General features: G+C 64.1%; 55 protein-coding genes (1 of these 55 running past the window's edge). 32 read left to right on the forward strand and 23 right to left on the reverse strand.

Annotated elements, in window-relative coordinates; translation table 11 throughout:
- The first annotated feature begins 19 nt into the window (after positions 1-19).
- Positions 20-1,123 (forward strand): IS4 family transposase, encoded by a 1,104-nt coding sequence (locus UP09_RS33935; protein WP_044535962.1) that lies wholly within the window; start codon positions 20-22, stop codon positions 1,121-1,123.
- A gap of 220 nt (positions 1,124-1,343) precedes the next feature.
- Here UP09_RS33935 and UP09_RS33940 read toward each other — a convergent pair whose 3' ends face one another.
- Positions 1,344-2,951 carry an ABC transporter substrate-binding protein gene (locus UP09_RS33940; RefSeq protein WP_044542778.1) on the reverse strand — a complete coding sequence of 536 codons (1,608 nt, stop codon included), beginning with the start codon at positions 2,949-2,951 and terminating at the stop codon, positions 1,344-1,346.
- 214 nt (positions 2,952-3,165) lie between these two features.
- Between UP09_RS33940 and UP09_RS33945 the strand changes: the two genes are divergently transcribed.
- From UP09_RS33945 to UP09_RS33980, 8 genes are all read left to right on the forward strand, one after another.
- Complete coding sequence (locus UP09_RS33945; protein WP_156164922.1) at positions 3,166-4,824, forward strand: ABC transporter substrate-binding protein; 1,659 nt, start codon at positions 3,166-3,168, stop codon at positions 4,822-4,824.
- A gap of 201 nt (positions 4,825-5,025) precedes the next feature.
- Positions 5,026-5,979, forward strand: a complete 954-nt coding sequence (locus tag UP09_RS33950; RefSeq protein ID WP_044542779.1) for an ABC transporter permease — start codon at positions 5,026-5,028, stop codon at positions 5,977-5,979.
- A gap of 12 nt (positions 5,980-5,991) precedes the next feature.
- Entirely contained in the window at positions 5,992-6,870 is an 879-nt protein-coding gene (locus UP09_RS33955) for an ABC transporter permease (RefSeq protein ID WP_502689111.1), read from the forward strand.
- A 4-nt stretch (positions 6,871-6,874) separates the two neighbouring features.
- On the forward strand, positions 6,875-7,948 hold the full coding sequence (locus UP09_RS33960; protein WP_044542781.1) for an ABC transporter ATP-binding protein: 1,074 nt from the start codon (positions 6,875-6,877) through the stop codon (positions 7,946-7,948).
- The gene (locus UP09_RS33965) at positions 7,945-8,142 is read left to right on the forward strand and encodes a hypothetical protein (protein WP_044542782.1); all 198 of its coding nucleotides are present in this window, start codon (positions 7,945-7,947) and stop codon (positions 8,140-8,142) included. Before UP09_RS33960 ends, UP09_RS33965 begins: the two co-directional genes overlap by 4 nt.
- The gene (locus tag UP09_RS33970) at positions 8,139-9,551 is read left to right on the forward strand and encodes an Asp-tRNA(Asn)/Glu-tRNA(Gln) amidotransferase GatCAB subunit A (protein WP_044542783.1); all 1,413 of its coding nucleotides are present in this window, start codon (positions 8,139-8,141) and stop codon (positions 9,549-9,551) included. The genes UP09_RS33965 and UP09_RS33970 overlap by 4 nt, the downstream gene beginning before the upstream one ends.
- Positions 9,548-10,525, forward strand: a complete 978-nt coding sequence (locus UP09_RS33975; protein ID WP_044542784.1) for an ABC transporter ATP-binding protein — start codon at positions 9,548-9,550, stop codon at positions 10,523-10,525. The genes UP09_RS33970 and UP09_RS33975 overlap by 4 nt, the downstream gene beginning before the upstream one ends.
- 93 nt (positions 10,526-10,618) lie before the next feature.
- Entirely contained in the window at positions 10,619-10,876 is a 258-nt protein-coding gene (locus UP09_RS33980; protein WP_044542785.1) for a GlsB/YeaQ/YmgE family stress response membrane protein, read from the forward strand.
- Position 10,877: 1 nt separating this feature from the next.
- On the opposite strand, the gene UP09_RS33985 is transcribed toward UP09_RS33980, so the two are convergent.
- Complete coding sequence (locus UP09_RS33985) at positions 10,878-11,753, reverse strand: LysR substrate-binding domain-containing protein (protein ID WP_245302364.1); 876 nt, start codon at positions 11,751-11,753, stop codon at positions 10,878-10,880.
- Between the two features lie 142 nt (positions 11,754-11,895).
- Here UP09_RS33985 and UP09_RS33990 point away from each other — a divergent pair, with 142 nt between their 5' ends.
- The 3 genes from UP09_RS33990 (at position 11,896) to UP09_RS34000 (ending at position 15,882) form a co-directional block, all read left to right on the forward strand.
- Positions 11,896-12,666 (forward strand): acyl-CoA thioesterase domain-containing protein, encoded by a 771-nt coding sequence (locus UP09_RS33990; RefSeq protein ID WP_044542786.1) that lies wholly within the window; start codon positions 11,896-11,898, stop codon positions 12,664-12,666.
- 166 nt (positions 12,667-12,832) lie between these two features.
- Positions 12,833-14,578, forward strand: coding sequence for a type I secretion system permease/ATPase (locus UP09_RS33995; protein WP_044542787.1), 1,746 nt, complete (start codon positions 12,833-12,835; stop codon positions 14,576-14,578).
- Positions 14,575-15,882, forward strand: a complete 1,308-nt coding sequence (locus UP09_RS34000; RefSeq protein WP_044542788.1) for an HlyD family type I secretion periplasmic adaptor subunit — start codon at positions 14,575-14,577, stop codon at positions 15,880-15,882. Before UP09_RS33995 ends, UP09_RS34000 begins: the two co-directional genes overlap by 4 nt.
- 117 nt (positions 15,883-15,999) lie before the next feature.
- Here the strand turns inward: UP09_RS34000 and UP09_RS34005 are convergent, their stop codons facing one another.
- Positions 16,000-16,482, reverse strand: coding sequence for a CinA family protein (locus tag UP09_RS34005; RefSeq protein WP_044542789.1), 483 nt, complete (start codon positions 16,480-16,482; stop codon positions 16,000-16,002).
- Positions 16,483-16,719: 237 nt separating this feature from the next.
- Here UP09_RS34005 and UP09_RS34010 point away from each other — a divergent pair, with 237 nt between their 5' ends.
- Genes UP09_RS34010 through UP09_RS34020 form a run of 3 tightly spaced genes read left to right on the forward strand, consistent with a single transcriptional unit; the run spans position 16,720 to position 19,321 of the window.
- Positions 16,720-17,802, forward strand: coding sequence for an amidohydrolase family protein (locus UP09_RS34010; RefSeq protein WP_044542790.1), 1,083 nt, complete (start codon positions 16,720-16,722; stop codon positions 17,800-17,802).
- Positions 17,799-18,908 (forward strand): amidohydrolase family protein, encoded by a 1,110-nt coding sequence (locus UP09_RS34015; protein WP_044542791.1) that lies wholly within the window; start codon positions 17,799-17,801, stop codon positions 18,906-18,908. Before UP09_RS34010 ends, UP09_RS34015 begins: the two co-directional genes overlap by 4 nt.
- Positions 18,908-19,321, forward strand: coding sequence for a Rieske (2Fe-2S) protein (locus UP09_RS34020; protein ID WP_044542792.1), 414 nt, complete (start codon positions 18,908-18,910; stop codon positions 19,319-19,321). The genes UP09_RS34015 and UP09_RS34020 overlap by 1 nt, the downstream gene beginning before the upstream one ends.
- Before the next feature lie 132 nt (positions 19,322-19,453).
- Here the strand turns inward: UP09_RS34020 and tcuB are convergent, their stop codons facing one another.
- The 5 genes from tcuB to UP09_RS34045 form a co-directional block, all read right to left on the reverse strand.
- Positions 19,454-20,551 (reverse strand): tricarballylate utilization 4Fe-4S protein TcuB, encoded by a 1,098-nt coding sequence (tcuB, locus tag UP09_RS34025; protein ID WP_044542793.1) that lies wholly within the window; start codon positions 20,549-20,551, stop codon positions 19,454-19,456.
- Positions 20,552-20,567: 16 nt separating this feature from the next.
- On the reverse strand, positions 20,568-21,602 hold the full coding sequence (locus tag UP09_RS34030; RefSeq protein ID WP_044542794.1) for an alpha/beta hydrolase: 1,035 nt from the start codon (positions 21,600-21,602) through the stop codon (positions 20,568-20,570).
- 31 nt (positions 21,603-21,633) lie between these two features.
- Positions 21,634-23,034 carry an FAD-dependent tricarballylate dehydrogenase TcuA gene (gene tcuA / locus UP09_RS34035; protein WP_197082793.1) on the reverse strand — a complete coding sequence of 467 codons (1,401 nt, stop codon included), beginning with the start codon at positions 23,032-23,034 and terminating at the stop codon, positions 21,634-21,636.
- 78 nt (positions 23,035-23,112) lie between these two features.
- Positions 23,113-24,423, reverse strand: coding sequence for an MFS transporter (locus UP09_RS34040; protein WP_044542795.1), 1,311 nt, complete (start codon positions 24,421-24,423; stop codon positions 23,113-23,115).
- A gap of 177 nt (positions 24,424-24,600) precedes the next feature.
- Positions 24,601-25,500 carry a transcriptional regulator GcvA gene (locus tag UP09_RS34045; RefSeq protein WP_044542796.1) on the reverse strand — a complete coding sequence of 300 codons (900 nt, stop codon included), beginning with the start codon at positions 25,498-25,500 and terminating at the stop codon, positions 24,601-24,603.
- 118 nt (positions 25,501-25,618) lie between these two features.
- Here UP09_RS34045 and UP09_RS34050 point away from each other — a divergent pair, with 118 nt between their 5' ends.
- Positions 25,619-25,822 (forward strand): DUF1127 domain-containing protein, encoded by a 204-nt coding sequence (locus UP09_RS34050; protein WP_044542797.1) that lies wholly within the window; start codon positions 25,619-25,621, stop codon positions 25,820-25,822.
- 71 nt (positions 25,823-25,893) lie between these two features.
- Entirely contained in the window at positions 25,894-26,514 is a 621-nt protein-coding gene (locus tag UP09_RS34055; protein ID WP_044542798.1) for a GNAT family N-acetyltransferase, read from the forward strand.
- 51 nt (positions 26,515-26,565) lie between these two features.
- Here the strand turns inward: UP09_RS34055 and UP09_RS34060 are convergent, their stop codons facing one another.
- Entirely contained in the window at positions 26,566-27,396 is an 831-nt protein-coding gene (locus tag UP09_RS34060) for an oxidoreductase (RefSeq protein WP_044542799.1), read from the reverse strand.
- 121 nt (positions 27,397-27,517) lie between these two features.
- Between UP09_RS34060 and UP09_RS34065 the strand changes: the two genes are divergently transcribed.
- Entirely contained in the window at positions 27,518-28,408 is an 891-nt protein-coding gene (locus UP09_RS34065; RefSeq protein ID WP_044542800.1) for a LysR family transcriptional regulator, read from the forward strand.
- A gap of 87 nt (positions 28,409-28,495) precedes the next feature.
- On the opposite strand, the gene UP09_RS34070 is transcribed toward UP09_RS34065, so the two are convergent.
- Both UP09_RS34070 and UP09_RS34075 read right to left on the reverse strand, forming a co-directional pair.
- The gene (locus UP09_RS34070) at positions 28,496-29,326 is read right to left on the reverse strand and encodes an enoyl-CoA hydratase (RefSeq protein ID WP_044542801.1); all 831 of its coding nucleotides are present in this window, start codon (positions 29,324-29,326) and stop codon (positions 28,496-28,498) included.
- Between the two features lie 117 nt (positions 29,327-29,443).
- Positions 29,444-30,145 carry an SDR family NAD(P)-dependent oxidoreductase gene (locus UP09_RS34075; protein ID WP_044542802.1) on the reverse strand — a complete coding sequence of 234 codons (702 nt, stop codon included), beginning with the start codon at positions 30,143-30,145 and terminating at the stop codon, positions 29,444-29,446.
- A 71-nt stretch (positions 30,146-30,216) separates the two neighbouring features.
- On the opposite strand from UP09_RS34075, the gene UP09_RS34080 reads away from it, so the two are divergent.
- Entirely contained in the window at positions 30,217-31,998 is a 1,782-nt protein-coding gene (locus UP09_RS34080; protein WP_044542803.1) for an acyl-CoA dehydrogenase family protein, read from the forward strand.
- A gap of 52 nt (positions 31,999-32,050) precedes the next feature.
- Positions 32,051-33,139 carry a Zn-dependent alcohol dehydrogenase gene (locus tag UP09_RS34085; protein ID WP_044542804.1) on the forward strand — a complete coding sequence of 363 codons (1,089 nt, stop codon included), beginning with the start codon at positions 32,051-32,053 and terminating at the stop codon, positions 33,137-33,139.
- 25 nt (positions 33,140-33,164) lie between these two features.
- Here the strand turns inward: UP09_RS34085 and UP09_RS34090 are convergent, their stop codons facing one another.
- The 5 genes from UP09_RS34090 to mbfA all read right to left on the reverse strand — a co-directional run bounded on the left by UP09_RS34090 (position 33,165) and on the right by mbfA (position 37,658).
- Positions 33,165-33,518, reverse strand: a complete 354-nt coding sequence (locus UP09_RS34090) for a nuclear transport factor 2 family protein (RefSeq protein ID WP_044542805.1) — start codon at positions 33,516-33,518, stop codon at positions 33,165-33,167.
- A 158-nt stretch (positions 33,519-33,676) separates the two neighbouring features.
- On the reverse strand, positions 33,677-35,149 hold the full coding sequence (locus tag UP09_RS34095; protein WP_044543165.1) for an amidase: 1,473 nt from the start codon (positions 35,147-35,149) through the stop codon (positions 33,677-33,679).
- An 84-nt stretch (positions 35,150-35,233) separates the two neighbouring features.
- Positions 35,234-35,764, reverse strand: a complete 531-nt coding sequence (locus UP09_RS34100) for a cytochrome b (protein ID WP_044542806.1) — start codon at positions 35,762-35,764, stop codon at positions 35,234-35,236.
- Positions 35,765-35,801: 37 nt separating this feature from the next.
- Entirely contained in the window at positions 35,802-36,620 is an 819-nt protein-coding gene (locus UP09_RS34105; protein ID WP_245302365.1) for a hypothetical protein, read from the reverse strand.
- Between the two features lie 66 nt (positions 36,621-36,686).
- Positions 36,687-37,658, reverse strand: coding sequence for an iron exporter MbfA (mbfA, locus tag UP09_RS34110; protein WP_044542807.1), 972 nt, complete (start codon positions 37,656-37,658; stop codon positions 36,687-36,689).
- A gap of 166 nt (positions 37,659-37,824) precedes the next feature.
- Between mbfA and UP09_RS34115 the strand changes: the two genes are divergently transcribed.
- Positions 37,825-38,547: a hypothetical protein gene (locus UP09_RS34115; RefSeq protein ID WP_044542808.1), complete on the forward strand. Its 723-nt coding sequence runs from the start codon at positions 37,825-37,827 to the stop codon at positions 38,545-38,547.
- Between the two features lie 80 nt (positions 38,548-38,627).
- Here the strand turns inward: UP09_RS34115 and UP09_RS34120 are convergent, their stop codons facing one another.
- Together UP09_RS34120 and UP09_RS34125 are read right to left on the reverse strand one after the other, a co-directional pair.
- On the reverse strand, positions 38,628-38,972 hold the full coding sequence (locus tag UP09_RS34120) for a hypothetical protein (protein WP_044542809.1): 345 nt from the start codon (positions 38,970-38,972) through the stop codon (positions 38,628-38,630).
- 95 nt (positions 38,973-39,067) lie between these two features.
- Positions 39,068-40,216, reverse strand: coding sequence for an alpha/beta hydrolase (locus UP09_RS34125; RefSeq protein WP_044542810.1), 1,149 nt, complete (start codon positions 40,214-40,216; stop codon positions 39,068-39,070).
- Positions 40,217-40,354: 138 nt separating this feature from the next.
- Between UP09_RS34125 and UP09_RS34130 the strand changes: the two genes are divergently transcribed.
- The gene (locus UP09_RS34130; RefSeq protein ID WP_044542811.1) at positions 40,355-40,861 is read left to right on the forward strand and encodes a hypothetical protein; all 507 of its coding nucleotides are present in this window, start codon (positions 40,355-40,357) and stop codon (positions 40,859-40,861) included.
- A 14-nt stretch (positions 40,862-40,875) separates the two neighbouring features.
- Here UP09_RS34130 and UP09_RS34135 read toward each other — a convergent pair whose 3' ends face one another.
- A complete protein-coding gene (locus UP09_RS34135; protein WP_044542812.1) occupies positions 40,876-42,414 on the reverse strand; it encodes an acyl-CoA synthetase in 1,539 nt (512 codons plus the stop codon).
- 183 nt (positions 42,415-42,597) lie between these two features.
- Positions 42,598-43,770, reverse strand: a complete 1,173-nt coding sequence (locus UP09_RS34140; protein ID WP_044542813.1) for an acetyl-CoA C-acetyltransferase — start codon at positions 43,768-43,770, stop codon at positions 42,598-42,600.
- 118 nt (positions 43,771-43,888) lie between these two features.
- Here UP09_RS34140 and UP09_RS34145 point away from each other — a divergent pair, with 118 nt between their 5' ends.
- The 8 genes from UP09_RS34145 (at position 43,889) to UP09_RS34180 (ending at position 53,198) form a co-directional block, all read left to right on the forward strand.
- The gene (locus tag UP09_RS34145) at positions 43,889-44,593 is read left to right on the forward strand and encodes a TetR family transcriptional regulator (protein WP_156164924.1); all 705 of its coding nucleotides are present in this window, start codon (positions 43,889-43,891) and stop codon (positions 44,591-44,593) included.
- Between the two features lie 46 nt (positions 44,594-44,639).
- Positions 44,640-45,398 carry an SDR family NAD(P)-dependent oxidoreductase gene (locus tag UP09_RS34150; RefSeq protein ID WP_044542814.1) on the forward strand — a complete coding sequence of 253 codons (759 nt, stop codon included), beginning with the start codon at positions 44,640-44,642 and terminating at the stop codon, positions 45,396-45,398.
- 196 nt (positions 45,399-45,594) lie between these two features.
- Entirely contained in the window at positions 45,595-46,401 is an 807-nt protein-coding gene (locus UP09_RS34155) for an enoyl-CoA hydratase/isomerase family protein (RefSeq protein WP_044542815.1), read from the forward strand.
- A gap of 41 nt (positions 46,402-46,442) precedes the next feature.
- Entirely contained in the window at positions 46,443-48,308 is a 1,866-nt protein-coding gene (locus UP09_RS34160) for an AMP-binding protein (protein WP_044542816.1), read from the forward strand.
- Between the two features lie 161 nt (positions 48,309-48,469).
- Positions 48,470-49,597, forward strand: a complete 1,128-nt coding sequence (locus UP09_RS34165; protein WP_044542817.1) for an acyl-CoA dehydrogenase family protein — start codon at positions 48,470-48,472, stop codon at positions 49,595-49,597.
- Between the two features lie 131 nt (positions 49,598-49,728).
- Complete coding sequence (locus tag UP09_RS34170; protein WP_044542818.1) at positions 49,729-50,976, forward strand: acyl-CoA dehydrogenase; 1,248 nt, start codon at positions 49,729-49,731, stop codon at positions 50,974-50,976.
- Positions 50,977-51,120: 144 nt separating this feature from the next.
- Positions 51,121-52,368 (forward strand): acyl-CoA dehydrogenase, encoded by a 1,248-nt coding sequence (locus UP09_RS34175; protein ID WP_044542819.1) that lies wholly within the window; start codon positions 51,121-51,123, stop codon positions 52,366-52,368.
- A gap of 116 nt (positions 52,369-52,484) precedes the next feature.
- On the forward strand, positions 52,485-53,198 hold the full coding sequence (locus UP09_RS34180; RefSeq protein WP_044542820.1) for a nitroreductase: 714 nt from the start codon (positions 52,485-52,487) through the stop codon (positions 53,196-53,198).
- A gap of 5 nt (positions 53,199-53,203) precedes the next feature.
- Here the strand turns inward: UP09_RS34180 and UP09_RS34185 are convergent, their stop codons facing one another.
- Positions 53,204-54,208: a helix-turn-helix transcriptional regulator gene (locus tag UP09_RS34185; protein WP_044543167.1), complete on the reverse strand. Its 1,005-nt coding sequence runs from the start codon at positions 54,206-54,208 to the stop codon at positions 53,204-53,206.
- A gap of 82 nt (positions 54,209-54,290) precedes the next feature.
- Between UP09_RS34185 and UP09_RS34190 the strand changes: the two genes are divergently transcribed.
- Complete coding sequence (locus UP09_RS34190; protein WP_044542821.1) at positions 54,291-54,935, forward strand: glutathione S-transferase family protein; 645 nt, start codon at positions 54,291-54,293, stop codon at positions 54,933-54,935.
- A 12-nt stretch (positions 54,936-54,947) separates the two neighbouring features.
- Positions 54,948-55,382, forward strand: a complete 435-nt coding sequence (locus tag UP09_RS34195) for a DUF6157 family protein (protein WP_082070410.1) — start codon at positions 54,948-54,950, stop codon at positions 55,380-55,382.
- 9 nt (positions 55,383-55,391) lie between these two features.
- Here the strand turns inward: UP09_RS34195 and UP09_RS34200 are convergent, their stop codons facing one another.
- Complete coding sequence (locus UP09_RS34200; protein WP_044543170.1) at positions 55,392-56,177, reverse strand: enoyl-CoA hydratase/isomerase family protein; 786 nt, start codon at positions 56,175-56,177, stop codon at positions 55,392-55,394.
- 11 nt (positions 56,178-56,188) lie between these two features.
- On the reverse strand, positions 56,189-56,237 hold the end of the coding sequence (locus UP09_RS34205; protein WP_044542822.1) for a cyclic nucleotide-gated ion channel. The gene runs 1,064 nt beyond the window's last position; 49 of the gene's 1,113 nt are visible here — the last part of the coding sequence; the start codon falls outside the window, past its right edge; the stop codon is at positions 56,189-56,191.

Genomic DNA, 56,237 nt, shown 5'->3' on the forward strand with positions numbered 1-56,237 from the left:
CGTGTGATTCCAAGAAGAGATGAGAAACGAATCGCTTGTGAACGAAGACTGGGCGCGTGTTGTTTCGCGGCTGGGCGGAGCTGAGGCTCTGGAGGCTGGCGCGCGGGAGACGAAGGCGTTTGTTCGCCCGCGCGAGATCAGCAATGCAGTCGATCTGCTGCGGCTGATCCTTGCGTATTGCCTGGGCACGAGAGGTCTGCGGTTGACGGCGGCATGGGCGACTTCGGTGGGCCTTGTCGATATCTCCAACGTGGCTCTGTTATACCGGCTGCGTCAGTCCGGGGATTGGCTTGCACAGCTGATAGGCCGGGCACTTGCGAGCGGTGCGCCGAAGGCAAGCCGCGGTCGACTGATCCGCATCGTTGACGCCACGACGGTCCCAAAAGCTGGAACCGGCGGCAGGCAGAAGAATGCGGTGTGGCGCATCCACAGTGCGTTCGATCTTCCGCAAGAACGTTTTGGTCACTTCGAGCTGACCGACGAACGCGCGGGCGAGACGCTGGACCGGATCCCGCTGATTGCCGGCGAGATCCGTCTTGCCGACCGCGCCTATCTGCAGCCGGAGCGCATGGCGTATCTGGTCGAGGCCGGTGCGGACTTCGTGATCCGCTCGGGCTGGAAGAGCGCTTGTTGGCTGGATCGCAAAGGCAATCTGATCGATCTCGTCGCCGAACTGCGCAAGGCCGCGGCACGCGGCATCATCGACCGGCCGATCTGGGTAAAACGCAAGTCTGGTGGAGCACCGCTTGCTGTGCGTTTGGTTGCCGTCAAGAAACCTGCAGATGCGGCTCAGGCTGCACGGCGCAAGGCACGCAGGACGGCTCAGAAGGGAGGCCATCGTCTCTCCAGGCAAACGCTTGATGCTGCGGATTGGGTGATCCTGGTGACCTCGCTCAAGCCCGAGGACTTCACAACCGCTGATCTGCTTGCCCTTTACCGGCTGCGATGGCGGATCGAACTCGGCTTCAAGCGGCTGAAGAGCCTGATTGGCTTGAAAGGACCTCCAGGAACTGACGAGCGGTCTGCCAGACCCCATATCCTCGCTCACCTGCTGATCATTCTTCTGCTCGAGCCGCTTGTCGACGAACTCGAGGACTCTCCCCGCTTGGCCGAAGCCGCCTAACCAGACCTGCAGCATGGCGCCTGCTCCGTCAGCTCATCGCCTCCCTGCTCCAAGCCATCATTCCCCAGCCCACAATCGCGCGTCTGCGCAGAGCCAGCCTCGCTCTCCAACGACATCTGCGCGAGCCTCCCAGACGTAAACGCCGCTATCAGGCCATGATCAAACTATCTTAGCGCCTATGGGCTTTCGCCGGGACGACGGCGGAGAGGTCCGATAGAGACTACTCCAATCCGATCTGTGTCAGATCCTGGAACCAGTGCTGCGCCTGCACGAATGACTTCACCTTCGGCGACAGCGCATGCGGGTTGGTGTCGTGTACCACCCAGACCAATACGGCGTCGTCGACGATCAGCGCATGTGCCTGTGCGATCAAATCATCCTGTTTTGCGGCATCGAACGTTTGTTTGGCCTCGTTGATCAGCGCGTCGACCTTCGGGTTCTTGTAGCCGCCCCAGTTGACGCCAACCGGTGCAACCTGGTCGGATGCAAAGAACCGCACGATCGCGTAGAGCGGATCCGACGTCACATAGGCGATATTGTTGGCGGTGATGCCGGCGTTCATCTCGTCGGCCGCGCCCTTGCGCCAGTGCGTATATAATGTCTCGAGCTCGACCACCTTGAAGTCGATGTCGATGCCGATCTCCTTGAAGCTCTGCTGCAGGAATTCGTTCATCGGCAGCGACAGCATCTGCCCGGTGCCGCCCTGTGCGATGATGAAGGTCGCCTTCAGCGGCTTGTCCTTCGAATAGCCGGCTTCCTCCACCAGCTTCTTGGCGGCGGCGACGTCGTATTTCAGCTCGAAGGTCGGCTTGCCGAACCAGGGGCTCGACGGGTCGACCTGGCCTTTGGCGGGTTTTGCCAACCCATTCATCAGGCCAACGACGGCGTCGCGGTCGATCGCGAGATTGAGCGCCTTGCGCAGGCGGATGTCGGTCCAGGGCGAGCCCGGCAGCACGCTCAAATGATAATTCCAGACATGCGGCGTGACGTTGTCGACGATCCTCATACCGGCGGCCTTGAGCTGCGGTACGGCGTCGGGCGCCGGCGTCTCGATCAAATCGACCTGGCCGGCCAGCAGCGCGTTGGTGCGGGTCAACGCTTCCGGCATCGGGATCAGGATCACCTTGTCGACTTTTGGAATCCGCTTCTTGTCCCAATAGTCCGGATTCTTCGAAAGCTCCGCGAGCTCGCGCGGCACCAGTTTTGTCAGCTTGAACGGGCCGGTGCCGGAGGGCTGGCTGGCGAACTTGTCCCAGTCCTTACCCAGCTTTTCATATTGCGCGGGGCTGGAGACCAGGAACCAGAGCATCTGGTAAGGGAAGAAGGAGTCGACCGTCTTGGTCGTGATCTCGATGGTCGAGTCGTCAATCTTGGCGTAGCTCGCGACCGAAGGCAGGCGGGTCTTGACCTGCGCGCTCTGCCGCTTGTCGAATTGCGGCGCCTTGTCGTTCAGCACCTTGTCGAGATTCCAGATCACGGCGTCGGCGTTGAAGTCGCTGCCGTCGTGGAATTTCACGCCCTTGCGCAAGGTGAAGCGCCACTTGGTCTTGTCCTTGTCGTCGACCTTCCATTCGGTGGCCAGCCCGGGCACCAGTTTGCCCGGCCGGTCGGCAACGTCCATCTCCCACGCGATCAAGGGATCGTAGATCGTGTAGGCCGTGAACTGATAGGCCCCGGCGCCGCGGTCGGGCTGGCCTGTCGTGAGCGGAATATCGGCCATCGAAATGCCGTAGCGCACAATCGACTCGGCATGCGCCGGCATGGCCGGCCAGCCCGCAGCCATGGCAAGCGCCATTGCCGCCATCAGGATCGAGTTACGCGCACGCATGGAGATGCTCCGTTGATTTGGACTTGGAGCCGAAACTTGCAAGCATGATGCCAGAATAGGCATCTCTGCCCTGTTATGCCCTGAGGTGAGAAGAAATGACGCGGCCTGGGGTTATTTGCCGAGGAACCATTCCCCTTGGCACAGGCATTGCATACGTTTGCCCAAGAAATAGTCATCCAAAACAAGTCATTAAAGTCGAGAAGAGGCTGCTCAGATGCGTAACGAGAAGACCAAAGCGACAGCGACGGCCATGCTGCTGGCGTTCGCGCTGGCCGCGGGCCTGCCGGCGATCGCGAGCGCCGAGACCGTGCTGCGCATCGGCATGACCGCTGCCGACATTCCGCGCACGCTCGGCCAGCCCGACCAGGGTTTTGAAGGCAACCGCTTCACCGGCCTCACGATGTACGATGCGCTGACGATGTGGGACCTGTCGTCGGCGGACAAGGCCAGCGTCATCATCCCGGGCCTCGCCACCGAGTGGAAGGTCGACGATGCCGACAAGACGAAATGGACCTTCAAGCTGCGTTCCGGCGTCACCTTCCATGACGGCTCGGCGTTCAACGCCGATGCTGTGGTCTGGAACGTCGACAAGGTCCTGAAACAGGACGCGCCGCAATTCGACCCGAGCCAGGTCGGCGTCACCGCCTCGCGCATGCCGACGCTGGTGTCCGCCCGCAAGATCGACGACATGACGGTCGAGTTGATCACCAAGGAGCCGGACAGCTTCCTGCCGATCAATCTTTCCAATCTGTTCATGGCGAGCCCGGCGAAGTGGCAGCAATTCTATGACAAGGCCGAAGGCGCCGACGCCAAGGCGAAATCGCAAGGCGCATGGGCGGCGTTCGCCAAGGACGCCTCGGGCACCGGTCCGTGGAAAATGTCGAGCTTTACGCCGCGCGAGCGGCTCGAACTGGTGAAGAACGACAATTACTGGGACAAGGCGCGGGTGCCGAAGGTCGACAAGATGGTGCTCTTGCCGATGCCGGAAGCCAACGCCCGCACTGCGGCGCTGCTGTCGGGGCAGGTCAACTGGATCGAGGCGCCGGCGCCGGATGCGGTTCCCGAGATCAAGCAGCGCGGCTTCGTGCTCTACAGCAATGAGGAGCCGCATGTCTGGCCTTGGCAGTTTTCGCGTGCCGAAGGCTCGCCGTGGAACGATATCCGTGTTCGCAAGGCTGCAAATCTCTGCATCGATCGCGAAGGACTGCGCGACGGCCTGCTCGCGGGCCTGATGGTGCCGGCGACCGGCACGTTCGAGCCCGGCCATCCCTGGCGCGGCAATCCGACCTTCCAGATCAAGTATGACAAGCCGGCCGCGCAGGAGCTGATGCAGGAAGCGGGCTATGGTCCCAACAAGAAGCTGACGGTCAAGATCCAGACCTCCGCGTCGGGGTCGGGCCAGATGCTGCCGCTGCCGATGAACGAATATCTGCAGCAGGCGCTGGCCGAGTGTTACTTCGACGTGCAGCTCGACGTCATCGAGTGGAACACGCTGTTCACCAATTGGCGGCGCGGAGCGAAGGACCCGTCGGCCAACGGCGCGAACGCCACCAATGTCACCTATGCGGCGATGGATCCGTTCTTCGCGCTGGTGCGCTTCCTGCAGTCAAGCATGGCGCCGCCGGTCTCGAACAATTGGGGTTTTATCAACAATCCGAAGTTCGACGAGCTGGTGAAGAAAGCGCGGCAGACCTTCGACCCGGCAGCACGCGACGCGGCGCTTGCCGAGTTGCATGCGGCCTCGGTCGACGATGCGGCCTTCCTGTATGTCGCCCACGACGTCGGGCCGCGCGCGATGAGCCCGAAGATCAAGGGTTTTGTGCAGCCGAAGAGCTGGTTCGTCGACTTTTCGCCGGTCAGGATCGCGCCGTGAGGTGTTGGCGACGTACTCAGTGCACCCTCTCCCCTTGTGGGAGAGGGTGGCTTCGCGATAGCGAAGCCGGGTGAGGGGTTTGTCTCCGCGGATGCCCCTCGCGCGTATGAGATGAACTGAACCCGCGGACAGAACCCCTCATCCGGCGCGCTGTGCGCGCCACCTTCTCCCACGAGGGGAGAAGGAAGACGAAAGCTACTCGTGTTCGCCTATATCGCCAGACGTATCGTCTACGTCATTCCGATCGTGCTCAGCGTGGCGCTGGTGTGCTTCCTGCTGGTGCACATCACGCCCGGCGATCCCTTGGTCGCGGTGCTGCCGGCGGATGCCTCGCAGGAGCTCGCCGCGCAATTGCGCTCGGCGTATGGCTTCGACCGCCCGCTGCCGGTGCAGTTCGGGCTGTGGCTGTGGCGCGCGATCCATGGCGATCTCGGCAATTCGATCGCAACCGGCCGTCCCGTGCTGTCGGAGGTGATGCACGCGGTCAGCAACACCGTGATGCTGGCGATCGCAGCTGCCATCATCGGCTTTACGCTCGGCCTGCTGCTAGGCCTGATCGCGGGTTATTTCCGCGACACCTGGGTCGACAAGGTCGCGACCTCCTTCGCCATCGCGGGCGTCTCGCTGCCGCATTACTGGCTCGGCATGGTGCTGGTCATCATCTTCTCGGTGCAGCTCAACTGGCTGCCCGCGGTCGGCGCCGGGGCCGGCGGCTCCGGCGCCTGGGCATGGGACTGGGAACATCTGCGCTATCTGGTGCTGCCTGCGATCACGACCTCGGTGATCCCGATGGGCATCATCACCCGTACCGTGCGTGCGCTGACCGGCGATATCCTGAGCCAGGACTTCGTCGAGGCGCTGCGCGCCAAGGGCCTGCGCGAGACCGGTGTGTTCCGCCACGTCGTCAAGAACGCCGCGCCCACCGCGCTAGCGGTGATGGGCCTGCAACTTGGGTACATGCTCGGCGGCTCGATCCTGATCGAGACCGTATTTTCCTGGCCCGGCTCAGGCCTGTTGCTCAATTCGGCGATCTTCCAGCGCGACCTGCCGCTGTTGCAGGGCACGATCCTGGTGCTGGCGCTGTTCTTCGTCCTGCTCAATCTCCTGGTCGATATCGCGCAGGCCGCGATCGATCCGCGCATCAAGCGGAGCTAGGCGATGAGCACGATGACAGACACCGCATTGCAGGCCGCACCCGCGACGAAAGCGCGCGGCTACTGGGCGACCGTCGCGCGCCGTATCGCGCGCGACAAAGTCAGCATGGCCTGCGCGATCATCCTGGTGCTGATCTTTGCATCGGCGTTGTTCGCACCCTGGCTTGGCCTCGCCGATCCCTATCAGGGCTCGATGATCCGCCGTCTCCGCCACATCGGCACGCCGGGCTATCCGCTCGGCACCGACGAGCTCGGCCGCGACATGCTGGCGCGACTGATCTATGGCGGGCGGCTGTCGCTGATCATCGGCATTCTGCCGGTGATTCTTGCGTTCGTGATCGGTACCTCGCTCGGCCTCGTCGCCGGCTATGTCGGCGGCAAGCTCAACACTGCGATCATGCGCACCGTGGACGTCTTCTACGCCTTTCCGTCGGTGCTGCTGGCGATCGCGATCTCGGGCGCATTAGGAGCCGGTATCGTCAATTCGATCGTGTCGCTGACCATCGTGTTCGTGCCGCAGATCGCCCGCGTCGCCGAAAGCGTCACCACGGGCGTGCGCAATATGGATTTCGTCGAGGCGGCGCGTGCTTCCGGCGCCGGTCCCTTCACCATCATGCGTGTGCACATGCTGGGCAACGTGCTCGGACCGATCTTTGTCTACGCCACCGGCCTGATCTCGGTCTCGATGATCCTGGCCGCCGGCCTGTCCTTCCTTGGCCTCGGGACAAAACCGCCGGAGCCGGAATGGGGCCTGATGCTCAACACGCTGCGCACCGCGATCTATGTCAATCCGTGGGTCGCAGCACTTCCGGGTGCAATGATCTTCGCGATCTCGATCTGCTTCAATCTCTTGAGCGACGGCATGCGCAGCGCCATGGACATCAGGAACTAGAGCGATGACCGACGCCAATCTGGCAGCCGATATGCTGGAGCCGATCGAAGATGTCGGTGGTGCCGCGCAGCCGCTGCTGCAGGTCACGGGTCTGACCAAGCATTTTCCGGTACGCGGCGGGCTGTTCAGTGCGCGCAAGACCGTGCGCGCCGTAGATAACGTCTCGTTCGTGGTGATGAAGGGCGAAACCGTCGGCATCGTCGGCGAATCCGGCTGCGGCAAGTCGACCACTGCGCGGCTCTTGATGCATCTGATGGCGCGCGATGCCGGTGACATCGTCTATGACGGCATGCAAGTCGGTCAATCGCTCTCCTTGCGCGAACTCCGCCGCGGCATGCAGATGGTGTTCCAGGACAGCTACGCCTCGCTCAACCCGCGCCTCACCATCGAGGAATCGATCGCGTTCGGGCCCAAGGTTCACGGCATGGCCGATGGCAAGGCGCGCGCGTTGGCGCGTGAGCTGCTCGGCAAGGTCGGCCTGCGCCCCGAAAACTTCGCCAACCGCTATCCGCACGAGATTTCCGGCGGCCAGCGTCAGCGCGTCAATATCGCACGCGCGCTGGCGCTGTCGCCGCGGCTCGTGATCCTCGATGAAGCGGTGTCGGCGCTCGACAAGTCGGTCGAGGCGCAGGTGCTCAATCTGCTGGCCGATTTGAAGCGCGAATTCGGGCTGACCTATCTCTTCATCAGCCACGATCTCAACGTCGTTCGCTACATCTCCGATCGCGTGCTGGTGATGTATCTCGGCGAGGTCGTCGAGCTCGGCCCGGTCGACGCCGTATGGGACGCGCCGGCGCATCCCTACACCCGCGCGCTGCTGGCCGCGATGCCGTCATCCGATCCGGACAAGCGCACCGAGGTGCCGCCGATCTCGGGCGATCCGCCCAATCCGATCGATCCGCCGCCGGGCTGCCGGTTTCACACCCGTTGTCCGTTTGCGGAGCCGCTCTGCGCAAACGACACGCCAAAACTCAGCGATCTCGATACAATGGGCCATCAGGCGGCGTGCTACATGGCCATCGCTGGCTCGGGGCACAGCCGCGCGCCGGCAAAAGCAACAGGAGCAAACGCGGCATGACCAGACCCACTGCCAAGGACGTCAGAGCGATCGCGCATGTCGCCGATGTGCCCGCCGACGACGAGGTCGCTACCCGTATCGCCAGTTCGATCGGCCCCGCTTTCGACGGCTTCGCGCCGGTCTCCGGCACGCTGCCCATGGACCTTGAACCCGCGAGCTTCCTGCTGGCGCAGATCGGGAAGGTGTCGAAATGAGCACTGAGCCCGCTTTGATGACGCTGACCGCAGTCGCCAAGGCGATTGCCGAGAAGAAGCTGTCCTCGTACGAGGTAACGCGCGCTGTGCTGCATCGGATTGCGCAATGGCAGCCGCGCCTCAATGCCTATATGGCCGTTGAATCGGAGCAGGCGCTGGCCGCCGCCACCGAGGCCGACACCGCGCTCGCCAAGGGCAACAGCCGTGGCCCGCTGCATGGCGTGCCGATGGCGCACAAGGATATGTATTATGACGCCGGCAAGGTCGTGACCTGCGGTTCGCTGATCCGCCGCGATTTCGTGCCGAAGACCACTGCGACCGCGTTGCAGCGGCTTAAGGACGCCGGACAGGTTCGGCTCGGATCGCTGCAAATGGTCGAGTTCGCCTTTGGTCCGACCGGCCACAATGTGCATTACGGCGCGGTGCATAATCCCTGGAATGTCGATCACATCACCGGTGGCTCGTCGTCGGGCTCGGGCTCGGCGGTCGCCGCGCGCCTGACCTTTGCCGCGCTCGGCTCCGACACCGGCGGATCGATCCGGATGCCCGCGCATTTCTGCGGCGTGACCGGCCTGAAGACCACGGTCGGGCGCGTCAGCCGCGCCGGCGCGATGCCGCTGTCGCAATCGCTCGACACCGTCGGTCCGCTGGCGCAGACGGCGGAAGATTGCGCGCTGCTGCTCGGCCTGATGGCCGGCGCTGACCCCGAGGATCTCACGGCCTCGACGCAGCCGGTGCCGGACTACATGGCGGCAACGAGGGAATCGCTGAAAGGTCTGAAGATCGGCGTGCCCACGGCGTTTTATGTCGACGATCTCGATCCCGAGGTGGCGCGCATCCTCGATGAGACGATCGCGACCCTCAAGAAGGAGGGCGCCGAGATCGTCAAGGTCGAGCTGCCGGATCAGCGCCAGCTCAGCGCAGCCTCGCAGCTGGTGCTCGCCGCCGAGTCGGCGGCCTTCCACAAGCGCTGGATGATCGAGCGCCCGCAGGATTACGGCGCGCAAGTGCTGATGCGGCTGCAGAACGGTCTCGCGATTCCGGCCGTGACCTATCTCGAGGCAATGCGCTGGCGCGGGCCTGCACTCGCCGCCCACAATGCCGCCGTCAGCGGCGTCGACGCGGTGATCGCCCCGGTGGGGCCAATTCCGGCACCGACCATTGCCGAAAGCGATGTCGGCAATGGTCCCGGTTCGGAGGCCGTGATCCAGCGGCTGACGCGGTTCACCCGTCCGGTCAATTATCTCGGCCTGCCGTCACTCGCGATTCCGAGCGGCTTTACCAAGTCTGGACTGCCGGTCGGCATGCAGCTGATCGGCCGCTCCTTCGAGGAAGCCGTGCTGCTGCGGATCGGCGCCGCCTTCCAGCGCGCGACCGACTTCCACGCCCAGGTGCCCAAAGTCGCATGACCGACCTCGTCGCGATCAACAACCTCAACATCCGCTTCACCGGCGATCGCACGGTGCATGCCGTGAACGATCTCAGTCTGTCGCTCGGCGAAGGCGAGGTGTTGGGGCTGCTCGGCGAGTCCGGCTCCGGCAAGAGCGTGACGTTGCGGGCCTTGATGCGGCTGCTGCCGAAGAAGCGGACGCAGATCTCCGGCAGCGTGAAGGTGCTGGGACGGGACGTGCTGGCGATGGACGACGAGGCGCTGTCCGCCTTCCGCGGCCAAACCGTCTCGATGATCTTCCAGGAGCCGGCGCTCGCGCTCGATCCGGTCTACACCATCGGCCGGCAGATCACTGAGACCGTGATGCGCCACGAGGGCAAGAGCGAGCGCGAGGCGACCGCGCGCGCGCTGGAGATGCTCGAAGTGGTGCGGATTCCCTCCGCCAAACGACGGCTGGACTCTTATCCGCACGAGATGTCGGGCGGCATGCGGCAGCGCGCAATGATCGCGCTAGCGCTGGCCTGTAAGCCGAAGATCCTGTTGGCGGACGAGCCGACCACGGCGCTCGACGCCACCGTCCAGATCCAGATCCTGTTGCTGCTGCGCGAGCTGCAGCGCGAATTCGGCATGTCCGTCATCTTCGTGACCCACGACATCGGCGTCGCCATCGAGATCTGTGACCGCGTTGCGGTGATGTATGCCGGCCAGATCGTGGAGCAGGGCGCCTTGCGCGACATCGTGCGCACGCCGGCCCATCCCTACGCGAAGGGGCTGCTGGCCTCGACCATTCATGGCGCCAAGCGCGGCCAGCGGCTGGAGACCATTCCGGGCACGCCGCCCTCGCTTGATCACGCGCCGGTCAGTTGCTCATTCGCACCGCGCTGCAGCGTGGCCGAGCCGCGTTGTAGTGAAGGCTTGCCGCCCAATGCGCAGGTTACGCCCGGCCATTTTGCGCGGTGCATCCTGGCTGAACCGGCAGTGGCTGCTATCTAGAGCTTGCGCGAGATTTCTGTCGTCACCCCACGCAAATACCGCTAGGTTCCACGAGGGCGCGCAAACATCGCGCGCGGGAATCGGGGGACGTCCATGTATCTGTCGGGTGAAGGCATTATCGTCATTCTGTTTGTCGGCCTCGTGGCCGGCTGGCTGGCCAGCAAGGTCGTGCGTGGTGCCGGTCTCGGCATCATCGGCGACATCGTCGTCGGTATCGCCGGCGCGTTCATTTCCACGCTGATTTTCCCGCGGCTCGGCTTCCATCTCGGCGGCGGCCTGGTGTCCGAGATCATCTATTCCGCGATCGGCGCGGTCATCCTGCTGCTGATCGTGCGGCTGGTCCGAAGATAAGTCAGCTCGCGCGAGCGACCGCGTCCGCAATCCAACGCCGCACCGCGGCAATGCGCCGGTCCCGTGCCTGTTCGGTGCGGGATATCAGGTAAATCGTCTCAGTGTGCGCGGCCTCGAATGCAAACGGGGCGACCAGCCTCTTGCCGAAACCTGGCCGGGTCTTGATCAGCGGCGCCATCCCCAGCGCGACGCCGAGCCCGTGCTCGGCTGCCTCGATCACCGCCGGCACGCTGTCGAGCCAAAGATGCCCTCGCGGGACGAGGTGCGGCAGCCCGGCATCCTTGAGCCAGGCCGGCCACGTCCGCGGCTGCGTTGTGACGTGGATCAGCACCTCGCGCGACAGATCCGCAGGGGTCCGCAAGCCGCCCTTGACCAGCGCCGGCACACAGACTGGCAGTCCCCGAACCTCGACCAGCGGCTCGACCTTCAGCCCGGCTGAATGCTCCCGCCCGTAGCGGATCGCGACATCGACACGGGAGCCGTTGAAGTCGGCATATTGATGGGTGGCCTCGATCCGCAACGTCAGTTGGGGATGGCGCCTTTTGAACTCCGGCAACGCCGGCAGCAGCACGGCGCTGGTGAAGAACGGCAGCGAGCTGATCCAGAGTTCGCCGCTGGTCTCACGGCGTTGCCGCAGCATGTCGCGACTGGCTTCCTGCAGCGTCGCGAGCGCCGCCGACACTTTGGCAAGGTAGCGCTCGCCCTCGGCCGTCAATCGCACCGAGCGCGCGCCGCGGACGAAGAGTTTCGTGCCGAACTGCTCCTCCAGCCCGCGGATCTGGTGGCTGATTGCCGACGGGCTTAGCGACAGGTCGCGTGCGGCGCGGCGGAAGCTCAGTTGTGTGGCCGCGCGCTCGAAGGCGAGCAGCGCCGTCAATGGCGGAATGATCCGTGGATCAGAGCCACCTAATGGGTGAATTTGATTCATCTCAAGTGACGAATGGCCTTTTGCCATAGCCGCTATTTCTGGTCCAGATTGCCGAGACGCACAATCTTTCTCATCTCACGGATCGCCACTTTTGGCCATCTTCGAACCGCTTGCCGCGCCCAATCACTGGAAGCCGTCGGCACTGGCGGCAGGGCCGTTCGCCGGCCTGCAGGGCGGTGCGGTCGCAAGCCTCCTGGCCGCGGAGGTCGAGGCGATGGCGGGCGCGCGCAATTGGGGGACCGCAATCTCAGCAGCGGCCTGGTTCCTGCGGCCGACGCCGATGGCGGAGTTGCGCACGCGACTCGCTGTTGTGATCGAGGGCGGCCGCATCAGCGTGGTCGACAACACGCTGTGGCCGGTCGGCGAGGACGAGCCGTGTGCCACGGTGCGCGTGACCCTGGCGCGCGAACGCGCGGTGGAGGTTCCGGGCTTTCGCGAACAGGCGGCTGATGCCATCGATCCGTCGCAGTTTCCACTACGCAGTCCGCACGCCGTCCATGGCCGCAGCTGGTTCATGGATGCGATGGAAGCTCGCGCCGGCGGCGATGCCGCCTGGTTCCGGATGCGTGACAACGTGATCGCGGGTGCCGGTCCGCTGGCGGGGGTGCTGGGGCCCGCCGACTGGACCCATGGCATCGGACGTCCCGTCCAGAATGTGGTGGCGGACCCCAATCCGAACCTGACGGTCCAGCTGCTCAGGCCGCCGCGTGGTGCGTGGGTTGGCATCCGGGCCGAAGCCCGCTGGCGCCCGGAGGCTGGCCTTGGCGTCGGTAGCGGCGTGTTGCTCGACGTGCATGGTGAGATCGGCCGGGTCTCAATGTCGGTCATTCTCGTGCCGTTTTCGAGAAGCGTGCCCGCCTAACGGCCTAGTTCGGTAGCAAACCAGCCATCTTTCCATCAACTCTCTGTGCCATCACAGGAATACAGTCGCGAACCACTTGCGGGCTTAACGCGACTTAAATGGACGATGGGCACAAACGTGGGTACAACGTGGCCATCACGTAACCCTTTTGTAGAGACCGGATTTTATGGCAGCTGCTCCCGCTGTCCGGCGTTCCGAATTGAGTGAGGCGCTGCGCGCTTGCCGCAGTGCCTTTATCGGCGTCGGTCTCATGAGTTGCATGATCAACCTGCTCTACCTGACAGGTTCGATGTTCATGCTGGAGGTCTACGACCGGGTGCTGCCGAGCCGCAGTGTTCCGACCCTGGTCGGCCTCGCGGTGATCGCCGGCGGTCTCTACATGGCCCAGGGCTTCCTCGATCTGCTGCGCGGACGGATCCTTGGCCGCGTTGGAACCTCGCTCGACGAAGCGCTGAACGCGCGGGTGTTCGACACTGTCGTGCGTCTGCCGCTGATGGTCGGCAATCGCAATGAGGGCCTGCAGCCGCTCCGCGACCTCGACAATGTGCGCTCGTTCCTCGGCAGCATGGGACCCGGTGCGTTCTTCGATCTGCCCTGGCTGCCGTTCTACTTGGCGATCTGCTTTGCGTTCCATTGGCTGCTTGGCCTCACCGCGCTGTTCGGCGCCATCATCCTGGTGACGCTGACGCTGATCACCGAATACATGTCGCGCACGCCGGCCAAGGAAGCGATGACGCTCGCGGCGCGGCGCAACGATCTCGCCGCCTCCAGCCGTCGCAATGCCGAGGTGCTCGTCGCGATGGGCATGGCCGGGCGGATGAACAGGCGCTGGAACGCGGCCAACGAGGAATATCTGGTCGGCAACCAACGCGCGAGTGACGTCACTGGCGGCCTCGGCGCGATCGCCAAGGTGCTGCGCATGATGCTGCAGTCCTCCGTGCTCGCGGTCGGTGCGTATCTGGTGATCCACCAGGAGGCCACCGGCGGCATCATCATCGCCGGTTCGATCCTGAGCGCGCGGGCGCTGGCACCGGTCGATCTCGCGATCGCACACTGGAAGGGCTTTATGGCCGCACGCCAGAGCTGGCAGCGCCTCAACCGTCTGCTGCAGCAGGTTCCCGCGCCTGCCGCGCAGACCCTGCTTCAGGCGCCGACGAAGAAGCTGTCGGTCGAGGGCGTGACCATGGTCGCGCCGGGCGACCAGCGGATCATCGTGCAGGACATCACCTTTGCGGTCGAGGCCGGCACCGGCGTCGGCGTGATCGGCCCAAGTGGTTCCGGAAAATCCTCGCTGATCCGTGCGCTGGTCGGTGTCTGGGCGCCGGCGCGCGGCAAGGTGCGGCTCGACGGCGCCGCGCTCGACCAATGGTCGTCGGACGTGCTCGGCCGCTATGTCGGCTACCTGCCGCAGGACGTCGAGCTGTTCGGCGGAACGGTCGCGCAGAATATCTGCCGCTTCGATCCCGAGGCCAAGTCGGAGTGTATCATCGCCGCGGCCAAAGAAGCCGGCGTGCACGAGATGATCATCAAGATGCGCGAGGGCTATGACACCCAGGTCGGCGAGCAGGGTACCGCACTTTCCGCCGGCCAGGCGCAGCGCGTCGCGCTGGCGCGCGCGCTCTACGGCAATCCGTTCCTGATCGTGCTGGACGAGCCGAACTCCAATCTCGACAGCGAAGGTGACGAGGCGCTGACCCGCGCGGTGCGCGGCGCCCGCGAGCGCGGCGCCGTTGTCGTCGTGGTCGCGCACCGGCCGATCGGCATCGAGGGTGTCGATCAGCTGCTGGTGCTGAAGGACGGCCGCATGCAGACCTTTGGCCCGAAGGAGACCGTGCTCGGACAGGTGCTGCAGCGGGTCGCGCCGCCGACACCGATCAAGATCGTCGCCGATGCGGGGGCGGCCAAGTCATGACGGATCAACCGCGCAACGCGCATCACTCGATCAGGAAGCATCTGATCGTCGGCCTGGTCGTGGTCCTGGTTCTCGGCGGCGGGGTCGGCGGCTGGGCCTCGTCGGTGCCGATCTCAGGTGCGCTGATCGCGCCGGGCTCGGTGGTGGTCGATTCCAACGTCAAGAAGGTGCAGCATCCGACCGGCGGCGTGGTCGGCGAGGTGCGGGTGCACGACGGCGACCTGGTCAAGGCCGGCGACATCGTCGTGCGCCTCGACGAGACGGTCGTGAAGGCAAGCCTTGCGATCGTGGTCAAGACGTTGAATGGCCTCTACGCGCGCGCTGCCCGGCTCGAGGCCGAGCAGCAGAACCGCGACAAGATCGCCTTTCCGCCGCAACTCGCCGATCAGACCAGCGATCCCGACGTTCGCGACATCATGGCGAGCGAAACCAAGCTGTTCGAGGTTCGCGTCAACGGCCGCGTCGGCCAGAAGGCGCAGCTGCGCGAGCGCGTCACCCAGCTCAACGAGGAGATCTCCGGGCTGGAGGCGCAGGAAGCGTCCAAGGACAAGGAGATTGCCCTGGTGCAGCAGGAGCTGGTCGGCGTCCGCCAGCTCTACGAACAGCATCTGGTGCAGCTCACCCGCCTGACCACGCTGGAGCGCGACGCGGCGCGGCTCTCCGGCGAGCGCGCGCAGTACATCGCCTCCCGTGCCCAGGCCAAGGGCAAGATCACCGAGACCGAGCTTCAGGTCATCCAGGTCGACAAGGACATGCTGTCGGAGGTCTCCAAGGATCTGCGTGAGACCAACGACAAGATCGGCGAATTCGTCGAGCGCAAGGTCACCGCCGAAGATCAGCTCCGCCGCATCGATATCCGCGCGCCGCAGGACGGCATGGTGCTGCAATCGACGGTGCACACCGTCGGCGGCGTCATCACCGCCGGCGACGCCATCATGATGATCGTGCCGCAGGGCGACGCGCTTTCGGTCGAGGCCAAGGTCAATCCGCAGGACATCGACAAGCTGCAGATCGGCCAGAAGACGCTGCTGCGGCTCTCTGCCTTCAACCAGCGCACCACGCCGGAACTGAACGGCGTCGTCACCCGCGTCTCCGCCGACGTGACCACCGACCAGCGCACCGGGCAGAGCTACTACACCATCCGCGTCTCGATGCCGCCCGAGGAGATCAAGCGCCTTGGCGACGTCAAGGTCATTCCTGGCATGCCGGTGGAAGCCTTCGTCCAGACCGGCGACCGCACCATGCTGTCCTACCTGATGAAGCCGCTCAGCGACCAGTTCATGCGCTCGTTCCGCGAGAGGTGAGTTTTTCGCTGAGGTTCTCGTAGCCCGGATGAAGCGCAGCGAAATCCGGGAGCGGTCGCGCCGCAGATCGAGCTGCCCCGGATTGCGCTTCGCTTCATCCGGGCTACGGTTTTAAAGTTACCGCGACAAATTCCTCAACAGCAATTCCAGCGCCGCCTTCGCAAACGCCTGCATATTGGCCTGCCGGTCATGACTGCCGGTCTCCAGCGTGATCACCTGTTGCTGCGGGCCGGCCACCGCCATGCAGCTATGGCCGGCGGCGTCACCGTAGCGGTTGCCGGTCGGTCCGGTCGCGCCGGTCTCGGACAGTCCCCAGTCGGTTGAAACGTGCTCGCGGATCTGGCGTGCGAGCAACTGCGCGTAGGGTTCGGATGCCGAGCGGATGCCGCGCATGGCGTCGTCGGGGATGTCCATCAAGACGCGCCGGGCGTCGCGCGTGTAGATCACACCGCCGCCGAGGAAATAGGCCGAGGCCCCGGCGACTGACAGCAGTGATGCTGAGATCAAACCGCCGGTCGAGGATTCCGCGACCGCAATCGTTTGCTTGTTGGCGATCAGCTTTGCGGCGATCTGCTCGGCGATGGCAAATAGCTCTTTCATCTCGTCAGCTCCGGTGCAGGATTCGCTTCAATAGCGGCTTCTTGTCGGCGGGCTTGTCCGCTAGCGAGTCTCTCCCTGGCGGCCCATGTTTTCCTAGCACACGGCCACGCTGTTTGCGCAAGTTGCGGGCGCAGGGCTAGCCTGATTGAATGTGAGGCAAGAACCAAGCGGCGCGGCTTACAACATGCCGTGAGCACGTGCGCTCCAGAGGAAACATTGCGCTCCAGAGGAAACATCATGACGTCGCCGATCACGGGCGGCGTGGATTGCGATCTGCATCCCGCCGTACCTCACCTGACCAGCCTGCTGCCGTACATGAACGACTACTGGCGCGACCAGGTGACGACGCGCGGCATGACCGACCTGATTTCGCAATCCTACCCGATCAATTCGCCGATCTCGTCGCGGCCGGACTGGCGGCCCGCGCAGGGCAAGCCTGGCTCTATCCTCGCCGACATGCAACGCCAGGCGCTCGACAAATTCGGCACGGCCTACGGCATCTGCAATCCGCTCTACGGCGTGCAGATGGTGTTTTCCGAGGACATGGCCAACGCGTTTTGCCGCGCGCTGAACGATTGGCTGGTGAAGGAATGGCTCGACAAGGACGATCGCCTGCGTGGCTCGATCGTGATCCCGGTGCAGAGCATCGAGAAAGCGGTTGCCGAGATCGAGCGCTGCGTGCAGGACAAGCGCTTCGTCCAGGTGCTGATGCTGGTCATGGGCGACATGCCGCTCGGCAAGCGCCACTACTGGCCGATCTACGCCGCGGCCGAGAGTCTCGGCCTGCCGATCGGCATCCATGCCGGCAGCGCCTATCACAATCCGCCGACCTCGGTCGGCTGGGGTTCCTATCACATCGAGGACTATGTCGCGCAGGCGCAAGCGTTCCAGACCCAGCTCACCAGCCTGATCGTCGAGGGCGTGTTCGTGCGGCATCCGAAGCTGAAGATGGTCATGCTCGAGAGCGGCTTCACCTGGCTGCCGCCGTTCCTGTGGCGGCTGCACAAGTTCTGGCGCGGGATACGCATGGAAACGCCGTGGGTCGATCGTGCGCCGCTGGAGATTGTGCGCAGCAACATCCGTTTCTCGCTGCAGCCGGTCGACGCGCCGCCGGACGGCGACACGCTGAACCGGCTTTTCGACCATATGCAGTCGGACGAATTGATCCTATTCTCGTCAGACTATCCGCACTGGCAGTTCGACGGCGACGAGGTGTTGCCACAAGGGATGTCGCAGGATCTGGTCCGCAAGATCATGATCGACAATCCGCTCGCGACCTACGGCCGTCTGAAAGAGAATGTGAAGGAGACGACGCCATGAACGTTCAGATTCGCGAGCGTCCGCAGACCGCATCGTCCACCGGCATCAAGACCGCGATCGCCGATTGCGATATTCATCCGGCGCGCGCGACCAACGACGAATTGTATCCATTCCTCGCAAAGCGCTGGCACGCGCATCTCGAAACCTTCGGTGTCCATCAGTATCAGGGCATGATGGGAGGTCCGCCGTACCCGAAGGCGCAGCCGAACGCCTCGCGCCGCGATGCCTATCCGCCCGAAGGCGGCCCGCAGGGCTCGTCGCTGTCCTTCATGCAGAAGCAGCTTCTCGATCCCAACAATGTCGTGCTCGGCGTGCTCAATCCGCTCAACACCGGGCAGGGCATCCGCAACCAGGATCTCGCGGCGGCGATCTGCGCCGCGATCAACGACTGGCAGATCGAGAAATGGACCAGCAAGGATTCGCGGCTGAAGGGCTCCGTGGTCGTCGCCAACGAGGACGGCGTGTCGGCCGCCGCTGAAATCCGCAAGCGCGCAGGTGATCCGAATTTCGTCCAGGTGCTGCTGCTCAGCCGCAATGTCGAGCCGCTGGGACAACGCCGCTACTGGCCGATTTATGAAGCCGCCCAGGAGGCTGGCTTGCCGGTCGGCGTGCACGCCTTCGGCTTCGGCGGCAACCCGATCACGGCATCGGGCTGGCCGAGCTATTACATCGAGGAAATGGTCGGCCATTCGCAGTGCCAGCAGACCGCGCTGGCAAGCCTCGTGCTCGAAGGCGTGTTCGAACGCTTTCCGAGGTTGAAGATGGTGATGGTCGAGGCCGGCTTCGGCTGGGCACCGTCACTGGCCTGGCGGCTCGACAAGGTGTTTGAACGGCTGCACGCCGAGGTGCCGCATCTCAAGCGCAAGCCGTCGGAGTATATCCGCGACCACATCTGGTGGACCACGCAGCCGATGGAGGACCCGGAGAGCCGCGACCATCTGTTCCAGACCATCGAATGGATCGGCTGGGACAAGCTCTTGTTCGCGACCGATTACCCGCATTGGGACTATGACGAGCCGTCGCGCGTGCTGCCGGCCGGCGTCAGCGACGCCAACCGCCAGGCGTTCTATCTCGACAATGCGAAGAAACTGTACGGCGTCTCTTGATGGCGCGTCATGTGATTGCCCCGGTGGATGAACTGCCGCCGGGGTCGCGGAAATTCCTTGAGATCGAGGGCCGACCGATCGCGGTCTTCAACGTCAAAGGCGAGTTCTTCGGCCTGTTGAACCGCTGCCCGCACCAGGGCGCGGCGCTGTGCGAAGGCCCGCTGATTGGCCTGGCCTCCTCATCCGATCCCGGCGAGATCGAGTATACAAAACTCGGCGAGATCATCCGCTGCCCGTGGCACGGCTGGGAGTTCGACATCCGCACCGGCCAGTCCTATTGCGATCCCCGCCGCTTCCGCGCGCGCGCCTATCCGGTCAATGTCGAGCCCGGCACCAGTCTGGTGAAGGGACCGTATATCGCCGAGACCGTCAGGGTTGCGGTCGAGAGCGATTACGTGGTGGTGGATATCTAATCACCCGTCATTCCGGGGCGCCGCAAAGCGGCGAGCCCGGAATCCATTCATCCGCTTGTACCCGTGGCCCGATGGATTCCGGGCTCGCGCTACGCGCGCCCCGGAATGACGGCGGAAATATTACTCCCCATCTCACATCATCTGCCGCTCGCGCGCGTAGCGCACCAGCGCGACGTAGCGGTAGATGCCGTGCACGAACTTGCCGTAGGGCATCGTGATGAACAGCGCGAACACCACGCCGAGATGCGACGCCAGCAGCGGGCCCATTGCGCCGGTGTCGCGCCAGAGCAGGAGCGCCAGGCCGGTGATGCTGGTCAGGAACAGCATCACGATGAACGCGGTGTCCATGCCCATTTGCCGCTCGTCGACCAGCACGCGGTCGCGCTTTAATTTTTCGGCGAACAGGCCGATCGGCCCGACCACTAAGCCGATGCCGCCGAGCGTGCCGAGTACCACGGGCAAATCCCACCACGCATAGGGCGCCTCGCGCGCCAGCAGATAGTGATACAGTGTGCCGACGCAGGTCGCGGCGAAGCACAGCGCAAAACCGTAGAAGGTGAAGTGGTGATACAGCTTGCGGCGGTCGGTCGGGTGGTCGTCCTCGTTGAAGCAGCCGACGCCGCCGCCGTCGAGGTAGCGCAGCTCGCCGGCATCGCGCATCGCCTGCAGCAGCGATTTGGCGTCGGTCGTCATTCCGACGGGCTCACCAATGTCGCGCCAGAACGCGCGGACGCCCATCGCCAGTGCGAGGATGGCGTAGAGCAGGGCCACGCCGAACAGCAGCGCCATCGCATTGTGCGGCATCAATTTATAGAACGCGCCGGGGCCGGTGTGGATGCCATAGAGCACACTGCGGTCGTTGAGCGCGGCGAAGCCGAAGATGAAGGCGGCGACGCTCAGCGCCGCGATTAGGCTGATGACGAGGCCGTTTCGTGCAAACGCCCCGGCGAAGGCGCGCGGCCAAGCATAGGCGGCATAGGATTCGGCGCGCGCGACGGCAAGCGTCTTCGGAACGTTGACGTTGAATTCGTGCGGCGGCGAGAACTGGCAGTCGGTGTAGCAGGCGCCGCAGGAATGGCAGAGATTGGCGAGATAGTTGAGATCGCCGTCGGAGAAGGCGCGCCGCATCTCCATCGCCGGAAACACCGCGCACAGGCCCTCGCAATAGCGGCAGGAATTGCACACCGTCATCAGACGGTCGGCCTCCTGCAAAATCTTGGTCCCGTGCATTGTGTTGTATGTCCCGTTAGTGCTTCGCCAGCCCCTTGCCTTCCAGCCATGTCTGGATCAGGCTGGCGACCTCGGCGTTATTCTTGTCCATCATCATCATGTGCGAATTGCCGGATATGCCTGCTTTCGGCAGGTCGACGACGTCGACGCTGCCGCCGGCGGCCCGGATGGCGTCGGCAAAGGCGCCGCCGGTGGCGCGGATCTTCGGCCAGCGCGAGTCGCGCTCGATGTAGTCGCCATAGACCATCAGTGTCGGGATGTTCTTGAGTGCGTCGACCTTGGCGAGATCGCCGACGCCGGCCGGCTCGATCGCGATCAGCGCCTTCACCTTGTCGGGACGCGCCTGCGCGACCTTGAAGCCGAAGGTGCCGGCCTGGCTGTGGAACAGGATGATGCAGGGGCCGACGCGGTCGATCTCGGCGATATAGGCCGCGACCGTCGCATCATCGGTCGTGGTCCAGCGCGGCACGTTCTGCTTGACGAAATTCTCGTAGCCCTCGTTCGGGAACTGGCTGCCCGGCATCAGCTTCCGCTTGGCCGGATCGGGATCGTAGGAGCCGGGGCCGTCGCCGATGCGAAACCGCTCGAACGGATTGGAGGTGGTGAGGAACACCGGCTCGCCCTTGAAGATATCGGGGTATTGCGCCCAGCCGGCGCGGCCGCGCTCGACTGCGTCCGAATTGTAGACGCTCCAGCCCTTGCGCAGGAAGTAGTTCAGCCAGCCCTCGCGCCCGTCGGGCGTCGTCTCGTAGGTGACGCCGGTCAATCCGCCGCCATGCCACAGCAGCAGCGGATAGGCGCCCTTCTCGTTCGCCGGCAGGAAGTACTGAACGTACATCTGCTCGACCTGATAGGTGCCGTTCGGATCGACCTTTGCGGGCACGCCGCCCGGCGTGAAGGTCACGTCCTTGACCGGTTTGCCCGAGATCTCGACGAGGCGCCCGCCGACATGGAACGAACCCATGTCCCGTAGCGCGATCGGCTCGGCGGCATTGGCTGCTGTTGAAACCATCAAAGCCGCGGCTGCGGCGGCAAGTGCAATCCGGGGCATGCTTTCCTCTCGTTGTTCTCAGTTCTGCGCATCAGTTCCGAGCGTTCTTGGCCGCTTCCCGTCCGGCAACGCGGCCGAACACGCTGCCGATGGTCATGCCCATGCCGGCGGCGTAGCCCTTGCCGAGCACATTACCGGCCATGATCTCGCCGGCGGCGAACATGTTGGCGGACGGCTTGCCGTCCTTCATCAGTATCCGCGACTGCTTGTTCACGCGGGTGCCGAGATAGGTGAAGGTGATGCCGGGCCGCACCGGATAGGCGAGGTAGGGCGGCGTCTCGATTTTGCGCGCCCAATGCGTCTTCGGCGGCGTGAGGCCTTCGGTGCGGCAATCGTCGAGGATTGTGTGGTCGAAGGTGCCCGGTTGCACGGCGGCATTGAATTCGGTGATGGTCTTTTCCAGCGCCGCTGGATCGAGTTCGAGCTTGCCGGCGAGCTCGGCGATGGTTGCGCCCGCGATCGGCGGAAACAGCGTCGGCATGAAGCTGGTCACGACGGTCGAATCGAAGATGATGTAGGCGATCTGGTCCGGTTGCGCCGCGACCAGGCGGCCCCAGATCGCATAGCGCTTCGGCCAGATGTCCTCACCCTCGTCATAGAAACGCTCGGCATGCTTGTTGACGACGATGCCGAACACGACAGAGTCATGACGGGTGATGATGCCGCCGTCGAATTTCGGCGCACGGGCGTCGATCGCCACCGCGTGGCATTGCGTGGGATCGCCGATCTGCTGCACGCCCCTGGCCAGCAGCATCTTCAGGATCGCGCCGCGGTTATAGGGTGTGCCGCGGATCAGGAAATTGTCGGCGGCCTCGCCCCAATATTCCTTCAGCCATTCGATGTTGGCTTCGAAGCCGCCGGCGGCCGCGACCAGCGTGGAAGCGCGCACCTCGGTCTTGCCGTTGACTGGCTGCTTCAGCTGAGCCGAGAGGAACATGCCGTCCTCGATCCTGAGATCGATCACCTCGGCATCATAGAGGACGTCGACACCGAGCTCCTCGGCTGTGCGGTACAGCGCATTCAGCATCGCGCGGCCGCCGCCGAGGAAGAACGAGTTGGTGCGGCCGAGGCTCAACGTGCCCCCGAGCGACGGCTGCCAGCGCACGCCCTGTTCGACGATCCAGTTCAGGATGTCCTTGGACTCGTGGATCATGAAGCGGGCCAGTTCCTCGTCGGTCTGGCCGCCGGTCACCAGCAGCAAATCCTTCCAGAATTCCTCCTCGGTGTAGGGGCCGGTGAGGATCTCGGTCGCCTCGTCATGGGCGCAGCGCATGTTGCGCGTGTGGCGGGTGTTGCCGCCGCGGTAGAACTTTGGCGCGCCTTCCAGCACCAGCACGGAGGCGCCCGCACGCCTTGCGCTGATCGCGGCGCAAAGCGCGGCGTTGCCGCCGCCGATCACCAGCACGTCAAACCTGCGCGTCAGATCAACCATGCGCTCTTGTTATCGTTGTTGGCATGGAAAGCAAAGCAGGAGCCGGCCAGGCGCATACCCGGCCGGCAATTTCGGGACTTACGCGGCGACGGCTTCACGCGTCTCGATGGTGCGGCCGCCGCGATAGATCATGAGGGCACCAGCCATGCTGCAGGCTGCGGCGCACATCAGCCAGAGCCCGGGGGAGGCCTTGTTGCCGGTTAATGCGACCAGTCCCGTCGCAGCGAAAGGCGTGAACGTGCCAAACAGTCCGGCGGCCAGAGCAAATGCCAACGAGAAGCAGGTCGTCCGTACATGACTGGGCACGATCTCGACCAGCGCGCCCAGCATCGTCCCGCTGTACACGCCGAAGTACATCGAGAACATCATCCCGACGACAATCAGTTTGCCGAAAGTCGGATCCGCCGTAAGCCATGCCAAGGCAGGATAGGCTGTGACCAAGGAGAGCGCGGTAATGGCCAAAAGTACCGGCTTGCGGCCGATGCGGTCAGACAGAGCGCCACCGATCGGGTTCCAGAAGAAGTTGGTGACCGCGACCATCATGGTGACTTGCAGGGCCTCCTTCTTCGGAAGCAGCAGCACCTTTTCAACGAACGAGGGCGTATAGACGGTGACGAAATAAAACGTCACGGTGGTCATGACCGCCAGCATCATTCCAAGAAGCACGATGCGCCAGTTCGCGAGCGCTGACGCAAACACCTCGTTTGCGGTGGGATGCTTCTTCATCGCCAGGAACTCCGGGGTTTCCTCCAATGTCCGGCGCAGGATGAAAATAACAGGAATGATCAGGCAGCCGATGAAGAACGGAATGCGCCAGCCCCACGCCATGATCTCTGTGTCGGGCATCACGGCACTCAGTGTGAGACCAAGCAGTGAAGCGACGAAGATGGCGACCTGTTGGCTAGAGGACTGGAACGAGGTGTAGAAACCCCTGTTGCCAGGGGTTGCAATCTCCGCGAGATAGACCGAGACGCCGCCCAGTTCGACTCCAGCGGAGAATCCCTGCACCAATCGGCCAATCAGAACCAGAATTGGGGCCGCAACACCGATACTGGCGTAGCTCGGGCAAATCGTGATGATGACGGTGCCCAACGCCATGATCGCCAGCGTTACGATCAGGCCCTTGCGACGGCCGATCCGGTCGATATAGGCGCCGAGCACAATCGCACCGACCGGGCGCATCAGCGCGCCGAGCCAGAACACGCCGAAGGTGTTGAGCAGTGCTGCGGTCTCGTTCTGCGAGGGGAAGAATGCCTTGGCGATGTACGGGGCATAGAAGCCGAACAGGAAGAAGTCGAATTGCTCGAGGAAATTGCCGCTGGTCGCGCGCAGGATGGCGCCGAGGCGCGATTTGATTTGCGGGACTTGCGATGAACTCGACTGCGGCATAACGCCCTTTCCTCCCCGTGGTATAAGGGCTGGCGAAAAGAACCACGCCAGCCAAGGCAGTTAGCCTGCCTTATGCAGCAATTTGGCACGCCTGTTCGGTGCGACCAACCCGAAAACGTGCCGGAGGCCATGGGAAAATAGCCGTAGACAAAATGGCTTGACGCAGCGTGCGTTGCATCAAGACGACGCGTGCGCCGATGCAGTGACCCAGTTCCGGAATACCGCCAGCTTCGGCGAATCCGTGCGCCCCTGTGGCGAGACGAGATAGAAGCCGGCATCCGCCGGCAACGCGATCTTGAAAGGCACCACGAGGCGGCCCTTGGTGATGTCGTCCTGCACATAGGAGGTTCGGCCCATCGCGACGCCCATCCCGTCGATCGCCGCCTGGATCGTTACGAACACCAGGTCGAAGGTAGCGCCCGGCTGCTTCGAAATGTCGGTGGGCAGGCCGGCCGCGGTCAGCCACAGGCGCCAGTCGTCGCTGTTGGTGTTGGATGTGTGCAGCAGCACATGATCCCGGAGGTCTTCGGGGCAATTCAGCGGCTTGCTTCCCTGCATCAGGGATGGGCTGCAGACCGGGAACAATTCATCCGCTGTGAGCCAGTCGGCTCGCAGGCCGCTCCATTGGCCGCGGCCATAACGGATCGCGGCGTCGACCTTGTCGCGCTGGAAGTCGACCAGGCTGGTCGAGCTGGTGATGCGGACATCGATACCGGGATGCGCTTCCTGGAAAGCCGCGAGCCGCGGCAGCAGCCATTTGGCAGCGAACGATGCCAGCGTGGAGACGGTCAACACGTGATCGTCGTCCTTGCGCAGCAGGCGATCCGTTGCCATCCGCAGGTCGTTGAAAGCGGCGCGGACACCGGGGAGGTATTCGGCGGCCTCCGGCGTCAGGCTGAGCGAGCGGTTCTGGCGGACGAACAGGCGGACCCCGAGTTCTTCCTCCAGCCGCCGGATCTGATGGCTGATCGCGGTCTGCGTGACGTTCAATTCGGACGCCGCCACCGTGAAACTCATGTGCCGTGCGGCGGCCTCGAACGCGCGCAGGCCGTTCAGCGAAGGCAGGCGGCTGGTCATCGTCTCGCTGCTCCCAAATACATGATGTTATATCATGCGAAGCGGTACAAAGTGTCGTTTGTGAAAGGGCCTGTTGGCGCCGATATTAGCCAGAAGAGGTTACCGATAGGAGCCGCAAATGTCCATTTTTACCCATGAATCGATGACAAATCATCATGCCTCAGGCGTTTTGAATCAGGTCGGCGAGACCCTGCATGTCTGGTGGGATCGCTACGAGCGCCGCCGCGAGCTGGCGCACTGGTCGGACCGCGACCTGCACGACATCGGCATGTCACGCAGCGACATCGTATTTGAGATCGACAAGCCGTTCTGGCGGGCCTGAGAGAGGACGCCTTCGCCGGCGCCGCCTCGATCGAGGGGCGCCGGCCAACTTTCCACCCCGAGGAGCGTGTCATGACTGCGCTGCGTCTCGATGATCTCAAGCAATATTCCGATGTGCTGCGCGCGAAGAACGGCAGCGAGATCAAGGTGCGTTTCGTCGAGCCGCGCGACCGCGAGGAGCTGCAGAATTACATCCGCTCGCTCTCGACGGGGTCCCGCTACAACCGTTTCCTGGGGGCCATGAGGGAGCTGCCGAAGCTGGAGCTCGAACGTTTCATCGACATCGGCGAGGCCGACCGGTTCACGGTGGTCGCGACGATGGTGGTCGACGGTTTCGAGACCATCGTCGGCGAAGCGCGCTACGCCTTCCATGCCGATACGTCGAGCGTCGAATTTGGCCTGTCGATCGACGACCGGTGGCAGGGGCACGGCATCGGCAAGGCGCTGCTGAACAATCTCGAATGCCGCGCGGCGTCCTTTGGAGCCGAGCGCATCTTCGGCGACACGCTTCGTTCCAACGCATCGATGATCGGTCTTGCCCGCAAGACCGGTTACGCCTTCATCGCCAGCCCCGGCGATTGGAAGCTGGTGCGCTTCGAGAAAGAGATCCACGTCGAACCGCAAGACATTCCCTGTGCCAGCTGGCGGCTCGCCGCCTCCCGCATGGCCGCGATGTCCTCGCTTGCGGTTTGACGAGACTAGGCCCGGTTCTGGCCCCTCCAGGACCGGGCCACTTTTCTTTTCTCACTCCGTAAAATCCGTCGACGTCGCGACCTCCCGCCATTCCGCAAGCTCCTTCGCAACGAACGCGTTCTTCGCCTCGATCCGCTCGACCGTGTCGCTGCCGAGCTGCAGCCGCAGCGGCGGGTTTGCGGCATTCGCCAGCTGAATGAACGCGCCGGCGAGCTTGCGCGGATCGCCGCGCTGGCCGTGGTCGAAGTCGACGGCAGCCGCGCGGGTCTTGCCGACGCTGGCATGATAATCCTCGATCTGCTGCGCGGTGCGCGACAGCGAACTCTCATCGAGGAAGTCGGTGCGGAAGAAGCCTGGTTCGACCACCGTCACCTTGATGCCGAGCGGCGCCACTTCGCCGGCCAGTGCCTCGCTGATGCCTTCGACGGCGAATTTGGTCGCGCCGTAGACGCCCCAGCCGGGATAGCCGGTGTAGCCGCCGACGGACGAGATGTTGATGATGTGGCCCGAGCGCTGCCGGCGCATGTGCGGGAGCACCGCGCGCGTGACGCCGAGCAGGCCGAACACATTGGTTTCGAACAGCCGCTGGGTCTCGGCCGCGCTGGCTTCCTCGATCGCGCCGAGCAGGCCGTAGCCGGCATTGTTGACCAGGATGTCGATGCGGCCGAACGTCTTGACCGCTTGGCCGGCCGCGGCATGGGCCTCGGTCTCACTGGTGACGTCGAGCCGCGTGGCCAACAACCGCTCATGATGGCCGAGGCGGGCGGTGACGGTCTTGGGGTCTCGGGCTGTGGCAACCACCGCATCGCCCGCCTTGAGTGCCGCTTCGGCGATCAGGGCGCCAAAGCCCCGGGAAGCTCCTGTGATGAACCAGACGCGCATGGTGTTGCCCTTTCCTGAGTGGCCCGGCGGCGTTGCCGAACCTGATGGCAAAGGGATAGCGCCTCGCTATAGATGAGGTAATCCGCTATATTTTCGTCAAGCTACTGAGAAATTCTCATCAATGCGGATCGACCCGTCCGACCTTGCAACCTTTCTCGCCATCGCGCGCCACCGGAGCTTTCGCGTGGCGGCGACCGAGCTTGGCGTCTCCGCATCGGCCCTGTCGCATGCCTTGCGCAACATCGAGGAGCGGCTCGATCTCCGCCTGATCAACCGCACCACCCGCAGCGTCGCGCTGACCGAGGCCGGTGAGCGGTTGTTCGCGCGGATCAGCCCGGCCTTTCTCGACATCGACGATGCGCTGGAGGACCTCAACAACTTTCGCGGCAAGCCGGCAGGCACGCTGCGCTTCACCGCGGCGCGCCAGTCCGCGCAGCTCGTGCTGTTGCCTGTCGTTACCCGGTTCCTGAAAGCCTTCCCCGACGTCAATGTCGAGATCATGATCAACGACGCGCTGATCGACATGGTCGGTGCCGGCTTCGATGCCGGCGTGCGCTTCGGCGAGACCATCGCCGCCGACATGATCGCGGTTCCGATCGGTCCCCGGCATCGTTTTGCCGTCGTGGGCTCATCAGCCTATTTCAAGACGCACAAGCCTCCGGCCACGCCGCATGAGCTGAAGGGCCTGCCCTGCATCCGCTACCGCTTCAGCAGTGGAGTGATCTATCGCTGGGAATTCGAGCGTGGCGGCATCGAGGTCGATATCGACGTCGCGGGACCGCTGACGTTGAATGACCAGGACCTCATGGTTGACGCAGCGCTCGACGGGGCAGGGCTGGCCTACGTGTTTGAGGGACAGGTTGAAGCGCTGATCGCCAAGCGCAAGCTGGTGCGCGTGCTTGCCGATTGGTGCCCGGCATATCCCGGCTTCTTTCTCTATTACCCGAGCCGGCGGCAATTGCCGGCCGCGCTGCGGGCATTCGTGGATTTTGCGCGCGCTTCACCCTTGTAGCCCGGATGGAGCGAAGCGTAATCCGGGGCCTTTTGTCCGCGGATGGTGCGTTCCCGGATTTCGCTGCGCTTCATCCGGGCTACGGGTTCATCCGCCTCGAAACACCGGTTTCCGCTTCTCAATAAAAGCCTGCACGGCCTCCTTGTGATCGGCGGTCGTCGTGAGCCGGATCAGCCGCTCGGCCTCGTGGTCACGCGCGGTGCCGAAGTCGAACAGCAGTGCCTCGTCCAGATTGTCCTTCATGTAGCGCAGCGCCAAGGTCGGGCCTTCGGCCATCGATTTGGCAAGTGCAAAAGCTTGCTCCTGAAGCGTCTCGTCCGGCACCACGCGGTTGACGAGGCCAATCTGCTCGCATCTGGCGGCGTCGACCTTCTCGGCGGTGAACATCAGCTCGCGGGCGCGCGCGGTGCCGACCAGGCGCGTCAGCAGCCAGGCGATACCGTAATCGCCGCTCAACGCCACGCGCAGATAACCGGTCGAGACGAAGGCCGATTGCGCGGCGATGCGGATGTCGCAGGCCATCGCGAGCGCGAGCCCGGCACCGACCGCGGGGCCGGGCAGCGCGGCAATGGTCGGCTTGCGTACCGAGGTCAGCGCGCCGGTGAGCAGGCGCTGGCGCTCCTGCAAATCGGCGACCTTCTCCTCGTAGGACATGTCGAGCTTCTTCTGGTCGCGATTGGCGCCCATGCCCTTGACGTTGCCGCCGGCGCAGAACGCTGTGCCGGCACCGGTGATCAGGAGCACGCCGACCTCGGGATTCTCGCCACAGGTCCGGATCATCGTGCGCAGCGCCGGCGTTAGCGTATCCGACATCGCGTTGCGCACTTCGGGGCGGTTCAGCGTGATGATGGCGACGCGGTCGCGGATCACGCAGAGCAGTTCGTCGGTGCCGGTGTCGATCTTGATGTCGGTGGTCATGGTGCTCCCCTTGATTGTTTTGCTCCGTCATTCCGGGATGGTGCGTCAGCACCAGACCCGGAATCTCGAGATTCCGGGTTCGACGCTTCGCATCGCCCCGGAATGACACGTATCATCTCAAAACTTCTCCACCCACGGCCGCAACTCGAGCTCCCAGCTCCAGGCGCTGCGCGGCTGCTGCAGCACATTCCAGTAGCTCAGCGCGATCGCGTCGGGATCGAGCATCGAATCCGGCCGGTCGGCAGGCTCGGTGCGGGCCTTGCTGCGGATGCCGCCGTCGATCACGAAATGTGCGACATGGATGCCCTGCGGCGACAATTCGCGCGCCATGCTCTGCGCCAGGCCGCGCAGCGCGAATTTGCCCATCGCGAACGGCGCCGATTGCGCATAGCCCTTCACACTGGCGGAGGCGCCGGTGAACAGGATCGCGCCCTTCTTGTTGGGCAGCATGCGCTTCGCCGCTTCCTGCGCGACCAGGAAACCGCCGAAGGCCGAGACCGCGATCGCCTGTTCGACCTCGGAGGGCACCAGCTCGACGAACGGCCCGCGCGAGCGGCCGCTCGCGTTGTAGACCACGACATCGGGCGTCCCGATCTCGCGTTCGACGAGGCCGAACAGCCGTTCCACATCCTCGGCCTTGGTGGCATCGCAGGCATAGGCGCGTGCGCCGGTTTCGGTGCACAGCGCGCCGAGTTTCTCGATGCTGCGGGCGCCCAGCGCCACGCGAATTCCCTCCCGCGAAAATAGCCGCGTCAGCGAGGCGCTGATGCCCTCGCCGGCGCCGACGATCAGGGCGATCTTGTATTTCGGGATGTCCATCGGGCTTTCCTTTGCAGTGCCGGAGGAGGATAGTCTTGTCTAAACAGATGAGGAACGAAGCTGGGAATTCAATGCAGCCGCTCAAGCAAGATTTTGCACCGTCAACCGCCACCCAGCCGGGCCTGCTGGCTCCCGACACCACGGGGATGAACTTCTACCGGGCCGATCCGGCGCTGACCGATCTCCTGAAGCTGCATCTGCCCGATGCGCTGTTCCGCCATATCGAACCGCATCTCGACCGGCTCGGCGGATTGGCCGGCGGTGCCCTCGACGACTACGCGCGGCTCGCCGACCGGCACGCCCCGGTGCTGCACCAGCGCGACAAATTCGGCCGCGACATGCAGCATATCGAATATCACCCAGCCTATCGCGAGATCGAGAAGGTCGCGTTCGGGGAGTTCGGCATTCACGCGCTGTCGATCCGCAAGGGCATCATGGGCTGGCCGGACAAATATCCTGTGGTGGCAAAACACGCCTTCACCTTCCTGTTCAACCAGACCGAATTCGGCATGGGCTGCCCGATCAATGTCACCGATGGCTGTGCCAAGCTCTTGGCGAATTTCGGCAGCGAAGCCTTGAAGGCGAAATATCTCGACGGTCTGACCCAGACCGACATGAGCAAGCTGACCCAGGGCGGCCAGTTCATGACGGAGAAGGAAGGTGGCTCCGACGTCGGCACCTTGACGACGACGGCCGTGCAGGAGGGCGACCACTGGCGACTCCACGGCGAAAAATGGTTCTGCTCGAATGCCGACGCCAAGGTGGTGATGCTGCTGGCGCGGCCGGAAGGCGCAGGACCAGGCACCCGCGGCGTCGGCCTGTTCCTGATGCCGCGGTTCCTCGATGACGGCACGCAGAATCACTACCGGATCGTGCGCCTGAAGGACAAGCTCGGCACCCGCTCGATGGCCTCGGGCGAGATCAAGCTGGACGGCGCGATCGCCTATGCGGTCGGCAAGCTCGACCGCGGCTTCGTGCAGATGGCCGAAATGGTGAACTCCTCGCGGCTCAGTAACGGCGTCAAGTCGACCGCGCTGATGCGCCGCGCCTGGCACGACGCCATCACGGTGGCGAAGGGTCGCGTGGTTTTCGGCCAACGCATCATCGATCTGCCGTTGGCGCGGCGGCAGCTGATGAAGATCATGCTGCCGACCGAGCAGGCGCTGTCGATGAGTTTTTTGACCGCCGACGCGCTCGATCGCGCCGAGGCCGGCAGCCAGGATGCCGCGGCGCTGCTGCGGATACTGACGCCGACCCTGAAATTCCGTGCCACCCGCGATGCCCGAAAGGTCTGCGGCGATGCGATGGAGATGCGGGGCGGCATCGGCTACATCGAGGAATTCGTCACGCCGCGGCTGCTGCGCGACGCCCATCTCGGCTCGATCTGGGAAGGCACCGGCAACATCGTCGCGATCGATGCGCTGAAACGTGCGGTCGGCCGCCATGGCGCGGACAACGCGCTCGCGGCTGATCTGCATGCGCGGCTCGATGACAGCGCCAATGTGCCGCAGGTCTGGCGCAACCGCCTGCGTGATCTCAGCGACCGCGCGATCGCGTTTGCGCGCGAGGTCGCAAGCCGCACCGACAATGAGGGCGATGCGCGCCGCGCCACCAGCCTGCTCTATCATGTCGCAAGCGCGGTGGCGCTGGCGTGGGAGGGCGGACGCATCCACGAGATGCGCGGCGATGCGCGCCGGCTGCTGTTGTCGCGGATGGTGATCGACCATCGCGTCACGCCCGGCGATCCGTTCCGGCTGGCGGAAAATACCGTTCAGCGCGCGATGACGGAGCATCTGCTCGGCGATCGCGCCGTCGGCACGGCTGAGGTTGGCGAATTGCTATCAGCAGCGTAGGCTGCTGACCGAGCACGTACTCAAAAATCAAAAAACACCAAGGGAGATCCCGATGAAGGCCGCCGTCCTGCATGAAGTCAACAAGCCGCTGGTGATCGAAGATGTCAGCGTGCCCAATCCGGGGCCGCGCGAGGTCCTGATCCGCACTGCGGTCGCGGGTCTCTGCCATTCCGACCTGCACTTTATGGAGGGGCTCTATCCGCACCCGCTGCCGGCCGTGCTCGGCCATGAATCGGCCGGCGTGGTCGAGAAGGTCGGCTCTGACGTCAACTATGTGAAGCCCGGCGACCACGTCGTCACGTGTCTCTCGGTATTCTGCGGCACCTGCGACAATTGCACCACCGGGCGCACCGTGCTGTGCACCGACACCACGGTGAAGATGCTGCCCGGCGCGTCCAACCGGCTGTCCTGGAGCCGGTCGGAGAAGCTCCACCAGTTCCTCAACCTCTCGTCGTTCGCCGAGCAGATGCTGGTGCACGAGAACGCCATCGTGAAGATCAAGAAGGAGATGCCGCTCGATCTCGCCGCGCTGATCGGCTGCGGCGTCATCACCGGCTATGGCGCCGTGGTGAACACGGCGAAAGTGACCGCCGGCGAAACCGTGGCTGTGATCGGCTGCGGCGGTGTCGGCATGGCCGCGATCAACGGCGCGCAGATCGCCGGCGCCGGCCGCATCATCGCGATCGACACCAATCCAGCCAAGCTGCAGCTCGCCACGAAACTCGGCGCCACCGACATCGTCGATCCCGCGCGCGGTGACGTCGTCCAGCAGGTGCGCGAGTTGACCGGCGGCGGCGTGCAGCATTCCTTCGAGGTGCTCGGCCGCAAGGAAACCGCCGAACAGGCGTTCGGCATGCTCGCGCCCGGCGGCACCGCGACCATCGTCGGCATGATCCCGTTCGGCCAGAAGATCGAGCTGCACGGTTTCGACTTCCTGCGCGAGAAGCGCATTCAGGGCTCGTCGATGGGCTCCAACCATTTCCGCGTCGACATGCCCCGCCTCATCGACTTCTACATGCGCGGCAAGCTGCACCTCGAGGACTGGATCTCGGCCAAGCTGAAGCTAAGCGAGATCAACGAGGGTTTTGCCAACATGAAGGCCGGCAAGACGCTGCGCAGCGTGATCATGTTCGATAGTTAGCCTTCGCCAGGACGACAGTGGAGGCCTACCGCGCGACGTGCGCGGATACCGCAAACCATTTGCCGTTCTGCCTGGCCCAGCAATCAGTGTAGCGGCCGTGGGCCTGCTCACCGTCTGCGCCGATGTAACTGGTCTGCGCGTGGATGATCGCGAAATCGCCGAGGATGCGGATTTTAACGTCTTCGGCTTTTAGTCCCTTGATCTTCACCGGGATCGCGGTCTGCTTCAGGAAGCCGGCGCGGTCGACCAGGCTCTTGTCGGGATTGCTGCAGTAGAAATCCTGCGCCAGGATCTCGTCGAAGCGCTTGACGTCGCAGTTCTGCACGGAGTCGACATAGTCCTTGTTGAGTTTTGTGAGTTCTTCGAGGTCTTTGCTCATTGTTGTTTCCTCCCGATCTCTCCCTCGTCATTGCGAGGAGCGAAGCGACGATGCAATCCATTGCATCCGTGCATGCGGATATATGGATTGCTTCGCGGAGTTTATCATCGGGCGCGCATTCGCGCGACCCGTTGGCTCGCAATGACGGCGCGGCTCACTCAATCATCAAACATCTTCGGCGGCACGAACCCGCCGAATTCGCGCTCGATCAGCTCGGCGAGCTTCAGCGGCGTGCGGTCTTCCAGCCAGGGACCGACGATCTGCACGCCGACCGGCAATCCATCGGGTGCAAAGCCGGTCGGGATCGCGGTTGCAGGCAGGCCGGGCAAGGTCGCGATGCCGGGCCAGACGAGCTGGTCGGTGTAGACGTGCGGTTCGCCATCGATCAGGATTCGCCGCTGCTCCTGGTCGGGTGACTGGTCCTGCCGATAGGCCGGGGTCGGCATGATCGGGCAGATCACCGCGTCGAACGATTTGAACAGCTCCCGCCATTGCGCGCGGAGCCGGGCGCGGCCGCCATCGGCGATCACCCAGTCACGATGGCTGAGCGCGATGCCGCGCAGCCGCTCGGCGTGCAGGCTGGTGTCGCTGGCCGGCAGTGCCGCCGCCGCCGCGCATGCGCCGGCATAGACCTCCGGCGGGAAGGTCGCGCCGAGGAACGATAGCAGCAGCCGCATATAGAGCCGCGAAGACACCGCGAAATCCGGCAGCAGCGGGCTCGCGCGCGACACCTTGGCGCCGGCCTTGTCGAGATTGCTGGCGAGCTTGTCGATCGTGCCGCGGACTGCCTTGTCGGTCGGCAGCACCGGATCGGTGTCGATGACGAGGACCCTGAAATCCTTGAGGCTCGTGTGGCGCGCCGCCGGCAGCTCGAGCTTGTAGGCCTTGCCGGCTTCCAGCGGATCGGGGCCGGCCATCACGTCGAGCAGCAGCGAGAGATCGGCCGCGCCGCGGGCCATCGGGCCGATCACGGCGAGATCGCGGTCGAGCGGCAATGGCGGCAAGGGCGGCGGCGTGTGGCCGCGCGACGGCAACAGCGCGAAGGTCGGCTTGTGAGCGTAGACGCCGCAATGAAACGCCGGCACGCGCAGCGAACCGCCGATGTCGGAGCCGAGCGACAGCGCGCCATAACCCGCCGCGAGTGCTGCCGACGATCCGCCGGAGGAGCCGCCCGGGGTTCGGCCGAGATCGTAGGGATTGTTGGTGGTGCCGTAGACGTCGTTATAGCTCTGCCAGTCGGCGAGGTTGAGCGGCACGTTGGCCTTGCCGAGGATGACGCCGCCCGCGTCCTTGACCCGCGCGGTCGAGAGCGCGTCCTCCGCCGGCGTGAAATCCCTTTGGGACGGGTTCCCCCAGGTCGTCGGCAGTCCCGCGACGTTGAAGGATTCCTTCACGGTCATCGGGATGCCGAGCAGCGGCTTGTGCTCGCCGCGCGCGATCGCGACATCAGCAGCGCGCGCAGCCGTCAGGCCGCGCTCGAAATCGCGCACGCAAACCGCGTTGATCTTGCTGTCGTGACGTTCGATGCGGCCGATCGCGTCCTCGGCCAGTTCGACCGCCGAGACCTGCCTTGCCTTCAGCGCCGCCGACAGTTCGACGGCGGTCTTGAAACTCCATTGTGATTTGGCCACGGCTTGCTCCATTGTTTGGGCTTGATCATGCTCAGAATGGAGCGGGCGGGCAAGGCTGGCTTGATCGCGATTGCGTGGGCTTCCCTATTTCGGAAGCATGCGCTGCATGACGTGGTCGCGGTAGATGAAAAGGTGGGTCAGCGCCACGGCAACGTGAAGGCAAATCAGCACCAGGAGCGACCATTCCGCAGCCTGGTGCAGGCCGTCGATCGCCTTGCCCGCCGCTGCGTTGTCCGAGGCCAGCATCGGAAGCGGCATCATGTAGAAGAATGACACCGCCCAGCCACGGAACGACGCGAACACCCAGCCGCTCACGGTCGTCGCCAGGACGAGGACATAGAGCATCCAGTGCATGGCTTCCGCGCCGAGCCGCTGCCATGGCGGAAGCGAGCTCTCCGGCGCGACCGGATGCGTCAGCCGCCAGATCAACCGCGCCACGATGAGAACAAGGATGACGATACCGAACGAGATGTGGAACGTCATCGCTGCACCGGGCGCCTGGCCGGGGTGAATATCCGGCATCAGCCAGCCGATCGGGTATTGCACCGCCAGCAGGGCGACGATCACCCAATGCAGCAGCTTTGCGGTAGCGCCGTAGTGCAACTGACCGGGCATGGACTCTCGGGCCGATTCTGAGGGTTTTCGCGCTAGTCTAGTAAGGCGTGCTTCGTGCCGACAGATGCGCCATCGGATTGACGGCGCCGTTCGCGCTGGCGCGCTCCGTGCTCTCCTTGCTGCCAGGCACCGGAAAGGCATAGCCGATGATCGTCTTGACGACCAGACGGTCTGACGCCGGTGTCAGGCCGTAGCCGACACCGAAATTGACGTCGAATTCGCCGAGCTTGAAATCGGTCACCGCGAACAGCGTGTGCTGCTGCTGCGCGAGCGGGCTGAAGTCGCCGATCTTGCCGAAGTCGGCGTAATATTCGAGGCCGACGAACACATTGTCCTTCAGCCTGCGCGCCACGCGCACGGCGGGTGCGAAATCCGCTTCGCCATATTTCCCGAAGCCGACGTCGACGATCGGGTTGACGATGAATTCATAGTCCGCATTGCGCACGCCGATGATCGGCCGGATCTCGAGACCCCAGCGGGTCTGCGCGAATTTCGGCATCTCGTAGCTGAGCTCGAAATTGATGCCGTAGAACAAATTGTGCTTGTCGGCGTTCGGCGAGACGAACAGCGTGCGCAGCTTGAATGCGTCGGACAGGAACTGGTTGTCCTGCACGGCAAACGGCAGATAGAGCCCGAGCTCCCACCAGTCGGTCATGCCATAGGCAAATTCCGGCGTGCCGTTGAGGCTGTGGTTGGAGGGAAAGCCGCCGGGAAACGGCGGATCCTTCTGCCCGATGCCGACGTAGTTGAGGTGCTGCTGGATGGTGAACTGGCCAGGGTCGGCGATGCTGGCATTGTAAACCTGGATCTCATCGGTGGCCTTCGCGCCACCGCTGCGTCCGAGCGTAGCCAGCACGATCAATGCTGTACTGGCCAGGTATCGATGTTGGCGGTGGCTTCGCATCTCGGCGCTCGATCTGCTCTATGCTGCGCCGATCAATATCCCGACAGCAAGCACGATCGCGCCGCCGAGCACGATCTGGAACACCGCCTGCAGGAATGGCGTGTCCATGTAGCGCGAGCGGATGAAGGCGATCGCCCACAATTCGAAGAACACGACGACCCCGGCGATCGCGGTCGCGATCCAGAACGCGTTCGCCCAGGCATCGGGCACCAGATACGGAATCGTGTGGCCCAATCCGCCGAGCGTCGTCATCAGTCCGCAGGTCACGCCGCGCAGCCAGGGTGAGCCGCGGCCGGTCAGCGAGCCGTCGTCCGACAATGCTTCGGCAAAGCCCATGCTGATGCCGGCGCCGATCGATGCGGCGAGGCCGACCAGGAAGGTCTGCCAGTTGTGATGCGTGGCGAAGGCGGCCGCGAACAGCGGCGCCAGCGTCGACACCGAACCGTCCATCAATCCGGCGAGGCCCGGCTGGACATATTGCAACACGAACATGCGCCGTCGCGTGCGGTCTTCCTCGGCGCGTACGTCCGGCTTGAGGATGTCGCCGGTCAATCTGACCGCCAGCTTCTCGTGGCCCTTCTCTTCCTCGGCGAGATCGCCGAGCAGCCGACGCACGCCGACATCCTCGGCCTTCTCGGCAGCCTTGACGTAGAAGCGCTCGGCTTCCAGCTCCATGGTCTCGACTTCCTTGCGGATGGTGTCGAGCGGCAGGTTCTTGGTCAGCCAGACCGGACGCCGGCGCAGGAAGCCTTTGACGTCCTCGCGGCGGATCGGCGGCAGATTCTGGCCGAAGCGCTGCTCGTAGGTTTCGAGCAGCCGGTGGCGATGGCCGCGCTCCTCCTCGGCCATCTCCTCAAAGATTTTTGCGGTATCCGGATAGCGTTCGGACAAATCCTCCGCGAAGCTCATATAGATGCGGCTGTCTTCCTCCTCGGAGGCGATCGCGACGGCCAGCACCTCGCGCTCGGTCAGGTCAGCGAAATTCTTCACGGCAGCGCCTTCTTTACCCAGTTTAGAATTAGAATAATTCTAATATGCTTGGGTGGTGCTCTGGTCAACCCGGATATGCCGCTGCCTTTCCGAACGCGATCGGCGATGGAACCGGGCTGGCCCCCCGCCCGTTCGAGTTCCTGTGGCTCACGCCTGGGGGATTTCCATGGACACGATCAAATACCGCCTGAACGACGCGCGACTGGCGCCGCGGCGGACCAAACTTGAAATTCCGGGCTGGGCCGGCAGCCGTGAACCGCGCGCTGACGGTTCGCGCGAGCAGGTCTGGCACTGCGTGCCGTTTTCGGAAGGAGCGCAGTACGGGATCGAGCTGTTCTATCCCTATGAGTTCGAACTGCGTGTCACCACGCAGGACGGCCGGTTGCAGCTCGATGCCGATTGGGGCGAGCCGCCGGCCAGTGGGCTGCAGTGGCCGCCATTCCGGAATTTCGGCGATGCCTTCTACACCTACCAGATCCTGCTCGATCTCAAGGTCGAGCGTGGCATGGCGATCCGGACCGAGCCGCATCCGCGCTTCTACACCGACCGCACCGACACCGTGCCGATCGCGGTTCCGGCGCTGGTGCGCAACTGGTGGCCGATGCTGTTCTTCACGGTGTTCAAGGCGCCGGCCGAAGGCCGCACCCACATCTTCCGTCCGGGCGAACCGTTCGCCCAGATCATCGTGATTCCAGAGGAGGCGAATTTTCAGCTCGAGCGGATGGGGGAGGAGGAGGCTGCCGAACGCGAATTGCAGGCGCGGCGTATCTACAGCAACCGGTCCAAACTGGCCGCCGGAACTGAGTGGACGTCGTCGACCGACACCGTGTTCGACGGCACCTACCGCCACCTCCACCGCGCCGCAAAGGAGAAGGCGCGCCAGGACTGAGCCCGCGACCGCATCATTGCCGGCAAAGCAACGGGGCCCAAGAGGGCCCCGTTGTCGAATCGTGAGCGCGTGGCCGGCGTTCAGTACATGTTGTGATGATGATGATGATGGTGGTGGTGATGGTGGTGGCGCCGATAGCGCGGCACCACGACGACGCGGGGCACATAGCGGCGTTGGTAGGCGTGATGGTGGTGGTGATGATGGTGATGATGGTATTGTGCAAGCTGCACATTCTCGCGGGTCATGGTCGGCGGCGGGGCCTCGTCCAGGGCCTGCAACTTTGCCGAGGCGTCCGAGATCGGCTGCAGCAGTTCGGCGTAGGAATTCGCCTGCAGAACATCGGTTGGCGCCGGCGCAGCTTGCGCGGCGCTGAACGCCCCGAGCGATGCCACCGCCCCCAGCAATCCGGCAATCTTCTTTTCCATGGTCGCTCCTCCTTGATCAGCTCGCCGGACGAAGAACCGGCTGACCGCAACGCAAGGTCGTGCCGAAGGTTCCCGAAACCCGCCAGGGTCGGAACCTATTGTGCCGTGCGCTTAAGGAACTGAAGCAGCAGGCGGCTGACTTGCTCCGGCTGCTCCTGCTGTATCCAGTGGCCGGCGCCGTCGACGAGATGGCAGCCGATCATGTTGGTGCAGGCCTTGGTCTGCATCGCCTCGAAGACGCCGGGCCGCTGATAGGTGCCCCAATCCTGCTTGCCCGAGATGAAGGCGGACGGCTGGTCGATGGTCCGGCCGCTCCAGGTCTGCATTTCGCCCGTGAAGGCGCCCGAGGTGCCGCAGCGATACCATTGCAGGCCGCCCTGGAATCCGGTGCGTTGGTACTCTGCGCTGTAATAGGCGAGATCGTGATCCGGTAGCCACTTGTTGGCCGCGATCGCTTCGCGCGACGGCATCTCCTCGGCAACGGTTGCCGCCATGTCTTTCGCAAAGTCCATGACGTAATAGGTCGGCAGCTTTGCCAGCTCACCCGCCGACCATGATTGCAGCGGATACGGCTTGTTGTCGGTCCAGTCCGCGCTCTTGTGATGATAGTATGCGCGCAGGAAGTCGTGTACGCCCTGTGGCGCGCCGTGCATCTCGCCATTGGCCGGGCGCGTCGAGTAATACCATTGATAATGCTTGCGCGGCCGCGGCAGCGCCGCCAGCTCGCGATGCACGGGATCCTCCGTAGCGGGCTTTGCCGGCGCATTCGCAATGTTGAACGGCAGCGACGGCGGCCCGGCGAACGGCGCACTCATCATCACGACAGCGCGGAACACATCGGGCCGGATCAACGCGCACCACGTCGCGACCGACGACCCGGCATCATGCCCGATCACCGCATCGACGTGCTTGTAGCCGAACGCCGCCACCAGCCCGAGCGCGTCGCGGACCATGTTCGGCAGCCGGAACGGTGCAAGATCGCCGTCGTAATCGGCGCTCCATCCCGTGGTGCGGCCGTAACCGCGCTGGTCCGGCGCAATCACGTGATAACCGGCCGCAGCCAGGTCAGGCATCACCTTGCGCCAGGAAAATGCCAGCTCGGGAAACCCGTGCAGCAGCAACACGCTGGGCCGGCCAGGCGTTTCGAAGCCCGCCTCCAGCACATGCATGCGCAGGCCGTTGATACCGTCGACATAGCGCGAGCGGATGGTGGCGGGGAGCGGGATATCGGGGAGGGCTTCCATCGTGCAAGTTACCTGAATCCAAGTTACCTAAATCAAGGTCGCCGCAGATACCGCGCACTTGACTGTACGCAGGCGGCCGCCGGATGCTACCTATGCTTGGTCGAACGATAGCAACATTGTTCAAAGGATGCATGTCGCATGCGTCGCGCAGGGATCGCAAAGCTGCCGGGCTGGGTTTCCTGCCTTGGTGCGACGATCGTGGCCGGAAGCCTGCTGTTGGCTTCGGTCGTCCGTGCGGCTGACATCAAGGACCTAACTGACAAGCTGCCGCGCGCCTATATCGGCGAGTTCCAGTGGGACGGCGACAAGACGGTACAAAACCTCGTCATCACCTTCGACTCGGTGCGTGCCTTGAACGAGCAAAATGCCGAAGCGCTGGGCTGCGGTTCATATGAGGCCGGCCGCCAGGTGACCAAGATAAGAGTTCGGATGTTCGTCAGATTGTCCGACCTGCAGATCGAGATCTTTGAGCGGTCGCCTGAGGGTAGCGGTTCGTTCGAGACCGATGGCAGTCATCGCGGAAAGCTGTCGGACGACCTGCAGCGGATCGATGCGCAATGGACCACCACGGCCTCCGGGCAGCGCGGGCAATTGCATCTGCGCGCCACGTCATCCGCCGCCTGCGAGCCAGCAGCTTCGCTGTAGGTCCGCAGGTCAGATTACGCCTTCGCCTTCGGCCAATAGCGATCGCGCAGATGCCGCTTCACCAGCTTGCCCGTGGGCGTCCTTGGCAACTCAGCTTCGAAATCGACGCTCTTCGGGCATTTGATCGGTGACAAATGCTTGCGGCAAAACAAAATCAGCTCGGCTTCGAGCTCCTTGCCGGCCTTCGCCATGTCGTGCGGCTGCACCACGGCTTTGACCTCTTCGCCCATCTCCTCGTTCGGCACGCCGAACACCGCGACGTCGGCCACGGAGGGGTGCGTGATCAGCACGTCCTCGGTTTCCTGCGGATAGATGTTCACGCCGCCGGAGATGATCATGTAGCTCTTGCGGTCGGTGAGGTAGAGGAAGCCTTCGTCGTCGAGATAGCCGACGTCGCCGAGCGTGGACCAGCCCCTGGCATTGTAGGCCTTCTTCGTCTTCTCGGGATCGTTGTGATACGCGAAAACAGGCGCGTCGGCGAAATAGACCTGGCCGATCTGGCCGGTCGGCGCTTCCTGGTCGTTCTCGTCCAGTATCTTGACTTTGCCGACCACGGCGCGGCCGACGGTGCCGCGATGCGTCAGCCATTGCTGCGAGGTCGAGACGGTAACGCCGTTGCCTTCGGAGCCGGCATAATACTCGATCAGGATCGGCCCCCACCAGTCGATCATCTTCGCTTTCACATCGACCGGGCAGGGCGCCGCGGCGTGGATCGCGCCCTTCAGCGAGGAGACGTTGTAGCGGGTGCGGATGTCATCCGGCAGTTTCAGCATCCGCACGAACATGGTCGGCACCAGCTGCGACTGGGTGATCTTGTGCTTCTCGGCCTGCTTCAAAAACTCCTCGGCGTCGAAGGATTCCATGATCACCGAGGTGCCGCCGAGCGTGATCGCCATCATGTTGAAACGCAAGGGAGCTGCATGATAGAGCGGCGCCGGTGACAGATAGATGCTGTCGGCATTCATGCCGCACATGTCGGCGCAGAGGATGCGCAGGAACGGGTTCGGCACGTCGATCCGGTTGGCTTCAAAATCCTTCTTGATGCCCTTGGGCCGACCGGTGGTTCCCGACGAATAGAGCATGTCGTAGCCCGCGACCTCATCGGTAACAGGGGTCGTCGGCTGCGCGGCAGCCTCCTTGTCGTAGCAGCGGAAGCCCGGCGCTGGCTCGTCCATCATGTAGAACAGCGGTTCGCCCGGCTCGCCCTTGACGACCCCCTTCACCTGGTCGGCGCATTTCGGCGTGGTGATGAAAACCTTCGCGCCGCAATCCCTGATGATGTAGGCGATCTCGTCCTGCGTCAGGTAGCGGCTGATCGCGGTGTAATACAGCCCTGAGCGCTGCGCCGCCCAGCAGATCTCCATGAAGGCCAGACGGTTTTCCATCAGCAGCGCGATGTGATCACCGGGCTTGAGCCCGAGCGAACGGAACAGATGTGCGCCCTGGTTTGAGAGCTCGTCGAGCTCGCGATAGGTGATGGACTTGCCACTGCCCGCCATCTGGTAGGCGATCTTGTCGGGATGGTTGCGCGCGTGGATGGACGGATGGGTCACGGACGTTTCCTCAAGGAAGTGGTCGTCCCTGCGAAAGCAGGGACCCATAACCACAGATTTTTATTATTGTGCTGGCTGGGGCCCCAGCTTGGCCTGACCACGAACATTTGTGGTTATGGGTCCCTGCTTTCGCAGGGACGAAAGCTTTTGTGTGGAGGCTCCTACGGCCTCATCTAAAGCGACTTACAGCCGCTCGACGATCGTCACATTCGCCATGCCGCCGCCCTCGCACATGGTCTGCAGGCCGTAGCGCTTGTTGCGCTGCTTGAGGGCGTGCAGCAGCGTCGTCATCAGCTTGGTGCCGCTGCCGCCGAGCGGATGGCCGAGTGCGATCGCGCCGCCATTGACGTTCAGGCGCGCCGGATCGGCGCCTGTCGTCTTCAGCCACGCGGTCGGCACCGAGGCAAAGGCCTCGTTGACCTCGAACAGGTCGATGTCGTCGACCGACATGCCGGCCTTCTGCAGCGCGCGCTGGGTCGCCGGCAGCGGCGCTTCCAGCATGATGACGGGATCGCCGCCCATCATGGTCAAATGGTGGATGCGCGCCATCGGCTTGACGCCGAGCGCCTTGAGGCCCTTTTCGTTGACGACCATCACGCCGGAGGCGCCGTCGCAGATCTGGCTGGCGCTGGCGGCAGAGAGCTTGCCGTTCTCGGCGATCAGCTTGACGCCCTTGATGCCGTCGAGGCTGACGTCGAAGCGGATGCCTTCGTCGATATGATGGGTGTCGGTCGAGCCGTCGGCGCGGGTGATCGTCAGCGGCACGATCTCATCCTTGAAGGCACCGGCCTGGGTTGCCGCGATCGCACGCTGATGGCTGTTGTAGGAATATTCATCGAGCTCGTCCTTCGACAGGCCGTACTTCTCGGCCATCATCTCCGCGCCGGTGAACTGGCTGAACATGATGTTGGGATATTTCGCCTCGATGCCGGGGCTCTTGTAGTGGCCAAAGCCGTTCTTGGCCGGTAGCTGCGAGGCCAGCCCCATCGGCACGCGCGTCATCGATTCCACGCCGGCAGCGATCACGCAGTCCATGGTGCCGCTCATCACCGCCTGTGCCGCGAAGTGCAGCGCCTGTTGCGAGGAGCCGCACTGACGGTCGATCGAGGTCGCGGGCACGCTCTCGGGCAGTTTCGAGGCCATCACCGCGTTGCGTGCGATGTTGTTGGACTGCTCGCCGGCTTGCATCACGCAGCCCATGATCACGTCCTCGATCTGCGCCGGGTCGGCGCCGGAGCGTTCGACCAGCGCATCGAGCACGGTCGCGGCCAGATCGGCCGGATGCCAGCCGGCAAGACGCCCTCCCTTGCGGCCGCCCGCGGTGCGAGCGGCGGCGACGATATATGCCTCGGCCATGTCTGATCTCCCTGACGTTCTGGATTGAATGCTTTTGAAGTTGGGCCGGATTTAAGGGACGGCTCCGCGTTTAGTCAATCAATCAATTAACTCTTGAGTGCAGCCCCGCCATGGGCTTATGTGCGGCCTCGATTTCCCCGCAAAGGCCAGAGCGCAGTTGAATACCAGCGTACCGACGAGACTTCCGGCCGGCAAAAATGCCACCGCCGAAAAGCTATTGGTCGCAGCCAGCGAGCTGATGATCGAGCGCGCCTCGATCGAGGTCTCGCTGTCCGACATCGCGCAGAAGTCCGGCGTCAACGCCGCCCTGGTGAAATATCATTTCGGCAACAAGGACGGGCTGTTGCTGGCGCTGCTCGCGCGCGATGCCGCGACCGAAATGTCCCAGCTCGACTATCTCTTGGCGCAACCGATCACGCCGACCGCGAAGCTGCGGCTGCATATCGGCGGCATCATCCGCGCCTATCGTCAGTTCCCTTATATGAACCGGCTGATCCACTATCTGCTGCATGAGAGCACGCCTGACGCCGCCGACGAGGTGTCGAAATTCTTCGTCGCGCCGCTCTTGGAGTTTCATCGCCGCCTACTCGCCGAGGGCGTCAAGGCTGGTGAGTTTCGCAATGTCGATCCGGTGCTGTTCTACACCAGCCTGATCGGCGCCTGCGATCATTTGTTCTTCGCCCGCCACGCGATGTCGCGTGCGGTCGGCGTCGGTCCGGTCACCGACGAAGTCTGCCGCGATTACATCAAGCATATGGAAGCGCTGATTTTTGGCGGCATGCTCAATCCGAAAAATGAAACGGCGGCCGCCGCGGCCGAATAGGAAGTTCGAAGTCTAGAGAAGAAACGCCCAAGGAAAGGCTATCAAAATGCAGTTGAAAGACGTTGCCGTTCTCATCACCGGCGGTGGCTCCGGCCTCGGCGCCGCGACCGCCCGCGCCATGGCCGCCAAGGGCGCCAAGATCGGCGTCATCGACCAGAACAAGGAAAACGCCGAAAAGGTTGCCGCCGAGGTGAACGGCGTCGCTCTGCACGCCGACGTCACCTCTGAGGAGCAGATCAAAGCTGCGATCGCCAAGGCCGAAGCCGCGCATGGCATCGCGCGCGTGCTGATGAACTGCGCCGGCATCGGCGGTTCGCAGCGCGTCGTCGGCAAGGACGGCGTCTATCCGCTGGAAAAATTCGTCCGCATCATCAACGTCAATCTGATCGGCACCTTCAACGTGCTGCGCCTGTTCGCCGAACGTCTGGCGACCGAGGCCCCGATCGGCGAAGAGCGCGGCGTCGCGATCAACACGGCGTCGGTTGCGGCCTATGAGGGCCAGATCGGCCAGATCGCCTATGCCGCCTCGAAGGGCGGCGTCGTCGGCCTCACGCTGCCGGCCGCGCGCGACCTCGCCAGCCTCAAGATCCGCGTCAACACCATCGCGCCCGGCCTGTTCCTGACGCCGCTGCTGATGGGCCTCAACGAGGAAGCCCGCAAGAGCCTCGGCGCCCAGGTGCCGCATCCGGCCCGCCTCGGCGACGCCTCGGAATACGGCAATCTCGCCGTCCATATCGTCGAGAACCCGATGCTCAACGGCGAAACCATCCGCCTCGACGGCGCCATCCGCATGGCGCCGCGGTAGCGACAGGCTGCGCTGCGCTGTGCTTCCCTTCTCCCCTTGTGGGAGAAGGTGGCGCGAAGCGCCGGATGAGGGGTTCTATCCGCGGAGACAGACCCCTCACCCAAGCGAGTATGTGAGGACCAGCAAACATGCCCTCTCCCACAAGGGGAGAGGGCGCAATAATTGACGCCGCATCTGCAGAAGCAGGAGCAATCGCGTGTCTCAACCGCTGCTGATCGAACATCACGACGGGGTCGATTGGGTCACGCTCAATCGCCCCGAGAGCCTCAACGCGCTCGATGCCTCGCTGATCGACGTGCTCAACACCTACTTCCAGGGCCTGCAGCGCAACCGCGACACCCGTGTCGTCGTGCTCAAGGGCGCGGGCGCCAATTTCTGCGCCGGCCTTGATCTCAAGCAGGCGATGGCCCGCCGTGGCGGGCAGACCGAACTGCCCGGCGTCACCGAATCGCTCGACTCGCAGCGGCGCATTGCCGACATCGTGATGCTGATGCGGCGTTGCCCGCAGCCGATCATCGCGCTGGTGCAGGGCGCCGCCGCCGGTGGAGGTTTTGCGCTGGCGCTCGCCGCCGACATCCGCATCGCCGCCAAGAATGCGCGGATGAACTGCGCCTTCATCAAGCTCGGCCTCGGCGGCTGCGATATCGGCACCAGCTATTTCCTGCCGCGCCTGGTCGGCGTCTCCGTTGCCTCCGAATTGATCCTCACCGGCCGCTTCATCCATGCCAATCGCGCGCTTGCCGTTGGCCTCGTGTCCGAAGTGGTTGACGCTGCCGATCTCGATACCGCCGCCAATCCCTACGTCGACGCGATGATGACGGCCTCGCCGGTGGGCCTTCGGCTGTCGAAGGAATGCCTCAATATGAGCGTCGATGCTGGTTCGATCGAGGCCGTCATCGCGATGGAGGACCGCAATCAGGTCCTGTGCAGCCGCTCGGAAGATTTCCAGGAGGGCATCAAGGCCTTCCTTGAGAAACGAAAGCCTGTCTATATCAGGCGCTGACAGAAGATCCGCAAAGGACGAGAAATTCCGGGAGACGCAAAATGGATGGGGATGCAGCGCTGCTGACGAAGCCGGCCTTTCGCAAGGTGGACTGGCTGGCGCGCGACATCGCGGTCGAGCGGCGCGATGACGGCACCGTCGTGCTGAAGTCGCGCATTCCGCTGCAGGCCTATGAAACACACATTCCCGCCTCGCTCGCCAAATGGGCACAGCAGGCGCCGGAGCGAACCTGGCTGGCGCAGCGCGGCGGCCCCGATAGACAATGGCGCAAGCTGTCCTATGGCGAAGCCAAGCGCACCGTCGATGCGCTGACGCAAGGCCTGCTCGATCTCGGCCTCGACGAAGGCCGTCCGGTCGCGATCCTCTCCGGCAATTCGATCGAGCATGCGCTGATGACGCAGGCCGCGATGCAGGCGCGCCTGCCAGCGGCGCCGGTGTCGCCGGCCTATTCGCTGATGAGCCAGGATCACCTGAAGCTCAAATACCTGTTCAACCTGATCAAGCCGGCCGTCGTGATGGTGCAGGACGGCCCGACCTTCGAGAAGGCCCTGAGGGCGATCGACCTCACCGGCATCACAGTCATTCACGTGCTGCGACCTTGCGACGGCATCAAGAGCGTGGCCTATGCCGATCTCGCGGCGACGCCGGTGACGGCGACGGTCGAAGAGTCAATCGCGAAGATCACGCCAAAGACCGTCGGCAAGCTGCTGTTCACCTCGGGCTCGACCGGCATGCCGAAGGCCGTCATCAACACCCAGGAGATGATGTGCGCCAACGCGGCGATGATGATGCAGGTGCGCCCGCGTGTATCAGGTGATCCGGTATCGACTGTGCTCGACTGGATGCCGTGGAATCACACCATGGGTGGCAACGCCGCATTCAATCCGGTGCTGGTCGACGGCGGCACGCTCTATATCGACGATGGCCGGCCGTTGCCGGGCCAACTCGAGGAGACCATCAGGAATCTGCGCGAGGTCTCGCCGACCTATTACGCCAATGTCCCGGCCGGCTATGCGGCGCTCGCCGCGGCGATGGAGAAGGACGACGCGCTGTGCGAGAGCTTCTTCAAGAACCTCTCGATCATGGCCTATGGCGGCGCGCGGCTGCCTGACGATCTCTACGACCGCATGCAGGCGCTGGCGGTAAAGACCACCGGCGAACGCATCGTGTTCTACACCGGCTGGGGCTCGACCGAGACCGCGCCGACCTCGACCGGCACCTATTGGGACACCGAGCGCGTCGGTCTGATCGGCCTGCCGTTCCCCGGCGTCGAACTGAAGATGGTGCCGTGCGGCTCGAAATACGAATTGCGGCTGCGCGGCATCAACGTCACGCCAGGTTATTTCGGCCAGCCTGAACTGACGAAGAAGATGTTCGACGAGGAGGGCTATTACTGCATCGGCGACGCCGGCCTGTTCGTCGCCCCCGAAGATCCGCTGCAGGGCATCATCTTCGCCGGCCGCGTGGTCGAGGATTTCAAACTGACGACCGGCACCTTCGTCCATGTCGGCTCGCTGCGCACCGACGCAATCGCGGCCGCGACACCGGTGATGCATGACGCGCTGGTTGCAGGCCAGGATCTTCCGTTCATTGGCCTGCTGTGCTGGCCAAACCTGCATGCGTGCCGCCAAATCGTCGGCAATGCCGATGCGAGCTATCAGGACGTGATCGGACATCCCGAGGTGGTTGCCTGCCTCAGGAAGGGCCTGCAGGCGCACAATTCCTCGACCACCGGCAGCAGCATGCGCATCGCGCGTGCGATGCTGATGGTCGAGCCGCCGTCGATCGACGGCAACGAACTCACCGACAAGGGCTACATCAACCAGCGCGCTGGCCTGGAGCGCCGCGCCGATCTGGTCGAGAAGCTTTACGCAGACAGACCAGGCGATGAGGTGATTGTGCTGTGATGAAGCAACACTCTCTCCACTCGTCATTCCGGGATGCGCCGCAAGGCGCAGGCCCGGAATCCATCAGGCCGCATGACCTGCGGCTCAATGGATTCCGGGCTCGCGCTTCGCGCGCCCCGGAATGACGGCAAATAAATGACACCAAGAAAAAGGTAGCCGCCATGAATTTCGATTTCTCCGACGAACAGAAGCAGATGCGCGACGAGGCGCGGAAATTCCTCTCCGAGAAATGCCCGCCGAAGGCCGTGCGCGAGGTGCTCGACGGCAAGGCCGCCTACGACAAGGCGCTCTGGAAGGGCCTTGCCGAGATGGGCTTCCTCGGCGTTGCGATCCCCGAACAGTTCGGCGGCGCCGGCGCGGGCCATCTCGAGCTCTGCGTGATCGCGGAGGAAATGGGCCGTGCGCTGGCGCCGGTTCCGTTCTCATCCACCGTCTATCTCGCCGCCGAGGCGATCCTGATCGCAGGCTCGGACGCGCAGAAGCAGAAATGGCTGCCGAAGATCGCCTCCGGTGAGGCGATTGGCACGCTGGCGCTGTTCGAGGGCAAGGGCAATCCGTCGCCGAAGGCGATCAAACTTGCAGCCAATGGCGGCGTGCTCAACGGCGTCAAGAAGCCGGTTCCGGATGGTGCGATCGCCGATTTCGCGGTCGTCGCCGCGCGCACCGGCTCCAGCGGACGCGAGTCCGACATCTCGCTGTTCATCGTCGACCTCAAGTCCGGTGGCGTCGACGTCAAGCCGTTGACCAATATCGATCTCACCCGTGGCCAGGCCGAGATCACCTTCAAGGACGCCAAGGCCGAGCCGCTCGGGGCGGCCGGCGAAGGCTGGGGCGTCATCACCCAGGTGCTCGATCGCGCCGCCGTCCTGATGGCGTTCGAGCAGGTCGGCGGCGCCGACCGCGCGCTGGAGATGGGCCGCGACTACGCGCTCGATCGCATCGCCTTCGGCCGTCCGATCGGCTCGTTCCAGGCGGTCAAGCATATGCTCGCCGACATGTATGTGTCGGCGACCTTGGCACGCTCGAATTGCTATTACGGCGCGTGGGCGCTCTCGACCAATGCCGGCGAACTGCCGGAAGCGGCCGCCGCCGCGCGGATCAGCGCCACGCAGGCGTTCCAGCACTGCGCCAAGAACAACATCCAGGTCCATGGCGGCATGGGTTTCACCTGGGAGTTCGACTGCCACATGTACTACCGCCGCGCCAATGCGGTCGCGCTCGGCCTCGGCAGTCTCTCTTATTGGGAAGACGCCCTGATCGATCGGATGCGCAAGAAGAACGCGGCGTAGCACCTCACTCGTGTCCCGGACGCAGTGCAGCGTGCAACGCTGCTCCGCAGAGCCGGGACCCATCGACCCCGGATCAGCAGCGCATCACTTCGTGCTGCGCAGCATCCGGGGAACGCAGGAAAGATAATTCAATGAATTTCGACGACACCCCGCAGGAGGCCGCATTCCGCGCCGAGGCGAAAGCCTGGATCGCGGCGAATGCGCCGAAGCAATATGAGGACGAGCTGAGCAAGGCCTCGCTCGGCCGCGTCCAGCTCAAGGGCGCCAACATCCGGGAGGTCGCAAAGGCCTGGCAGAAGAAGAAGGCCGATGCCGGCTGGGCTTGCCTGCACTGGCCGAAGGATTATGGCGGCCGTGGCTCTTCGCCGATCGAGCGGGTGATCTGGCAGCAGGAAGAGGGCGCATTCGGCCGTCTCAGCGCGATGTTCATTATCGGTCACGGCATGTGCGGCCCGACCATGATGGCGTTCGCCGGCGAGGAGCAGAAGCGCAGCTACCTGCCGCCGCTCGCCTCCGGCGAAAAGATCTGGTGCCAGCTGTTCTCCGAGCCCGCCGGCGGCTCCGACGTCGCGGGGCTTCGTACCCGCGCCGAGAAGAACGGTGACGAATGGATCATCAACGGCCAGAAGATCTGGACCTCGGGCGCGCATTACTCGGATTACGGCATCCTGCTGACGAGGACGGATCCGAATGTGCCCAAGCACAAGGGCCTCACCATGTTCTTCCTGGACATGAAGAGCCCCGGCGTTGAGGTGCGGCCGATCAAGCAGGCGAGCGGCGCGTCCGACTTCAACGAGGTCTACTTCACCGACGTCCGCATTCCCGACGCGCAGCGGCTCGGCAACGTCAATGACGGCTGGAACGTCTCGCTGACCACGCTGATGAACGAGCGGATGTCGATCGGTGCCGGCGTCTCCACCGGCTTCCCCGAGCTGTTCGACTTCTGCAACAGTTTGATGCTGGAGGACGGCCCGGCGATCGAGAATCGCGCGGTGCGCTCGAAGCTGGCGAACTGGGCGGTGAAGGCCAGCGGCCTGAAATACACCAGCATGCGCGCGATCTCGGCGCTGTCGAAGGGAGATCGCCCCGGACCGGAGAACTCGATCGGCAAGCTCGTGGCCGGCTCGATGATCCAGGACGTCGCCATGTATGCGCTCGATCTGCAGGGCGCCGCGGGCGCCTTGAACGGGATCGAGGATGCCGAGGCCGCGGGAAAGTTCCAGGCGATGCTGCTGCGCGCGCCCGGTACCCGCGTCGAAGGCGGCACCGACGAGATCATGCGCAACATCATCGCCGAGCGTGTGCTGGGACTACCCGGCGATATCAGGGTCGACAAGGACGTGCCCTTCAACAAGATCCCGACCAAGGGAAGGAATTGATCATGTCCCGGACGCGATGCAGCGTGAAACGCTGCTTCGCAGAGCCGGGACCCATAGCCGCCAATCGATGGACCCCGGATCAGCAGCGCATCACTCCGTGCTGCGCAGCATCCGGGGAACGTTACGGAGACAAGGAGAATAACAATGAATTTCGATGACACGCCGCAGGAAGCTGAGTTTCGCGCCGTCGCCCGCAACTGGGTCGCTGCCAATGCGCCGAAAGAGTTTGAGGAGGAGTTGTCAAAATCCTCGCTCGGCCGCATCAGGCTCGCCAAGCACGACATGGTTGATGTCGGCAAGGCCTGGCAGAAGAAGAAGGCCGACGGCGGCTGGGCCTGCCTGCATTGGCCGAAGGAATATGGCGGCCGTGGCGCCACGCCGATCGAGCGCGTGATCTGGCAGCAGGAGGAGGGCGTCTACGGCAAGCTGACGCAGCCGTTCCAGATCGGCGAGGGCATGTGCGGCCCGACCGTCATGGCCTGGGGCACCGAGGACGCCAAGCGCCGCTATCTGCCGAAGCTGGCCTCGGGTGAGGAAATCTGGTGCCAGCTGTTCTCCGAACCGTCGGCCGGCTCCGATGTTGCGGGCCTGCGCACGCGCGCCGAGAAGAAGGGCGACAATTGGGTCGTCAACGGCCAGAAGATCTGGACCTCGGGCGCGCATTATTCCGACTACGGCCTGTTGATCGCGCGCACCGATCCGAATGTGCCCAAGCACAAGGGCCTGACGATGTTCTTCCTCGACATGAAGAGCCCGGGCGTCGAGGTGCGGCCGATCAAGCAGGCCAATGGCATGCAGGAGTTCAACGAGGTCTATTTCACCGACGTCGTAATCCCGGACAGCCAGCGTCTCGGCGCGGTCGGCGAGGGCTGGAGCGTGTCGCTGACGACGTTGATGAACGAGCGCATGTCGATCGGCTCGCGGCTTGCGACCGGCGTGCCAGAATTGTTCGAGTTCTGCTCGAACCTCATGCTGGAAGATGGGCTCGCGATCGACGATCCGGCGGTGCGCTCCAAGCTCGCGAGCTGGGCGGTGAAGGCGAGTGGGCTGAAATACACCAGCTACCGCGCGATCTCGGCGCTGTCGAAGGGCGAACGTCCCGGCCCGGAAAACTCCATCGGCAAGCTCGTCTCCGGCCTGATGCTGCAGGACATCGCGACCTACGCGATGGATCTGGAGGGCGCGGCAGGCAGTCTGACCGGTACCGACGAGGAACAGGCCAACGGCCAGTTCCAGCAAATGCTGCTGTCGTCACCCTCGATGCGCATCGCGGGTGGCACCGACGAGATCCTGCGCAACATCATCGCCGAACGCGTGCTGGGCCTGCCCGGCGACATCAGGGTCGACAAGGACGTGCCCTACAACAAGATCCCGACCAAGGGGCGAGGTTAACCGTCATTCCGGGGCGATGCGAAGCATCGAACCCGGAATCTCGAGATGAGTCAGTAACCTCTAGATTCCGGGTTCGCGCTCCGCGCGCCCCGGAATGACAGGAAGATGGAAGCGCCATGGACGCGACGACCCCAAGCCCTCGCTATTCGACCGAAGACCGCATCGGCGCACTCGAGGAGCTGCTCAACGAGCGCTACTCGGTGCGTGCGTTCGAGCCGCGCGAAGTGCCGCGCGACATCATCGAGCATGTGCTCGCCACGGCGCAACGCACGGCGTCCTGGTGCAACAGCCAGCCCTGGCAGGTGTTGATCGTCTCCGGCGAGGCCAAGGAGCGTTTCCGGAAAGCCATCTATGCCGAGGCATCGCGTGGCCTTGGCGAGGACTATGACTTCACGCCGCCGCGCGAATATGCCGGCGTCTATCTGGAGCGGCGCCGCGAGAGCGGCTTCCAGCTTTACAATACGCTGAGCATCGCGCGCGGCGACAAGGCGGCCTACGCAAAACAGGCGCTGGAGAATTACAATTTCTTCGGCGCGCCGCATGTCGCCGTGATCCACACCAACGAGCCGCTCGGCATCTACGGCGCGATCGACTGCGGCGCCTATGTCAGCAATTTCATGCTGGCAGCCCAAGCGCTCGGCCTCGGCACCATCCCGCAGGCCGCGATCGCCCGCCACTCAGGCCTGATCCGCCGCCATTTTGATCTCGCCGACGACCGCCGCGTCGTCTGCGGCATCTCGTTCGGCTATGCCGACCATGCGAACAAGGTGAACAGCTATCGCACCTCGCGGGCGAGCGTGGCCGATACCGTCACATTCTTCGACACGTAACGTACTCAGGCGCGCCGTGCGGCAGCCGCCCGACGGCGCGGCGGATCCGCGTAACGCGTCGCCATCGCACCGGTCATCTCCGCCATCTTCTCGCGCAACTCGCGTGGTTCCAGCACCTCGGCCTCGGCGCCGAGGCGCAAAAGTTCGGTTGCGGCGTGCCACAGCGTCTTGCCGGTCGGCATCGTGGCGATCTGCCAGCCATCCGCGTCGGCGGCCTCCTCAAGCCGCATCCGCGCCTTCACATAGGGGTGAGCCAGCGCATCGAACAGTTTGAGGCCGAACGGCGACAGCCGCACCGTGGCCTGGTTCGGATGCAGCTCGGCCTCGAGCCGCTCGGTCGACGCGCGCCAATAGGCGGCGAGGTCGAAATCCGCCGGCCGCTTGAACGGCTCGTCGAGCGTCGTGCAGTCCAGCACCCGCGCGACGCGATAGGTGCGCACGCTGCCGTCGACGCAGCCCGCGACATACCAGCTGCCGCCCTTCAGCACGAGACCGAGCGGCGCCACCCGACGCCGCTTCTCGGCCTTCCAGCTCTGGTAGCGGATCTCGATCAGGTTTTCGCGCAGCACCGCGCTCGCGATGATGCGCAGATGTTTCGGCTCCTCGGTCTCGCCGAACCAGCCGGGGGCATCGAGGTGAAAGCGCTGCTGCATCCCCCTCGCATTGGTGCGCAGATTTTCCGGCAGCGCCGCCATCAGCTTGGTCTGTGCCGCGATCATCGCAGGCTCGATGCCGAGTGCGGCGGCGGGACCGGGCAATCCTGCCATGAACAGCGCCTCGGCTTCGCCTTGCGACAATCCGTTCAGCCGCACCCGGTAGCCGTCGAGCAGCCGATAGCCACCTTCGGCGCCACGGTCGGCATAAACCGGGACGCCGGAGGCCGCGAGCGCGTCGATGTCGCGATAGATCGTGCGCACCGAGACCTCGCAGGCCTCGGCCAGCTCAGGCGCGGTGACCTGTCCCCGCGCCTGCAGGGTGGTCAGGATTGAAAACATCCGGCTTGCGCGCATGGGAAGGATCATACCTGACACAGGATGTCAGGTATAGGCGCGCATAAAGGACCGCGCCCCGAACGGCGCGAGGAGACTGCCCATGACTTCAACCGACCGCGTCACCCTGTATTATTCGCCCCAAAGCCGTGCCACCGGCGCTCGGGTGCTGCTGGAGGAACTCGGCGCGCCCTACGATTTGCACATCCTCAACATGAAAGCCGGCGAGCAGCGCCAGGAGGCCTATCTCGCCATCAATCCGCTCGGCAAAGTGCCGGCGATCCGCCATCGCGGCGCGCTGGTGACGGAACAGGTCGCGATCTTCATCTATCTGGCCGATTTGTTCCCGCAGGCGGGGCTGACGCCGGCGCTCGACGATGTCAGGCGCGGGCCTTATCTGCGCTGGATCGCCTATTACGGCGCGTCGTTCGAGCCGGCTTTGATCGACAGGTTCATGAAGCGCGAGCCGACGCCGGTCATGCACTCGCCCTACGCCGATTACGACACCATGCTGGGCGCACTGGAATCGCAATTGACCAAGGGGCCGTATCTGTTCGGCGAAGAGATCACGGCGGCCGACATGCTCTGGGGCATGGCGTTCAGCTGGACCATGATGTTTGGCCTGGTGCCGCAAAAGGACGTCTTCGTCCGCTATGCCGAGCGCGTCACCTCGCGCCCGGCGTTCCAGCGGATCACCAAGGCCGATGACGAGATGGCGGCGCAGCATGCCGCAGCCGCTGGGGTGTGATAGAGCGTTGTGATGGCCAAGACGCTGCACACCACCAACTGCCTCAACACCTTCATCCGCGTTGCGGAGGATTGTCCCGCACGCGGCGGCGAGGAGCCGCAGCCGCGTGGTGCCGGTCCGACGGTCGCCACGCTGCAATATCAGATGCTCGTCCAGTCGCCGTATACATACACCTCTGATGACGTGGTGTTCGCCACGTCAGCGCCGGGCCGCGCGCTCGATGCGAAGGCGACGAAGAAAGCGCGCAACCTCGCCCGCGAGACATTCTTCTCCAAGGGGCAGGCCTGCATGCGCGCGTCCCCGCTCGGAAAACGCTTCGGATGGGGCGTCCATGCCGACGCCGAGGGCCGCGTCGCAATCTATGCCGTCGACAGCAAGCGCTACCAGGCGCTTGCTGCCGATTCCAAGCTCACGCAAACGCGCGCGATGCGCAGCAGGCGGGCGTGACCTCGCCGCTCAAAACCGCGGCGCCCGCTTCTCCGCGAACGCCTTGATGCCTTCCTTGATCTCGTCGCCGCGCATGCTGTCGCGGTGGCGTTGGTCGGCTCCCGCGTCGTCGAGTTCGCCGCGGGCGAATTCGTTGATGGCGCGCTTCATGCCGGCCATCGCGACCGGCGCATTGCCGGCCAGGATTGTGGCGAGCTTGTCGACTTCTTCGTCCAGGAATTCCGGCGCCACCATGGCCGTGAGGTAGCCGATTCGCAGCATCTCCGGCGCCGTGATCTTCTGCGCGGTCAGGAATAGCATTTTGGCATTGTCGACGCCGAGCCGCGTCACATAGCGCTTGATGCCGCTCCGGTAGTAATGCAGCCCGAGCCGCGCCGCCGGCATGAACATCTCGGCAGTGTCGACGCCGATCCGGAAGTCGCAAGCGAGCGCCAGATCGGTGGAACCGCCATAGACCCCGCCATTGAGCCGGCAGATCGTCGGCACGCCGAGATCCTCGAGACGGTTGACCACGACCTCGAACGCCGAACCCGCGCTCTGCTGCGCGCTCGTGCTCACCGCGCGCTCGGCTACCGAATTGAGGTCATAGCCGGCCGAGAAGGCGCGGCCGGTTCCGGTCAGCACCAGCACGCGGATCGCGGGATCGGCCTCGATCCGGTCGAACAGCTTGACCAGCTCATCGAGATCCTCGGCCTGCAGCCGGTTGAGATGCTTGGGACGGTTGAGGCGGATGGTGGCGCGGGCGCCTGTAATCTCGAGCACGGGTCCGCTGGCGGTGTCGGCCGCGTCAGGCATTGTTGTCTCCATCATTGATTCTCGAGTTCGCGCCGCTTGGCCTCGGCGTCGATGGTCTCG

Source organism: Bradyrhizobium sp. LTSP885 (genome assembly GCF_000938305.1).
Lineage (GTDB): Bacteria > Pseudomonadota > Alphaproteobacteria > Rhizobiales > Xanthobacteraceae > Bradyrhizobium.

Excerpts from the sequence above, each read along its gene's own strand:
- UP09_RS34065 (WP_044542800.1), top strand. The coding sequence starts at position 27,518 with ATGCGGATCGACCCGTCCGACCTTGCAACCTTTCTCGCCATCGCGCGC.
- UP09_RS33955 (WP_502689111.1), top strand. The coding sequence starts at position 5,992 with ATGACAGACACCGCATTGCAGGCCGCACCCGCGACGAAAGCGCGCGGC.
- UP09_RS33975 (WP_044542784.1), top strand. The coding sequence starts at position 9,548 with ATGACCGACCTCGTCGCGATCAACAACCTCAACATCCGCTTCACCGGC.
- UP09_RS34180 (WP_044542820.1), top strand. The coding sequence starts at position 52,485 with ATGGACGCGACGACCCCAAGCCCTCGCTATTCGACCGAAGACCGCATC.
- UP09_RS34195 (WP_082070410.1), top strand. The coding sequence starts at position 54,948 with ATGGCCAAGACGCTGCACACCACCAACTGCCTCAACACCTTCATCCGC.
- UP09_RS34115 (WP_044542808.1), top strand. The coding sequence starts at position 37,825 with ATGGACACGATCAAATACCGCCTGAACGACGCGCGACTGGCGCCGCGG.
- UP09_RS34170 (WP_044542818.1), top strand. The coding sequence starts at position 49,729 with ATGAATTTCGACGACACCCCGCAGGAGGCCGCATTCCGCGCCGAGGCG.
- UP09_RS34160 (WP_044542816.1), top strand. The coding sequence starts at position 46,443 with ATGGATGGGGATGCAGCGCTGCTGACGAAGCCGGCCTTTCGCAAGGTG.
- UP09_RS34120 (WP_044542809.1), bottom strand. The coding sequence starts at position 38,972 with ATGGAAAAGAAGATTGCCGGATTGCTGGGGGCGGTGGCATCGCTCGGG.
- UP09_RS34000 (WP_044542788.1), top strand. The coding sequence starts at position 14,575 with ATGACGGATCAACCGCGCAACGCGCATCACTCGATCAGGAAGCATCTG.
- UP09_RS34005 (WP_044542789.1), bottom strand. The coding sequence starts at position 16,482 with ATGAAAGAGCTATTTGCCATCGCCGAGCAGATCGCCGCAAAGCTGATC.
- UP09_RS34100 (WP_044542806.1), bottom strand. The coding sequence starts at position 35,764 with ATGCCCGGTCAGTTGCACTACGGCGCTACCGCAAAGCTGCTGCATTGG.
- UP09_RS33940 (WP_044542778.1), bottom strand. The coding sequence starts at position 2,951 with ATGCGTGCGCGTAACTCGATCCTGATGGCGGCAATGGCGCTTGCCATG.
- UP09_RS34145 (WP_156164924.1), top strand. The coding sequence starts at position 43,889 with ATGTGCGGCCTCGATTTCCCCGCAAAGGCCAGAGCGCAGTTGAATACC.
- UP09_RS34150 (WP_044542814.1), top strand. The coding sequence starts at position 44,640 with ATGCAGTTGAAAGACGTTGCCGTTCTCATCACCGGCGGTGGCTCCGGC.
- UP09_RS34190 (WP_044542821.1), top strand. The coding sequence starts at position 54,291 with ATGACTTCAACCGACCGCGTCACCCTGTATTATTCGCCCCAAAGCCGT.
- tcuA (WP_197082793.1), bottom strand. The coding sequence starts at position 23,034 with ATGGTTGATCTGACGCGCAGGTTTGACGTGCTGGTGATCGGCGGCGGC.
- UP09_RS34045 (WP_044542796.1), bottom strand. The coding sequence starts at position 25,500 with ATGACCAGCCGCCTGCCTTCGCTGAACGGCCTGCGCGCGTTCGAGGCC.
- UP09_RS34030 (WP_044542794.1), bottom strand. The coding sequence starts at position 21,602 with ATGCCCCGGATTGCACTTGCCGCCGCAGCCGCGGCTTTGATGGTTTCA.
- UP09_RS34185 (WP_044543167.1), bottom strand. The coding sequence starts at position 54,208 with ATGCGCGCAAGCCGGATGTTTTCAATCCTGACCACCCTGCAGGCGCGG.
- UP09_RS34090 (WP_044542805.1), bottom strand. The coding sequence starts at position 33,518 with ATGAGCAAAGACCTCGAAGAACTCACAAAACTCAACAAGGACTATGTC.
- UP09_RS34050 (WP_044542797.1), top strand. The coding sequence starts at position 25,619 with ATGTCCATTTTTACCCATGAATCGATGACAAATCATCATGCCTCAGGC.
- UP09_RS33970 (WP_044542783.1), top strand. The coding sequence starts at position 8,139 with ATGAGCACTGAGCCCGCTTTGATGACGCTGACCGCAGTCGCCAAGGCG.
- UP09_RS34060 (WP_044542799.1), bottom strand. The coding sequence starts at position 27,396 with ATGCGCGTCTGGTTCATCACAGGAGCTTCCCGGGGCTTTGGCGCCCTG.
- UP09_RS33965 (WP_044542782.1), top strand. The coding sequence starts at position 7,945 with ATGACCAGACCCACTGCCAAGGACGTCAGAGCGATCGCGCATGTCGCC.
- UP09_RS34020 (WP_044542792.1), top strand. The coding sequence starts at position 18,908 with ATGGCGCGTCATGTGATTGCCCCGGTGGATGAACTGCCGCCGGGGTCG.
- UP09_RS33945 (WP_156164922.1), top strand. The coding sequence starts at position 3,166 with ATGCGTAACGAGAAGACCAAAGCGACAGCGACGGCCATGCTGCTGGCG.
- UP09_RS33980 (WP_044542785.1), top strand. The coding sequence starts at position 10,619 with ATGTATCTGTCGGGTGAAGGCATTATCGTCATTCTGTTTGTCGGCCTC.
- UP09_RS34075 (WP_044542802.1), bottom strand. The coding sequence starts at position 30,145 with ATGGACATCCCGAAATACAAGATCGCCCTGATCGTCGGCGCCGGCGAG.
- UP09_RS34010 (WP_044542790.1), top strand. The coding sequence starts at position 16,720 with ATGACGTCGCCGATCACGGGCGGCGTGGATTGCGATCTGCATCCCGCC.
- UP09_RS33935 (WP_044535962.1), top strand. The coding sequence starts at position 20 with ATGAGAAACGAATCGCTTGTGAACGAAGACTGGGCGCGTGTTGTTTCG.
- UP09_RS34165 (WP_044542817.1), top strand. The coding sequence starts at position 48,470 with ATGAATTTCGATTTCTCCGACGAACAGAAGCAGATGCGCGACGAGGCG.
- UP09_RS34040 (WP_044542795.1), bottom strand. The coding sequence starts at position 24,423 with ATGCCGCAGTCGAGTTCATCGCAAGTCCCGCAAATCAAATCGCGCCTC.
- UP09_RS34130 (WP_044542811.1), top strand. The coding sequence starts at position 40,355 with ATGCGTCGCGCAGGGATCGCAAAGCTGCCGGGCTGGGTTTCCTGCCTT.
- UP09_RS34140 (WP_044542813.1), bottom strand. The coding sequence starts at position 43,770 with ATGGCCGAGGCATATATCGTCGCCGCCGCTCGCACCGCGGGCGGCCGC.
- UP09_RS34175 (WP_044542819.1), top strand. The coding sequence starts at position 51,121 with ATGAATTTCGATGACACGCCGCAGGAAGCTGAGTTTCGCGCCGTCGCC.
- tcuB (WP_044542793.1), bottom strand. The coding sequence starts at position 20,551 with ATGCACGGGACCAAGATTTTGCAGGAGGCCGACCGTCTGATGACGGTG.
- UP09_RS34200 (WP_044543170.1), bottom strand. The coding sequence starts at position 56,177 with ATGCCTGACGCGGCCGACACCGCCAGCGGACCCGTGCTCGAGATTACA.
- UP09_RS34080 (WP_044542803.1), top strand. The coding sequence starts at position 30,217 with ATGCAGCCGCTCAAGCAAGATTTTGCACCGTCAACCGCCACCCAGCCG.
- UP09_RS34055 (WP_044542798.1), top strand. The coding sequence starts at position 25,894 with ATGACTGCGCTGCGTCTCGATGATCTCAAGCAATATTCCGATGTGCTG.
- UP09_RS34125 (WP_044542810.1), bottom strand. The coding sequence starts at position 40,216 with ATGGAAGCCCTCCCCGATATCCCGCTCCCCGCCACCATCCGCTCGCGC.
- UP09_RS34070 (WP_044542801.1), bottom strand. The coding sequence starts at position 29,326 with ATGACCACCGACATCAAGATCGACACCGGCACCGACGAACTGCTCTGC.
- UP09_RS34015 (WP_044542791.1), top strand. The coding sequence starts at position 17,799 with ATGAACGTTCAGATTCGCGAGCGTCCGCAGACCGCATCGTCCACCGGC.
- UP09_RS33995 (WP_044542787.1), top strand. The coding sequence starts at position 12,833 with ATGGCAGCTGCTCCCGCTGTCCGGCGTTCCGAATTGAGTGAGGCGCTG.
- UP09_RS33960 (WP_044542781.1), top strand. The coding sequence starts at position 6,875 with ATGACCGACGCCAATCTGGCAGCCGATATGCTGGAGCCGATCGAAGAT.
- UP09_RS34085 (WP_044542804.1), top strand. The coding sequence starts at position 32,051 with ATGAAGGCCGCCGTCCTGCATGAAGTCAACAAGCCGCTGGTGATCGAA.